Source organism: Novosphingobium capsulatum NBRC 12533 (assembly GCF_001598375.1).
Taxonomy (GTDB): Bacteria; Pseudomonadota; Alphaproteobacteria; order Sphingomonadales; family Sphingomonadaceae; genus Novosphingobium; species Novosphingobium capsulatum.
Genome location: NZ_BCYV01000006.1, coordinates 280909 through 338579 on the forward strand (window position 1 = coordinate 280909; position 57671 = coordinate 338579).

The 57671-nt window shown below is 66.1% G+C and carries 43 protein-coding genes and 1 riboswitch (2 of these 44 only partly in view); of the genes, 25 read left to right on the plus strand and 18 right to left on the minus strand.

Going from position 1 to position 57671, the window contains the following annotated elements:
- From SCA01S_RS04995 to SCA01S_RS05030, 8 genes are all read right to left on the minus strand, one after another.
- Positions 1-927, minus strand: the 5' portion of a protein-coding gene (locus SCA01S_RS04995; RefSeq protein ID WP_084390779.1) for an alpha/beta hydrolase. 27 nt of this gene lie to the left of the window's left edge; the window shows 927 of its 954 coding nt (coding positions 1-927); its start codon is at positions 925-927; its stop codon lies off the left edge, out of view.
- A 132-nt stretch (positions 928-1059) separates the two neighbouring features.
- Complete coding sequence (gene groL / locus SCA01S_RS05000; protein ID WP_054131757.1) at positions 1060-2703, minus strand: chaperonin GroEL; 1644 nt, start codon at positions 2701-2703, stop codon at positions 1060-1062.
- A gap of 50 nt (positions 2704-2753) precedes the next feature.
- A complete protein-coding gene (gene groES, locus SCA01S_RS05005) occupies positions 2754-3041 on the minus strand; it encodes a co-chaperone GroES (RefSeq protein ID WP_022676485.1) in 288 nt (95 codons plus the stop codon).
- A gap of 220 nt (positions 3042-3261) precedes the next feature.
- A complete protein-coding gene (locus SCA01S_RS05010; protein WP_062783721.1) occupies positions 3262-4662 on the minus strand; it encodes an MATE family efflux transporter in 1401 nt (466 codons plus the stop codon).
- A 43-nt stretch (positions 4663-4705) separates the two neighbouring features.
- Entirely contained in the window at positions 4706-6004 is a 1299-nt protein-coding gene (locus SCA01S_RS05015; protein ID WP_062783498.1) for a chloride channel protein, read from the minus strand.
- 253 nt (positions 6005-6257) lie between these two features.
- Positions 6258-6632, minus strand: coding sequence for a 50S ribosomal protein L7/L12 (gene rplL, locus SCA01S_RS05020; protein WP_022676488.1), 375 nt, complete (start codon positions 6630-6632; stop codon positions 6258-6260).
- A 78-nt stretch (positions 6633-6710) separates the two neighbouring features.
- Positions 6711-7226, minus strand: coding sequence for a 50S ribosomal protein L10 (rplJ, locus tag SCA01S_RS05025; protein ID WP_022676489.1), 516 nt, complete (start codon positions 7224-7226; stop codon positions 6711-6713).
- A 317-nt stretch (positions 7227-7543) separates the two neighbouring features.
- A complete protein-coding gene (locus SCA01S_RS05030) occupies positions 7544-8767 on the minus strand; it encodes a GGDEF domain-containing protein (protein ID WP_062783501.1) in 1224 nt (407 codons plus the stop codon).
- Positions 8768-9278: 511 nt separating this feature from the next.
- On the opposite strand from SCA01S_RS05030, the gene rpoB reads away from it, so the two are divergent.
- A complete protein-coding gene (gene rpoB, locus SCA01S_RS05035; protein ID WP_062783503.1) occupies positions 9279-13442 on the plus strand; it encodes a DNA-directed RNA polymerase subunit beta in 4164 nt (1387 codons plus the stop codon).
- Positions 13443-13529: 87 nt separating this feature from the next.
- Positions 13530-17810, plus strand: coding sequence for a DNA-directed RNA polymerase subunit beta' (gene rpoC / locus SCA01S_RS05040; RefSeq protein ID WP_062783506.1), 4281 nt, complete (start codon positions 13530-13532; stop codon positions 17808-17810).
- 353 nt (positions 17811-18163) lie between these two features.
- On the opposite strand, the gene SCA01S_RS05045 is transcribed toward rpoC, so the two are convergent.
- Positions 18164-18610 (minus strand): hypothetical protein, encoded by a 447-nt coding sequence (locus SCA01S_RS05045; RefSeq protein WP_022676493.1) that lies wholly within the window; start codon positions 18608-18610, stop codon positions 18164-18166.
- A 146-nt stretch (positions 18611-18756) separates the two neighbouring features.
- Positions 18757-20424, minus strand: coding sequence for an NAD+ synthase (locus SCA01S_RS05050; protein ID WP_022676494.1), 1668 nt, complete (start codon positions 20422-20424; stop codon positions 18757-18759).
- 170 nt (positions 20425-20594) lie between these two features.
- Between SCA01S_RS05050 and SCA01S_RS05055 the strand changes: the two genes are divergently transcribed.
- Positions 20595-21530, plus strand: a complete 936-nt coding sequence (locus SCA01S_RS05055; RefSeq protein ID WP_022676495.1) for a ribose-phosphate pyrophosphokinase — start codon at positions 20595-20597, stop codon at positions 21528-21530.
- A 24-nt stretch (positions 21531-21554) separates the two neighbouring features.
- Here SCA01S_RS05055 and SCA01S_RS05060 read toward each other — a convergent pair whose 3' ends face one another.
- Complete coding sequence (locus tag SCA01S_RS05060) at positions 21555-22499, minus strand: helix-turn-helix domain-containing protein (RefSeq protein WP_062783508.1); 945 nt, start codon at positions 22497-22499, stop codon at positions 21555-21557.
- A 151-nt stretch (positions 22500-22650) separates the two neighbouring features.
- Between SCA01S_RS05060 and SCA01S_RS05065 the strand changes: the two genes are divergently transcribed.
- The 3 genes from SCA01S_RS05065 (at position 22651) to SCA01S_RS05075 (ending at position 25600) form a co-directional block, all read left to right on the plus strand.
- Positions 22651-23442 carry an inositol monophosphatase family protein gene (locus SCA01S_RS05065; RefSeq protein WP_054131763.1) on the plus strand — a complete coding sequence of 264 codons (792 nt, stop codon included), beginning with the start codon at positions 22651-22653 and terminating at the stop codon, positions 23440-23442.
- Positions 23443-23468: 26 nt separating this feature from the next.
- The gene (locus tag SCA01S_RS05070) at positions 23469-24239 is read left to right on the plus strand and encodes an SDR family NAD(P)-dependent oxidoreductase (protein WP_022676498.1); all 771 of its coding nucleotides are present in this window, start codon (positions 23469-23471) and stop codon (positions 24237-24239) included.
- A 77-nt stretch (positions 24240-24316) separates the two neighbouring features.
- On the plus strand, positions 24317-25600 hold the full coding sequence (locus SCA01S_RS05075) for a Xaa-Pro dipeptidase (RefSeq protein WP_062783511.1): 1284 nt from the start codon (positions 24317-24319) through the stop codon (positions 25598-25600).
- Positions 25601-25738: 138 nt separating this feature from the next.
- On the opposite strand, the gene bfr is transcribed toward SCA01S_RS05075, so the two are convergent.
- Together bfr and SCA01S_RS05085 are read right to left on the minus strand one after the other, a co-directional pair.
- Entirely contained in the window at positions 25739-26218 is a 480-nt protein-coding gene (gene bfr / locus SCA01S_RS05080) for a bacterioferritin (protein ID WP_022676500.1), read from the minus strand.
- Between the two features lie 97 nt (positions 26219-26315).
- Positions 26316-26495 carry a (2Fe-2S)-binding protein gene (locus SCA01S_RS05085; protein ID WP_022676501.1) on the minus strand — a complete coding sequence of 60 codons (180 nt, stop codon included), beginning with the start codon at positions 26493-26495 and terminating at the stop codon, positions 26316-26318.
- Between the two features lie 144 nt (positions 26496-26639).
- Positions 26640-26751, plus strand: a riboswitch (SAM-I-IV-variant riboswitch).
- A 72-nt stretch (positions 26752-26823) separates the two neighbouring features.
- Between SCA01S_RS05085 and SCA01S_RS05090 the strand changes: the two genes are divergently transcribed.
- From SCA01S_RS05090 to SCA01S_RS05155, 14 genes are all read left to right on the plus strand, one after another.
- The gene (locus tag SCA01S_RS05090; RefSeq protein WP_062783514.1) at positions 26824-27720 is read left to right on the plus strand and encodes a homoserine O-succinyltransferase; all 897 of its coding nucleotides are present in this window, start codon (positions 26824-26826) and stop codon (positions 27718-27720) included.
- A 261-nt stretch (positions 27721-27981) separates the two neighbouring features.
- Positions 27982-28185 carry a 50S ribosomal protein L35 gene (gene rpmI / locus SCA01S_RS05095; RefSeq protein WP_022676503.1) on the plus strand — a complete coding sequence of 68 codons (204 nt, stop codon included), beginning with the start codon at positions 27982-27984 and terminating at the stop codon, positions 28183-28185.
- A gap of 12 nt (positions 28186-28197) precedes the next feature.
- Positions 28198-28560 (plus strand): 50S ribosomal protein L20, encoded by a 363-nt coding sequence (rplT, locus tag SCA01S_RS05100; protein ID WP_022676504.1) that lies wholly within the window; start codon positions 28198-28200, stop codon positions 28558-28560.
- A gap of 234 nt (positions 28561-28794) precedes the next feature.
- The gene (gene pheS / locus SCA01S_RS05105) at positions 28795-29895 is read left to right on the plus strand and encodes a phenylalanine--tRNA ligase subunit alpha (RefSeq protein ID WP_054131769.1); all 1101 of its coding nucleotides are present in this window, start codon (positions 28795-28797) and stop codon (positions 29893-29895) included.
- A complete protein-coding gene (pheT, locus tag SCA01S_RS05110; RefSeq protein WP_062783516.1) occupies positions 29892-32282 on the plus strand; it encodes a phenylalanine--tRNA ligase subunit beta in 2391 nt (796 codons plus the stop codon). Before pheS ends, pheT begins: the two co-directional genes overlap by 4 nt.
- Before the next feature lie 150 nt (positions 32283-32432).
- The gene (locus tag SCA01S_RS05115; protein ID WP_062783519.1) at positions 32433-33320 is read left to right on the plus strand and encodes an aldose 1-epimerase family protein; all 888 of its coding nucleotides are present in this window, start codon (positions 32433-32435) and stop codon (positions 33318-33320) included.
- Positions 33321-33332: 12 nt separating this feature from the next.
- Complete coding sequence (locus SCA01S_RS05120) at positions 33333-34856, plus strand: peptide chain release factor 3 (RefSeq protein ID WP_022676507.1); 1524 nt, start codon at positions 33333-33335, stop codon at positions 34854-34856.
- A gap of 148 nt (positions 34857-35004) precedes the next feature.
- Positions 35005-35874 carry an alpha/beta fold hydrolase gene (locus SCA01S_RS05125; RefSeq protein WP_022676508.1) on the plus strand — a complete coding sequence of 290 codons (870 nt, stop codon included), beginning with the start codon at positions 35005-35007 and terminating at the stop codon, positions 35872-35874.
- A gap of 17 nt (positions 35875-35891) precedes the next feature.
- Positions 35892-36620 carry an endonuclease/exonuclease/phosphatase family protein gene (locus SCA01S_RS05130; RefSeq protein WP_062783522.1) on the plus strand — a complete coding sequence of 243 codons (729 nt, stop codon included), beginning with the start codon at positions 35892-35894 and terminating at the stop codon, positions 36618-36620.
- Positions 36621-36795: 175 nt separating this feature from the next.
- Positions 36796-37134 carry a P-II family nitrogen regulator gene (locus tag SCA01S_RS05135; RefSeq protein WP_022674711.1) on the plus strand — a complete coding sequence of 113 codons (339 nt, stop codon included), beginning with the start codon at positions 36796-36798 and terminating at the stop codon, positions 37132-37134.
- Positions 37135-37157: 23 nt separating this feature from the next.
- Positions 37158-38570 (plus strand): ammonium transporter, encoded by a 1413-nt coding sequence (locus tag SCA01S_RS05140; RefSeq protein ID WP_107716457.1) that lies wholly within the window; start codon positions 37158-37160, stop codon positions 38568-38570.
- A gap of 225 nt (positions 38571-38795) precedes the next feature.
- Complete coding sequence (locus tag SCA01S_RS05145) at positions 38796-41048, plus strand: putative bifunctional diguanylate cyclase/phosphodiesterase (RefSeq protein WP_245652445.1); 2253 nt, start codon at positions 38796-38798, stop codon at positions 41046-41048.
- 41 nt (positions 41049-41089) lie between these two features.
- On the plus strand, positions 41090-42247 hold the full coding sequence (gene hisC, locus SCA01S_RS05150) for a histidinol-phosphate transaminase (protein ID WP_062783525.1): 1158 nt from the start codon (positions 41090-41092) through the stop codon (positions 42245-42247).
- Positions 42244-43185, plus strand: a complete 942-nt coding sequence (locus tag SCA01S_RS05155) for a prephenate/arogenate dehydrogenase family protein (protein ID WP_062783528.1) — start codon at positions 42244-42246, stop codon at positions 43183-43185. Before hisC ends, SCA01S_RS05155 begins: the two co-directional genes overlap by 4 nt.
- Positions 43186-43197: 12 nt before the next feature.
- Here the strand turns inward: SCA01S_RS05155 and SCA01S_RS22080 are convergent, their stop codons facing one another.
- On the minus strand, positions 43198-43374 hold the full coding sequence (locus SCA01S_RS22080; RefSeq protein ID WP_156306541.1) for a hypothetical protein: 177 nt from the start codon (positions 43372-43374) through the stop codon (positions 43198-43200).
- Positions 43375-43535: 161 nt separating this feature from the next.
- Positions 43536-46673, minus strand: a complete 3138-nt coding sequence (locus SCA01S_RS05160) for an autotransporter domain-containing protein (RefSeq protein ID WP_062783530.1) — start codon at positions 46671-46673, stop codon at positions 43536-43538.
- A 252-nt stretch (positions 46674-46925) separates the two neighbouring features.
- Here SCA01S_RS05160 and SCA01S_RS05165 point away from each other — a divergent pair, with 252 nt between their 5' ends.
- Positions 46926-47726, plus strand: coding sequence for an RNA polymerase sigma factor (locus SCA01S_RS05165; RefSeq protein WP_245652446.1), 801 nt, complete (start codon positions 46926-46928; stop codon positions 47724-47726).
- Complete coding sequence (locus SCA01S_RS05170; RefSeq protein ID WP_062783532.1) at positions 47723-48658, plus strand: hypothetical protein; 936 nt, start codon at positions 47723-47725, stop codon at positions 48656-48658. Before SCA01S_RS05165 ends, SCA01S_RS05170 begins: the two co-directional genes overlap by 4 nt.
- 23 nt (positions 48659-48681) lie before the next feature.
- Here the strand turns inward: SCA01S_RS05170 and SCA01S_RS05175 are convergent, their stop codons facing one another.
- On the minus strand, positions 48682-49434 hold the full coding sequence (locus SCA01S_RS05175) for an AcvB/VirJ family lysyl-phosphatidylglycerol hydrolase (protein ID WP_245652447.1): 753 nt from the start codon (positions 49432-49434) through the stop codon (positions 48682-48684).
- Between the two features lie 66 nt (positions 49435-49500).
- Between SCA01S_RS05175 and SCA01S_RS05180 the strand changes: the two genes are divergently transcribed.
- Positions 49501-50187 (plus strand): response regulator transcription factor, encoded by a 687-nt coding sequence (locus SCA01S_RS05180; protein ID WP_022676774.1) that lies wholly within the window; start codon positions 49501-49503, stop codon positions 50185-50187.
- Between the two features lie 49 nt (positions 50188-50236).
- On the plus strand, positions 50237-51601 hold the full coding sequence (locus tag SCA01S_RS05185; protein ID WP_231627663.1) for a HAMP domain-containing sensor histidine kinase: 1365 nt from the start codon (positions 50237-50239) through the stop codon (positions 51599-51601).
- 108 nt (positions 51602-51709) lie between these two features.
- On the opposite strand, the gene SCA01S_RS05190 is transcribed toward SCA01S_RS05185, so the two are convergent.
- Positions 51710-55105, minus strand: coding sequence for a trifunctional glycoside hydrolase family 18/polysaccharide deacetylase/glycosyltransferase family 2 protein (locus tag SCA01S_RS05190; RefSeq protein ID WP_062783534.1), 3396 nt, complete (start codon positions 55103-55105; stop codon positions 51710-51712).
- Between the two features lie 423 nt (positions 55106-55528).
- On the opposite strand from SCA01S_RS05190, the gene SCA01S_RS05195 reads away from it, so the two are divergent.
- Positions 55529-56377: a DODA-type extradiol aromatic ring-opening family dioxygenase gene (locus SCA01S_RS05195; RefSeq protein WP_062783536.1), complete on the plus strand. Its 849-nt coding sequence runs from the start codon at positions 55529-55531 to the stop codon at positions 56375-56377.
- A gap of 57 nt (positions 56378-56434) precedes the next feature.
- Here the strand turns inward: SCA01S_RS05195 and SCA01S_RS05200 are convergent, their stop codons facing one another.
- Positions 56435-57671: the 3' portion of a TonB-dependent receptor gene (locus SCA01S_RS05200; RefSeq protein WP_062783730.1), read on the minus strand. 827 nt of this gene lie beyond the right edge of the window; the window shows 1237 of its 2064 coding nt (coding positions 828-2064); its start codon lies beyond the right edge, outside the window — the gene reads right to left on this strand; its stop codon occupies positions 56435-56437.

Below are 57671 nucleotides of genomic sequence, written 5' to 3' on the forward strand. Positions count from 1 at the left end.
TGAAGCGCAAACCGTGGTGATGAACGCGGTTACCGCTGCAAGCGGCCGTGCCTCGCGCGCGAAGGGGCGGGCAAAGGCCATGATCATCCGCTCGTGATCGATCCCGTCGAGCACCTGCGCCTGCGTCGGCTGGCCGGCTGCGGTCATTGCGGCGGCCAGGGCCAGGCTGTTGCGCGGGCGCACGCGGGTGTCCTGCGCGCCGTGCAGCAGCAGCAGCGGCGGCGCGCCGGTGCGGGCATGGGTGATCGGCTGAGTCTGCGCCAGATCGGCGCAGTGGCCGAACGTGGCGATCGAGGCGGGATCGTCCAGCGGCAGGAAATCCGCCGGGGTGGAAAGGCCGATCACCCCCGCCAGGGCATCGGCATCAAGCCCTTCGTCGGCCATCCAGCGCTTGTCCAGCGCCAGGGCCAGCGCGTTGTAGGCGCCCGCCGAATGGCCCATCAGCACGACGCGGGCCGGATCGCCGCCCAGCGCGCCGATGTGATCAGCCACCCAGCGCAGCGCGCGGGCACCATCGGCCAACATGATCGGCCAGCGGCCCTGTGGCAGCAGGCGATACCCCGCCAGCACGACCAGGCAGCTTTCGGGCGCCATTGCGCCGATCAGGCTGCGCGCCATGAAGCGATAGTCTTGCGGCCGGCCGCTGTCCCAGGCGCCGCCGTGGATGAAGACCACCACGGGCAGCCGGGCATCGGACGCGGTGCCGGGCGGGGCATAGACTTCCAGGCGCTGCTGCGGATCGGGGCCAAAGCGGGCCTGCGCCTGGCAGGCGATGCCACTGCGGCCGCCGCGCAGCGCCAGGTCTGCGGAGTCGAGCAGGGCCACCGGGTTGCGGGCCAGGGCGCGGCGATAAAGGGCGTGGCCGACCAGGCCAATCGTTGCCCAGCCCAGCAAGCCTGAGCCAACGAACCATCGAGAGAATTTCATCGTTTGTGCAAACTCCCCCACGCCGATGGCGGTTCCCGTCCGATGGCACTGCCCGGGCGGGCCCACAACAGGAAAAGGGCCGCCCGGTTTCCCAAGCGGCCCTTCCCATTTTTCCAAGCGGTTGGCGTGGACTTAGAAGTCCATGCCGCCCATGCCGCCCATGCCGCCGGGCATGCCGGCCGGGGCGGGCTTGTCGTCCGGCTTTTCGCTGATCGCCGCTTCGGTGGTGATCAGCAGACCGGCGACCGAAGCCGCGTCCTGCAGCGCCGTGCGCACGACCTTGGTCGGGTCGATCACGCCAGCAGCCTTGAGGTTTTCATAGACGTCGGTCGCGGCGTTGAAGCCAATGCCTTCGTCAGCCTGGTCGAGCAGCTTGCCCGCCACGACGGCGCCATCGCTGCCGGCGTTTTCAGCGATCTGCTTGACCGGGGCGGTGATCGCCTTGCGGACGATGTCGATGCCGCGGGTCTGGTCTTCGTTGGCACCGGTGAGGCCTTCGAGAGCGCGCGTGGCATAGAGCAGAGCCGTGCCACCGCCGGTCACGATGCCTTCTTCCACCGCAGCGCGGGTGGCGTGGAGGGCGTCGTCAACGCGGTCCTTGCGTTCCTTGACTTCAACTTCGGTGGCACCGCCAACCTTGATCACGGCAACGCCGCCAGCCAGCTTGGCCAGGCGTTCCTGCAGCTTTTCGCGGTCATAGTCCGAAGTGGTGACTTCGATCTGCGCGCGGATCTGCTCGACACGGCCCTTGATGTCTTCGGCCGCACCGGCGCCGTCGACGATCGTGGTGTTGTCCTTGTCGATCGTGACCTTCTTGGCCTGGCCCAGCATGCCCAGCGTCACGGTTTCGAGCTTGATGCCCAGGTCTTCCGAGATCATTTCGCCAGCGGTCAGCGTGGCGATGTCGCCCAGCATGGCCTTGCGACGGTCACCGAAGCCCGGCGCCTTGACGGCGGCGATCTTGAGGCCACCGCGCAGCTTGTTGACCACCAGGGTGGCCAGCGCTTCGCCTTCGATGTCTTCGGCGATGATCAGCAGCGGACGGCCCGACTGCACCACGGCTTCCAGGATCGGCAGCAGCGACTGCAGCGACGAGAGCTTCTTCTCGTGGATCAGGATGTAGGGGTTTTCGAGTTCCACCACCATCTTTTCGGGATTGGTGATGAAGTAGGGCGAGAGGTAGCCGCGGTCGAACTGCATGCCTTCGACGACATCGAGTTCGAATTCGAGGCCCTTGGCCTCTTCCACGGTGATCACGCCTTCCTTGCCGACCTTTTCCATGGCTTCGGCGATCTTTTCGCCGACTTCCACGTCACCGTTGGCCGAGATGATGCCGACCTGGGCGATTTCCGACGAACCGGCAACCGGGGTCGAACGCGACTTGAGGTTTTCGACAACCTTGGTCACGGCGATATCGATGCCGCGCTTGAGGTCCATCGGGTTGATGCCGGCGGCAACCGACTTCATGCCTTCGCGCACGATGGCCTGGGCCAGCACGGTGGCGGTGGTGGTGCCGTCACCGGCCTTGTCGTTGGCCTTCGATGCCACTTCGCGCAGCATCTGGGCGCCCATGTTCTCGAACTTGTCCTTGAGTTCGATTTCCTTGGCGACCGAGACACCGTCCTTGGTGATGCGCGGCGCACCGAAGCTCTTGTCGATCACGACGTTGCGGCCCTTGGGGCCGAGCGTAACCTTCACGGCATCGGCGAGAATGTCGACGCCCTTGAGAATGCGTTCGCGCGCGTCGCGCGAAAAGCGTACGTCCTTGGCAGCCATTGCTCAGTTCCTTTGAATACGGGAAATGGAAATTCGGAAAAATCGGGTGATCAGCCGATCACGCCCAGGATGTCCGATTCCTTCATGATCAGCAGGTCTTCGCCCGACACCTTCACTTCGGTGCCCGACCACTTGCCGAACAGCACGCGATCGCCGACCTTGACGTCGAGCGGGGTGATCGTGCCGTTTTCGGCGCGCGAACCGGTGCCAACGGCAACGATTTCGCCTTCAGCGGGCTTTTCCTTGGCGCTGTCGGGGATGATGATCCCGCCGGCGGTCTTTTCCTCGGCTTCGACGCGGCGCACCAGCACGCGGTCGTGCAGCGGACGGAAAGTCATGGGTTGCTCCCTCTTCCAATCAGAATTGGCTTACGAAATCTGCGCTGGCACTCTCACCTCGAGAGTGCCAGCGGGGCGCATATGGGTGGCGCCGCCCGCCAGCGTCAAGGGGGCAGCTACAGATTCTTTGTTTCGTTTTGGCGTGTCGTGCGTTGCTATGCGCCAGAATCACCATGGGGCGAATGCGGCAAGCAAACCGGCGCCTGCCCGTGCCGGCTGATCAAGGCAGCAAGCCCAGCCGATCGCGGCGATGCCAGCGCCAGATCAGCAGCGCCGCCACGCAGACCAGCCCGGCCATCAGGCCCAGCCACACGCCCATCCCACCCAGCGGAGTATAAAGCCCAAGGCCGATGGCCGTGAGCAGGCCCGGCACCCAATAGCCGAACATGGCAATTGTCATCGGCACGCGGGTATCCTGCAGGCCGCGCAGCACCGCGCCGCAGGTGGCCTGCGCGCCATCGAACAGCTGGAACGCAGCGGCCACGATCAGGAATTGCAGGGCATAGCCCACCAGCGCGGCATTGGCCGGATCGCCCACGTCGATGTACAGACCCAGGATCAGCCGGGGAATCGCAAGCATCACGGCGGCCATCGTGCCCATGAAGCCCACGCTCATCGCCAGGGCGGTCCATCCGGCACGGGCAATCCCGGCATGGTCGCGCGCGCCATAGGCCAGCCCGACGCGAATCGTGGCGGCCTGGCCCAGGCCGAACGGCACCTGAAACGTCATGCCCGCCAACTGCATCGCCACGGTATGGGCCGCCAGCTGCACTTCGCCGATGCGCCCGATCAACAGGGCCGCGCCGTTGAACAACCCGGCTTCGGCCACGATCGTGGCGCAGATCGGCAGGCCGATCTTCCACACATCGGCAAAGCGGCGCCATTCCGCGCGCCACCAGCGGCCGAGCAGGTGATAGCGGTGCAGCCGCCGGTCAAACCGCAGCACCAGGCCATAGGCCGCCAGCATCGCGCTGCTGGTGACGACGCTCGACCAGGCCGAGCCCATCAGGCCCAGCGCCGGCATGCCGGCATGGCCATAGACGAAGATCCAGTTGCCGGTGGCATTGACGACCACGGCCAGCGCGGTGATTGCCGTGCCAATGCCGGGGCGGCCCAGCGTGGAAACGACCGTGCGCAGCAGTGAGGAAAGCACCGCCGGCACGCAGGCCAGCGACAGCACGGCCAGGAACGGCACGGCGAGCACGACCACCGCCTCGCTCTGCCCGGTGGCGCGCAGCAGCGGCCCACCCAACTGGCACAGCGCCATGGCCACCACGGCCGCCAGCACGCCCACCCACGCACCCATGCGCACGGTTCGGCGCACCTCGCGCACGGCATGGCGGCGGCGGCCCAGCTCCGCCGCGATGAGTGGAGACGTCGCGCCGACCAGGCCGGTCAGGCTCCAGATCAGCAGGCCAAAGATCGATACCGCCAGCGATGACGCGGCCAGCGCCTCGGCCCCCAGCCGCGCCACGAACAGCACGTCGACGGCGAACACGGCCATCTGCAACAGGTTTGCCCCGACCAGCGGCGCAGCCAGGCGCAGCATCTCGCGCCATTCAGACGTGGCGTGCGGCCCGGCCAGATCGGGTGAAGTGGGCAGGGTAGTGGCGACGGTCATGCCACCGCCCATAGGGATTGGGCGGCGCCGGGGAAAGGAAAACTCAGTGCGCCTTTCCGGGTGCGCGGAAAGGATGGCTCAGCGCGTGATAGAGCTTTTCCGGGCAGATCTGCGCGCTCACCTGGTCGGCCACCAGCGCGGCGGCGAACAGCGGTAGGATCATCGCGCGGTCGGCGGTCATTTCCATGACGATGATCACGGCGGTCAGCGGCGCGCGCGTCACCCCGGCGAAATAGGCGATCATGCCCAGCATCGCCACGGCGCCCGAATAGTCTGGCGGAAACAGCGTGCTGACCAGCTGGCCCAGCCCGGCGCCAACCGACAGCGATGGGGCAAAGATGCCGCCGGGCGCGCCGCTCAAGGCCGTGGCCAGCGAGGTGACGAACTTGGCCGGCCCGAACCACAGCGAGGTTTCCGCGCCCGACAGCAGCCCGCGCGTCGTGCCATAGCCGGTGCCCCAGGCCAGGCCACCGGGGCCAAGGCCTTGGGTGGCAACGCCAACCACCGCGACGATCAGGCCCAGCCCGGCGGCCAACGCTACCGGCCGTGCGCGCAGGGCACCGATCCAGCCATGGTCGATCGTGCCAAAACCGCTCAGCACGCGGGCAAAGACGCCACCGGCAAGGCCGCCAGCCACTCCGCAGCCGAGCGCGGCGACCATCGCCGGCACGATCGGCACGTGCTGGCTCATCGCCCCGAAATAGATGTAATCGCCAGACAATCCCAGGCTGACCAGGCCTGCCGTCATCACCGCCAGCATGACCAGCAGCGCCAGGCGCTGTTCGAAGGCAGAGGCCAATTCCTCGATGGCGAAGGCCACCCCGGCCAGCGGGGTGTTGAACGCAGCGGCAACGCCCGCCGCGCCACCAGCGATGATCACGCCCGCGCCCACCGGCACGCGCAGGGCCTTGTGCACCGCCACCATGATCGCCGCGCTCAACTGCACGGTCGGCCCTTCGCGTCCCACCGATGCCCCGCCCAGCAGCATGGCCAGCGTTCCGGCCACCTTGGCGAGCGCGGTGCGCATCGACAGCAGCGGCGCCATCACGGGATGATCGGGTGCTTCGGCTGCGGCCATGACCTGGGGGATGCCCGATCCGCGCGCGGCCGGCCAACGCGTGCGCGTGGCCCAGGTGACGACCACGAAAATCGCCGGGGTCAGCACGATCGGCACGAGCGGATGGGCCGTGACGATCCGGGTGAACAGTCCCTGCACCGCCTCGCCGGCGCGGGCAAACAGGATCGCCGCAATCCCCAGGGCCAGCGCGCCGCCCAGGGCGGCGATGCGCGGTTGCAGGTTTCTGGCGGCGGCCAGCGGCTTGCGGAATTGGCGGGTGGGCATGCGGCAGGGCCTAGCGCGCCCGAACCTGAATTGCGCCTGAAAAGGTTGCGGTTCGGAAAAAAGCCCCTCCGTCAGGCCCTCTGGGCCTGCCACCTCCCCACGATATGGGGAGGATCTGAAGATCCTCCCTGCCAAAGGCGGGGAGGGGAACCGCCGCGAAGCGGTGGTGGAGGGGCATGACCGGCAACGGAAAAAGGGCGGACCCTTGCAGGCCCGCCCTTTCTCCATTTCGTCGGGAAGAACCCGAAGAAGATTACTTGATTTCGACGGTGCCGCCGGCTTCTTCGATCTTCTTCTTGATGTCTTCGGCTTCAGCCTTCGACACGCCTTCCTTGACAGCCTTCGGCGCGCCTTCGACCAGGGCCTTGGCTTCGGTCAGGCCGAGCGAGGTGATCGCGCGGACTTCCTTGATGACCTGGATCTTCTTGCCGCCGTCGCCGGTCAGGATGACGTCGAATTCGGTCTTTTCTTCAGCAGCCGGAGCAGCTTCACCGGCGGGGGCAGCAGCCACGGCCACGGCAGCAGCGGCGCTCACGCCCCATGCTTCTTCAAGAGCCTTGGCGAGGTCAGCAGCTTCGAGAACGGTGAGCTGCGACAGTTCTTCAACGAGCTTGGCGATATCGGCCATGATGTTTCACTCCGTTAATATGTGGCGCCCGGCGTCCGCGGCATGCGGTGCGCACGGGCAAAAGTCGTTTGAACCGGCTCAGGCCGCATCCTTCTCGGCATAGGCGTTGAAGACGCGAGCCAGCTTCGCCGCCGGAGCGGTGGTGAGCTGGGCGATCTTCGTGGCCGGAGCCTGGATGAGACCGATAAGCTTGGCACGCAGTTCATCGAGCGAGGGCATCGTGGCCAGGGCCTTGACACCATCGGGGCTGAGAACCTGCGAACCCATCCCGCCACCGACGATTTCGATCTTGTCAGTGGTCTTGGCGAACTCGACGATCACCTTGGCGGCGGCGACGGGATCAGCCGAGGCAGCGATGGCGGTCGGCCCGGTGAAAAATTCACCAATGCCTTCGTAATCGGTGCCCTGGATGGCAAGCTTGGCAAGACGGTTCTTCGCAACCTTGTAGGTCGCACCGGCCTCACGAATCTTCGTGCGCAGGGCAGTGGACTGGGCCACCGTCATGCCGAGGTTGCGAGTGACGATAACCGCCCCCGAACCGCTCACGAGTTCGTTGAGGAAAGCGACCGATTCGGCTTTTTGCGAACGATCCATGCCTTACTCCTTCACAATGGCTGCCTGGGGCAAAGCCCCCTGCAGCCGGCTACGTTTGTCCCGGGCCGCAAGCGACCTGGGGCGAGTCCGTTCGACAAGGGAAGGAGGTTGCGCGCCGGCCATGGCCAGTGCGGTGGGCGCCACGATCCGAAAACGGAGCGTGCGGCCGTGAAATCTCTTTTCCCCGCCTAGGTCGGAAATTAAGCCTGGGCAAACCCCGGCGCCGACGGTCTCGGACGGATGAGCGGGGGACCAGGTCCGCCACTCGGGTGCGGCCCATAGCAGACGCGGCCGCGCAGTCAAGCAGGAGTGTCGCGTCAGGCGTGCAGCGTGGCGCTGCTGCCATGGCGCGGCAGGTGCAAGGCGGGCTGGCCAGCCAGGGCGGGTTTGACCACGCAGCAGTTCCGTCCCGCGCTCTTGGCCTGGTACAGCGCCTGGTCGGCGCGGCGCAGCGCGGCATCGAGCATGACTTCGCCCGGCGACATGGCCGAGATGCCAAAACTGGCCGTGACGGCAAAATCGCGGCCGAGCAGGCGCTGCACGCGCTGGGCAAAATCGCGGCGCACCGTTTCGGCCAGGTCTGCCGCCGTGCCAACCGCACCGGTGCCAGCCAAGCCCCCCGCCAAGGCCAGCGCGCCCTGCGGCAGATAGACCACGAATTCCTCGCCGCCAAAGCGCGCGGCAAAGGCGCGTGCGGGCAGATGCGCATCGATCGCGTTGGCCAGGAGAGCGATCACTTCATCGCCGCGATGATGGCCGAACTGGTCGTTCACGGCCTTGAAGTGATCGATGTCGCAGGCGATCACGGCGGCATGGCTCTTTTCATGCGCGCTGCGCCCGGCCAGCGCCTCGTCAAACCCGCGGCGGTTGAGCAGGCCGGTGAGGGGATCGCAGATCGCCCAGTCGCGATAGCGCATCAGCACGCCGATCATCACCGAGGCGAGCGCCGCCATGGCAAAGGCCACGCCGATCAGCGATCCGGTGATCTGATAGACAAAGGCGTAAGGGCTGGTGGCAAACTCGCCAAGGCCGCCACTCGCCAGCCAGCGAATGGCAGCGGCGCGCAGGCCGGCATCGGCCACCACCGCCCAGCTGACCACGATCAGCGCGCGATCCCCGCTGCGCCGCGTGCGCCCGCGCGCCGCCAGCAGCGGCACTGCCATGAGCAGCGCGCAGCCCGCGTCCGATGCGGCCAGGTGCAGGCGCAAGCTGTCGCTCATCACGCCCCAGGCGCTTGCCATTACCGACAGGGCCGCGATGCCCAGGCGGAGCGAGACATGGCTGCGGCGCAGGCCGAAGTGTTCGCCCATCGCCTGGCCGAAACAGAGAAACGCTGCTGCAAACAATCCCGAGGCCAGCACGGCCCGGCCGCCTTCGGGCATCAGGAAGGTGAGCGCCGGCATGGCAAAGCCGGCAGCGCTGGCGAGGAATCCGCCCGCCCACCAGCCCGCGCTGGAGACTCGCCAGCGCCCTGCCAGGACGGCGGCAATGCCGAAGGCAACCTGCATGACCGGCAAGATAAAGGCGAATCGATCGTCCATGAAACTCGCGGCTAGGGCAATAGGCACGAGGCAACAGCGCGCAAACCAGCGCGATGTGCGTCCTGCGGTGCGCCATGCCTATGCGGTCACGGTAAACAGAACGCAAACTTTTGCTCCATCCTGGTAGTGGTTTGTGCGGAGAAACAGGCGCATTTTAGAATTAATTACAATTCCCCGCGCCGTGCCGTTGGACGCTGCCGGCCGGGAGGGGCATCGCGTCGCCGCATCGGGCTGCTCTTGCCCGGCCGGCCTTTGACTTTGCAGGGCGGTGCTCCTATATGGCGATCCAACACCTGCTGTTTCGAGCAAGGCTTTCCCATGCGCGGGGGAAGGCTCAAGGAAGGAAGCAGCGGGCATCGGTACAACGCGAAGGCTGCGGGCCACGGGCATCCGGGAAGGGTGTGCGGTGCACCGTGGCCTTGTTTGCGTTTGTGCCGTGCCACCCGCCGCGCATGGCAGATTTCCGCCGGTTTTGGCCGGCTCGTGACAAGCAAAGAGGCATTCACCTCCTATGGCAACCAAGGCTCCAGTCCGCGCCGGTCTGAAGAAGCGCATCCGCAAGATCTTCGGTGACATTCACGAAGTCGTGCAGATGCCGAACCTGATCGAGGTTCAGCGCGAATCGTACGAGCAGTTCCTCCGCTCCGATCCGTCGACCGGCTATGTCTCGGGCCTGGAAAAGACCCTGCGCTCGGTGTTCCCGATCCAGGACTTTGCCGGCACCGCCTCGCTCGATATCAAGGAGCGTGACGGCTATGTGCTCGAAGCGCCCAAGTACGACGTGAACGAATGCCGCCAGCGCGGCATCACTTACGCCGCGCCGATGAAGGTCACGCTCAAGCTCGCCACGTTTGAAGTGGACGCCGAGACCGAGACCAAGAGCCTCATCGATATCAAGGAGCAGGACGTCTACATGGGCGATATCCCGCTCATGACCGACAACGGCACCTTCATCATCAACGGCACCGAGCGCGTGATCGTGTCGCAGATGCACCGTTCGCCGGGCGTGCTGTTCGACCATGACCGTGGCAAGACGCACTCTTCGGGCAAGTACCTGTTTGCCGCGCGCGTCATTCCCTATCGTGGCTCGTGGCTCGATTTCGAATTCGACGCCAAGGACATCGTCAACGTGCGTATCGACCGCAAGCGCAAGTTGCCGGTCACCGCGCTGCTCTATGCCCTGGGTCTCAATGGCGAGCAGATCCTCGACCACTTCTACAACAAGGTTACCTGGGTGCGTGCCGAGGGCGGCTGGAAGGTGCCCTTCGTGCTTGACCAGTGGCGTGGTGCCAAGCCGACGTTCGACATCGTCGATGCCGCTTCGGGCGAAGTGGTGTTTGCCGCTGGCCAGAAGATCAGCCCGCGCGCTGCCAACAAGGCGGCCAAGGACGGCCTGCAGTCGCTGCTGATCCCGACCGAGGAAATCTTTGGCCGCTATGCCGCCAAGGACCTGATCGACGAATCGACCGGCCGCATCTGGATCGAAGCGGGCGATGAAGTCGGCCCCGAAAACCTCGACGTGCTCGACCGCGCCGGGGTGGACCAGCTCGACCTGCTCGACATCGACCACGTCAGCACCGGCCCGTGGATCCGCAACACGATGAAGGCCGACAAGGCCGAAGACCGCGACCACGCGCTGGCCGATATCTATCGCGTCATGCGTCCTGGCGAACCGCCGACGCGCGAAACCGCCGAAGCGCTGTTCGACGGCCTGTTCTTCGACGCTGACCGTTACGACCTTTCGGCCGTGGGCCGCGTCAAGCTCAACATGCGCCTGGGCCTGGATTGCCCGGACACCATCACCACCCTGCGCACCGACGATATCCTCGCCGTGGTCAAGGAACTGGTGAACCTCAAGGACGGCAAGGGCGAAGTCGACGACATCGACAACCTTGGCAACCGTCGCGTGCGTTCGGTGGGCGAGCTGCTGGAAAACCAGTACCGCGTCGGCCTGCTGCGCATGGAGCGTGCGGTCAAGGAACGCATGAGCTCGGTCGACGTGTCGACCGTGATGCCCAACGACCTGATCAACGCCAAGCCGGCGGTGGCCGCGGTGCGTGAATTCTTCGGCTCCTCGCAGCTGTCGCAGTTCATGGACCAGACCAATCCGCTGTCGGAAGTGACGCACAAGCGTCGCGTTTCGGCCCTCGGGCCGGGCGGCTTGACGCGTGAGCGTGCCGGCTTCGAAGTGCGCGACGTCCACCCCACGCACTATGGTCGTATCTGCCCGATTGAAACGCCCGAAGGGCCCAACATCGGTCTGATCAACTCGCTCTCGACCTTCGCCCGCGTCAACAAGTACGGCTTCATTGAAACGCCGTACCGCAAGGTGATCGACGGCAAGGTCTCGTCCGAAGTGGTCTATCTCTCGGCCATGGAAGAGCAGAAGCACACGGTGGCGCAGGCTTCGGCCGAAACCACGGCCGATGGCTCGTTCGTGGAAGAACTGGTCTCGGCCCGCCAGAACGGCGAATTCGTCATGGCGCCGCGCGAAACCGTGACGCTGATGGACGTCAGCCCCAAGCAGCTCGTCTCGGTGGCCGCCTCGCTCATTCCGTTCCTGGAAAACGACGACGCCAACCGCGCGCTGATGGGCTCGAACATGCAGCGCCAGGCGGTGCCGCTGGTCAAGGCTGATGCGCCGTTCGTGGGCACCGGCATGGAAGGCACCGTGGCGCGCGATTCGGGCGCCGCGATCGCCGCGCTGCGCGGCGGCATCGTCGACCAGGTGGACGCGACTCGTATCGTGATCCGCGTGACCGGCGACGTCGAACCGGGCAAGTCGGGCGTGGACATCTACACCCTGCAGAAGTTCGAACGCTCCAACCAGTCCACCTGCATCAACCAGCGCCCGCTGGTGAGCGTGGGCGATATCGTCGAAAAGGGCGATATCCTGGCTGACGGTCCCTCGACCGAGTTCGGCGAGCTGGCGCTGGGCCGTAACGTGCTCGTCGCGTTCATGCCCTGGAACGGCTACAACTACGAAGACTCGATCCTGATCAGCGAGCGCATCGTCAAGGAAGACGTCTTCACCTCGATCCACATCGAGGAATTCGAAGTCATGGCCCGCGACACCAAGCTCGGGCCCGAAGACATCACCCGCGACATCCCCAACGTGGGCGAGGAAGCGCTGCGCAACCTCGACGAAGCGGGCATCGTCTATGTGGGCGCCGAAGTGCACCCCGGTGACATCCTCGTCGGCAAGATCACGCCCAAGGGCGAATCCCCGATGACGCCGGAAGAAAAGCTGCTGCGCGCGATCTTCGGTGAAAAGGCGTCTGACGTGCGCGATACCTCGCTGCGCCTGCCGCCGGGCGTTTCGGGCACGATCGTGGACGTGCGCACGTTCAACCGCCACGGCATCGAGATCGACGACCGTACCCGCGCCATCCAGAACGAGGAAATCGAACGCCTCGCCAAGGACCGCGAAGACGAACGCGCCATTCTCAACCGTGCCACCTTCAACCGCCTGAAGGACATGCTGCTGGGCCAGGTGGCCACGGCCGCGCCCAAGGGCATCAAGAAGGGTGTCGACATCGACGAGCAGCTGCTGGCCGATGTGGAACGTCACGAATGGTGGAAGTTCGCCGTGGCCGACGATGCGCGCCAGCAGCAGCTGGAAGCGACCAAGGGCCAGTACGACACGGCGATCAAGGCGATCCAGGAGAAGTTCGAGGACCGCAAGGAAAAGCTGGAGCGCGGTGACGAACTGGCGCCGGGCGTGCTCAAGATGGTCAAGGTCTTCGTCGCGGTGAAGCGCAAGCTGCAGCCGGGCGACAAGATGGCCGGCCGTCACGGCAACAAGGGCATCATCAGCCGCATCCTGCCGCAGGAAGACATGCCCTTCCTGGAAGACGGCACCCCGGTCGATTTCGTGCTCAACCCGCTGGGCGTGCCCTCGCGCATGAACGTCGGGCAGATCTTCGAAACCCACCTGGGCTGGGCCGCACGCGGCCTGGGCCACAAGATCGGGGCGGCGCTCGACGCCTGGCGCGAAGCCAATCCCGATCCGCAGGCGGGCGAGCCGCCCGAAGCGGTGCGCGAACTGCTGGTCGATATCTATGGCGACAACTACGCCGAAGAGATCAAGGCCCGCAGCGATGCCGAAATCGTCGAGCTGGCCCAGAACGTGCGCCAGGGCGTGCCGATGGGTTCGCCGGTGTTCGACGGCGCGGTGGAAGCCGATGTGACCGCCATGCTGCGCAAGGCCGGGCTCGATGAATCGGGCCAGGTCACGCTGTTCGACGGCCGCACCGGCGAGGCGTTCGACCGCAAGGTCACCGTTGGCTGCAAGTACGTGCTCAAGCTGCACCACCTGGTGGACGACAAGATCCACGCCCGTTCGATCGGCCCCTACAGCCTCGTCACCCAGCAGCCGCTGGGCGGTAAGGCCCAGTTCGGTGGTCAGCGCTTCGGGGAAATGGAGGTCTGGGCGCTCCAGGCCTATGGCGCGGCCTACACGCTGCAGGAAATGCTCACGGTCAAGTCCGACGACGTTGTCGGCCGTACCAAGGTCTATGAAGCGATCGTCAAGGGTGACGACACCTTCGAGGCCGGCATTCCCGAAAGCTTCAACGTGCTGGTCAAGGAAATGCGCAGCCTGGGTCTCAACGTCGAACTCTCGTCGATCGACGAGACCGAAGACGACGATGGCCTGGCCGAGGCAGCCGAATAAGCCGGTCGTGGTGCGGCGGCGGACATGCTCCGCCGCCGCCCTGGCCTGCCGCATGCACAGAGTTTCCCTCCCAGTGAGGATCACGCAATGAACGACCTGACGAAATTCACCAACCAGCTGCCCAAGCCCGAAACCTTCGACCAGATCCAGATCGGTCTGGCGTCGCCCGAGCGCATCCGCAGCTGGTCCTTCGGCGAAATCAAGAAGCCGGAAACCATCAACTACCGCACGTTCAAGCCCGAACGTGACGGCCTGTTCTGCGCCCGCATCTTCGGTCCCGTGAAGGACTACGAGTGCCTGTGCGGCAAGTACAAGCGCATGAAGTACAAGGGCGTCGTCTGCGAAAAGTGCGGCGTCGAAGTGACTGTGACCAAGGTGCGCCGCGAGCGCATGGGCCACATCGAACTGGCCGCGCCGGTTGCGCACATCTGGTTCTTGAAGTCGCTGCCCTCGCGCATCGGCCTGCTGCTCGACATGCAGCTCAAGCAGCTGGAACGCATCCTCTACTTCGAAAGCTATGTGGTTATCGAGCCGGGCATCACCCCGCTTGAACGCTACCAGCTGCTGACCGAAGACGAACTGCTCGACGCGCAGGACGAATATGGCGAAGACGCCTTTTCGGCCGGCATCGGCGCCGAGGCGGTCAAGCACATGCTCATGGACCTCGACATGGTCCAGGAGCGCGAAGACCTGCTCAAGGAGCTGTCCGAGACCAAGTCGGAACTCAAGCCCAAGAAGATCATCAAGCGCCTCAAGGTGGTGGAATCGTTCATCGATTCCGGCAACCGCCCGGAATGGATGATCCTCGACGTGGTGCCGGTCATTCCGCCCGAACTGCGCCCGCTGGTGCCGCTCGACGGCGGCCGCTTCGCCACCTCGGACTTGAACGACCTCTATCGTCGCGTCATCAACCGCAACAACCGCCTGAAGCGTCTGATCGAGCTGCGTGCGCCCGACATCATCGTGCGCAACGAAAAGCGCATGCTGCAGGAAGCGGTCGACGCGCTGTTCGACAACGGCCGCCGTGGCCGCGTGATCACCGGCGCCAACAAGCGTCCGCTCAAGTCGCTGTCCGACATGCTCAAGGGCAAGCAGGGCCGCTTCCGTCAGAACCTGCTCGGCAAGCGCGTCGACTATTCGGGCCGTTCGGTCATCGTGACCGGCCCGGAACTCAAGCTGCACCAGTGCGGCCTGCCCAAGAAGATGGCGCTCGAACTGTTCAAGCCGTTCATCTATGCGCGGCTTGACGCCAAGGGTCTGTCGATGACCCTGAAGCAGGCCAAGAAGTGGGTGGAAAAGGAACGCAAGGAAGTCTGGGACATCCTGGACGAAGTGATCCGCGAACACCCGGTCATGCTCAACCGTGCGCCCACGCTGCACCGTCTGGGCATCCAGGCGTTCGAACCCGTGCTGATCGAAGGCAAGGCGATCCAGCTGCACCCGCTCGTCTGCTCGGCCTTCAACGCCGACTTCGACGGTGACCAGATGGCCGTCCACGTGCCGCTTTCGCTGGAAGCCCAGCTCGAAGCGCGCGTGCTGATGATGTCGACCAACAACATCCTCTCGCCCGCCAACGGCAAGCCGATCATCGTGCCTTCGCAGGACATGGTGCTGGGCCTCTATTACCTGTCGATGGACCGCAAGGGCGAGCCGGGCGAAGGCATGCTGCTGGCCGACATGGCCGAAGTGCACCAGGCGCTGTTTGCCGGCGCGGTCACCATGCACACCAAGATCGTGGCGCGCGTGCCGCAGACCGACGAGAACGGGAAGTCCTATCTCAAGCGGTATGAAACCACGCCCGGTCGCATGCTGATCGGCGAATGCCTGCCCAAGAGCCACACGGTGCCCTTCGAGCTGGTCAACCGCCTGCTGACGAAGAAGGAAATCGCCGACGTCATCGACCAGGTCTATCGCCACACCGGCCAGAAGGAGACTGTCCTTTTCGCCGACGCGATCATGAGCCTGGGCTTCCGCAACGCGTTCAAGGCGGGCATCTCGTTCGGCAAGGACGACATGATCATCCCGGCGACCAAGGACGCTTTCGTGGCCGAGACGAAGGAACTCGTCGCCGACTACGAACAGCAGTACCAGGACGGCCTGATCACCCAGCAGGAAAAGTACAACAAGGTGATCGACGCCTGGAGCCGTTGCGGCGACCAGGTGGCCAACGCCATGATGGACGAGATCCGCGCCACGCCGAGCGACGAGCACGGCCGTGAAAAGCCGATCAACTCGATCTACATGATGAGCCACTCGGGCGCGCGTGGTTCGCCAACCCAGATGAAGCAGCTTGCCGGGATGCGCGGTCTGATGGCCAAGCCTTCGGGCGAGATCATCGAAACGCCGATCATCTCGAACTTCAAGGAAGGCCTGACCGTCCTTGAATACTTCAACTCGACCCACGGCGCTCGTAAGGGCCTGGCCGATACCGCGCTCAAGACGGCGAACTCGGGTTACCTGACCCGCCGTCTGGTCGATGTGTCGCAGGACTGCGTGGTGACGGTGAACGACTGCGGGACCGAGCGGGCGCTGGAAATGCGCGCGATCGTTCAGGGCGGCGCCACCATCGCCTCGCTGGGCGAACGCATCCTCGGCCGTACCCTGGCCGAAGACATGATCGAGGCGAAGACCGGCAACGTGATCTGCGAAAAGGGCACGCTGCTTGACGAAGCCGCGATCGCCCGGATCGAAGCGGCTGGTGTCCAGTCGGCGCGCATCCGCTCGCCGCTGATCTGCGAAGCGCCCCAGGGCGTGTGCGGCACCTGCTATGGCCGTGACCTTGCCCGCGGTACGCCGGTGAACATCGGTGAAGCGGTTGGCGTCATCGCCGCCCAGTCGATCGGTGAGCCCGGCACGCAGCTGACCATGCGTACGTTCCACATCGGTGGCGCCGCGCAGGTCAACGAACAGTCGCACCTCGAATCGATCTGCGACGGTACCGTGCACTATCGCGACATCCCGACGATCACCGACAGCCGCAACCGCCGCCTGTCGCTCGCCCGCAACGGCGAAATCGTGATCATGGACACCGATGGTCGCGAACGCGCCATGCACCGCGTGCCCTATGGTACCCACCTGCTGCACGAAAACGGTGCGAGCGTGGCCCAGGGCCAGCGCCTGGCCGAGTGGGACCCGTTCACCCTGCCGGTGATCACGGAAAAGCCCGGTATCGTGCGCTATCAGGACCTGATCGACGGCCGCACCCTGACGGAACAGGTCGACGAAGCGACGGGTATCGCCCAGCGCGTCGTCACCGAAAACCGGGCCGGGGGCCGCGCCAAGAAGGAAGACCTGCGTCCGCGCCTGACCCTGCTCGACGACGCCTCGGGTGAAACCGCGCGCTACATGATGGCGCCGGGCACCACCCTGTCGGTGGAAGACGGCCAGGAAGTCCAGGCCGGTGACGTGCTGGCCCGCGCCAGCCGCGAAGCCGCCAAGACCCGCGACATCACGGGCGGTCTGCCGCGCGTGGCCGAGCTGTTCGAAGCGCGCAAGCCCAAGGACAACGCGATCATCGCCAAGATCTCGGGCCGCATCGAGTTCATCCGCGACTACAAGGCGAAGCGGAAGATCGCGATCATCCCAGAAGAGGGCGAACCGGTCGAGTACCTGATCCCCAAGTCCAAGGTGATCGACGTCCAGGAAGGCGACTACGTCAAGAAGGGCGACAACCTGATCTCGGGCTCGCCCGATCCGCACGACATTCTCGAGGTTCTCGGTGTTGAGGCCCTGGCGGAATACCTCGTCGCGGAAATCCAGGAAGTCTATCGCTTGCAGGGCGTGAAGATCAACGACAAGCACATCGAGGTGATCGTTCGCCAGATGCTGCAGAAGGTGGAAATCACCGATGGCGGTGACACCACCCTGCTGCCGGGCGAGCAGGTTGACCTTGAGGAAATGAACGAAACCAACGCCAAGATGCCGGGGGGCTCGCGCCTCGCGGAAGGCAAGCCGGTGCTGCTCGGCATCACCAAGGCTTCGCTGCAGACGCGTTCGTTCATCTCTGCCGCGTCGTTCCAGGAAACCACCCGCGTGCTCACGCAGGCGGCGGTCGAAGGAAAGCGCGACAGCCTGATCGGCCTCAAGGAAAACGTCATCGTCGGCCGTCTCATCCCCGCCGGCACCGGCGCGGGCATGAACCGCATGCGCGTGGCGGCCAACAGCCGCGACGCCGCCCTTCGCGCCGCCAACCGTCGCCTTCAGGAAGCCCTGATCGCGCCGCGCACCGCCGCTGAAGAGCATGCCGCCGAACTGGCCCAGGGCCCCGAAGCCGCGATCGGCGACGATCCGCTCGCCTCGGTCGAAGGGGAAACCCACGGCACCGACGCCGATGCGGCCGATTACCTGATCAAGGGCGACGAGGACTGATCCTCGCCGCGCTGCGGTCAACGCAAACAGCACAAACCCCGTCGGGCAACCGGCGGGGTTTTTGTTTGGCCCTGGTGCGTGTGCGGCGAAGCTGATTGGATTTTTTCACACGAAGCCACGAAGGCACGAAGAAAGGAAAGACTGGCGCAGCCAGAACGTCACCCTTCTTCCTTCGTGTCTTCGTGTGAAAAAGATTACGCCGCCACAGTCGATGCCCAAGACAGGGAAAGCTGGCCGCATCGCGTCCCATGTTCACAAAAGAGAAGCCCGTTCCGGGCCGGCTTCCGGCGCTGCCAGGGCAGGAGCGGGGCACCGCAGCGCCGGGGGAGTGCCGGCCCGGAACGGGCACGCGGTTACGCGCTGCGTCCTGACAGCAGCGCGGCCGCGTGTTGGGTGGCGTGGTAGAGCCCGTCCTGCCGGTCGACCCTGACGAACCCGTGCAGCATGCCGGCAAAACCCTCGTTATCGGCCAGCAGGGCATGGCGCACCATGGCCGCCAGAGTTGCCTCGTCGGGCGTCATGGTAAGCTGGCACGGACGGTTGACGAGGAAGCGTTCGGGCCAGGTGCGGATCACCCGGCGCACCAGCGCATGGACCGCGGCGGCGGTCTCGATGCTGCGATAGCGTTGCGCCAGGTCGGGGATAGGGTCGCGCCCCGCGCGCTCGAACATGGCCGACAGGCGCATGGCCATGACCACGTGCAGAGCTGTCAGGGACAGTGCCCGCACATCCTGGGGGCGGGCCAACGCGGCAATCGTGGCCGCGGCCGATGCAGTGGTCGAAGTGGACAAGAGCGGCACTCCTTTTTGAGAACGATTCGCAGCGTACGGCGGTGGCTCCGCGTCGTCAATGCGAATCATTCGCAAAAATGGCACGCTTGAGCGCAACAACAAACGCCGGCCACCCCAGGGGCAGCCGGCGTTTGCAAACATCGCGCGAAAAGATGTCAGGCCGTACGGAAGCCCTGCGTGATCGGATAGCGCCGATCGCGCCCGAAATTGCGCATGCCCAGCTTCACCCCCGGCGGGGCCTGGCGCCGCTTGTACTCGGCCAGGTGCAGCAGCCGCTCGATGCGCTCCACCGTGGCGCGCTCGAACCCTTCGGCGGTGATCTGCGATACGCTCTTTTCGTGCTCGACCAGGCCCAGCAGGATGGCATCGAGCACGTCATAGGGCGGCAGCGAATCCTCGTCCTTCTGGTCGGGGCGCAGTTCTGCGCTGGGTGGCTTGGTGATGATCCGCTCGGGCATCACCGGCCCGTCCGGTCCCATGCCGATGCGCGGGCGGTGTTCGTTGCGCCAGCGCGAGAGGGCAAAGACGGTGGTCTTGTAGGCGTCCTTGAGCGGATTGTAGCCGCCGTTCATGTCACCATAGATGGTGGCATAGCCCACGCTCATCTCGCTCTTGTTGCCGGTGGTGACCAGCATCGGCCCGAACTTGTTGGACAGGGCCATCAGCGTGGTGCCGCGGATGCGCGATTGCAGGTTCTCTTCGGTCAGGTCGGGCTCACGCCCGGCAAACAGGGGGCTGAGCATATCGGTAAAGCCGTCCACCGCCGGCGCGATCGGCACGGTATCGAGCCGCACGCCCAGCATCTGGGCACAGCCTGCGGCATCGTCCAGGCTTGCCTGGCTGGTATAGCGGCTGGGCAGCATCACGCACCACACCCGGTCGGCACCCAATGCATCGACCGCGATCGCGGCGCAGAGCGCCGAATCGATCCCGCCGGAAAGCCCGAGCAGCACGCCGGGAAAGCGGTTCTTGTTCACATAGTCGCGCAGCGCCATGACCATGGCGCAATAGATGTCTTCGGGATGCTCGGTCGGCTCGGCCACCTCGGCTGCCTGGCAGCGCCAGCGGTGGCCGTTGCCGAACGGCACCTTGTTCCACACCGTTTCGACCACGGCCTCTTCCCATTCGGGAAGCTGCGCCCACAGCGCGCCTTCCGGGCCGACGACGAAGCTGGCGCCATCGAATACCACCTCGTCCTGCCCGCCGACGCGGTTGACATAGGCGAGCGGAATGCCGGTATCGATCGCGCGGCGCTTCGCCACGCCATCGATGCGCAGCACGTCCTTGTCGATCTCGTAAGGGCTGCCGTTGACGCAGAGGAAGATTTCCGCGCCCAGCTGCGCCAGGTGGCGGCACACGTCGGGATGCCAGATATCCTCGCAGATCGGCAGGCCCAGAACGGCGCCGCGAAACGGCACCGGTTCGGGCAGCGGGCCGGGCAGGAACAGGCGCTTTTCGTCGAACGTGCCATAGTTGGGCAGCTCGTACTTGAAGCGCGTGGCCACGATCTTGCCGCCATCGAGCAGCGCCACGCCGTTGTGCAGCGCGCCGTCGCGCACGAACACCGATCCCACCAGCATCGCCGGGCCGCCATCGGCGGTGGCGCGCGCCAGCTGTTCCAGTTCCACCGCCGCGCGTTCGATCAGCGCGGGTTTCAGGATCAGGTCTTCGGGCGGATAGCCGATCAGCTGCATTTCCGGAAAGACGATCAGGTCGCTGCGCGGGGCCTTTGCCCGCACCTCCAGCATCGCGGCGGCGTTGGCGGCAAGGTCGCCAACCCTTTGGTTGAGTTGTGCAAGCGTGATGATCAGTGTGTCGGCCATGGCCAGACCCTAGGCGGCATCAGCCATGGCGGGCAAGGGGGCTGTACCGTGGTGGGGCGCAAAACGGCCTGTTTGCGGCCCGTTCGGGACGCTGGGGCGTTGCAAAACTGTCATCTTGGGCTAAGGGCGGCGCGAGGATCAGGATCACCAAAGGACTCGAGGGAAACGCCATGAAGATCATGTCCGGCAACGGCAACCTGCCGCTGGCCCGCGCCATTGCGGCCTATCTGGAACTGCCGCTGACCGACGCCTCGGTGCGCCGCTTTGCCGATGAGGAAGTCTTCGTGGAAATCCACGAGAACGTGCGCGGCGAAGATGTCTTCCTGGTGCAGTCCACCAGCTATCCCGCCAACGACAACCTGCTCGAGCTGCTGATCTGCATCGATGCGCTGCGCCGCGCCTCGGCCAAGCGGATCACCGCCGTGGTGCCATACTTCGGTTATGCCCGCCAGGACCGCAAGCCGGGGCCGCGCACGCCGATCTCGGCCAAGCTGGTGGCCAACCTGATTACCACGGCCGGGGCCGATCGCGTCCTCGCGGTCGATCTCCATGCCGGGCAGATCCAGGGCTTCTTCGATATCCCGACGGACAACCTGTTTGCCGCGCCGGTCATGGCCGCCGATATCCAGACCCGCTATGGCGGGCAGGAACTGATGGTCGTTTCGCCCGACGTGGGCGGCGTGGTGCGCGCCCGCGCCCTTGCCAAGCGGCTCGACAACGCGCCGCTGGCCATCGTCGACAAGCGCCGCGATCGCCCCGGCCAGTCCGAAGTGATGAACATCATCGGCGACGTGAAGGGCCGCATGTGCATCCTGATCGACGATATCATCGATTCGGGCGGCACGCTGTGCAACGCCGCGCAGGCGCTGATGGATGCCGGCGCCGCCGGTGTTGCCGCCTACATCACCCACGGCGTGCTGTCGGGCGCGGCTGTGGCCCGCGTGGGCAATTCGGCGCTCAAGGAACTGGTGATCACCGACACCATCCTGCCGACCGAAGCGACCAAGGACTGCGACAGCATCCGCATCCTGACCATCGCCCCGCTGATCGGCGAGGCGATCCGCCGCATTGCCGACGAAAGCTCGGTCTCCAGCCTGTTCGACTGATCGCGCGCGCTCCGGCCCTGGGTATTACTGCCAGGGCCGGATGCCGCCCGGTGCGATCCGCTCGGTCATTTCCAGGCGGCGCGCCTGGCGGGTTTCCAGCGACAGTGTCATCAGCGGCTGCGCCAGATCGACGAACTGGCGCGGCGACATGCCGAACATCGCGGTAAATTCGCGGATCAGGTGGCTCTGGTCGTAATAGCGCAGCGCCAGGGTTTCCCCTTCCGCATCGTCGGCCACGCCGCGCAGGTGGCTCGCCATGTCGAGCGCGCGGGCGCGGCGCAGCACCTGCTTGGGCGTCATGCCGAAATCGCGCCGCACGATCCGCTCCAGCCGGCGCTGCTCGATCCCGCATTGCTGGGCAAATTCGCCCACGCCGATGGCGGGGTTGGCCAGCGCCGCCGCCTCGAACCGGGCGGAAACCGCATCGGGTTCTGCCGTGCCGCGCCAGGCGATCACCGCGCGCAGGGCTTCTTCCATCGCCTGGCACCAGTCTTCGGGCGTTGCGGCCGGATCGAACATCTCCAGCCAGTGATCGGGGTTCAGGCCCAACTGGTCGATCGTGGCAAAGCGGTCGGTCAGTTCGGCCTCGGGCAGGCGGGCCAGAACGTGGGCCGCGCCCGGACGCAACACGGCGCCCACGCTGGTAAAGCTGCCGGTCACGCCCACGGCCATGCGCTTGGTATTGGGGCCAAAGACCAGCGCCGCCCGGCCCAGCGCGCGCAAGCCATCGCGCGTCTGCGCTGTCCATTCCCCGCGCAGTTGCACGCGGATGCAGGCGGTATCGGCCAGTAGCCCGCATTGCAGGGCATGGCCCGCCGGGGCATCGACCACGGTGACATAGAAACGGCCGATCCACGGCGCCAGGTCGGGCGCTGGCGCGCGGTTGTAAGACAGTGGCTGCCCCTGGCGGGTGAATCCCGCGGCCGGCGCAATCGCCCGGTCCACAGCCGGCCTGATCTGGCGACTCATGCTTGCTTTGCCCCCTGAATGCCCTGCTTGCGCTCTTATCCGCCTTCCGCAAACCTCAAATGTTGCATCCTGCCCCTGTACTGCCGCCGTGCCGCACCGGGCCGGAGCAACGTTCTTGACCGCTTCGGCCCGATCGGCAAAGCACTGGGCCATGAAGCTCGATGACGACATTGCCCTGGCCCACCGCCTGGCCGACGCTGCCGGCGCCGCGATCCGGCCCTATTTTCGCAGCGTGACCGCCGAACGCAAGGGGGATGCCACGCCGGTGACCCTGGCAGACCGCGCGGCAGAAGAGGCCATGCGTACCATTCTGGCCGCTGAGCGCCCCGATGACACCGTCATCGGCGAGGAATTCGGCACGCGCGAGGGCACTTCGGGCCGCAGCTGGGTGCTCGATCCGATCGATGGCACGGCCGGATTCCTCGCCGGGCGCGCGCTGTTCGGCACGCTGATCGCGCTCTTGGTCGATGGCTTTCCGGTGATGGGCGTGATCGACCAGCCGATTGCCAACGAACGCTGGCTGGGCGCCTCGGGCCGCGAAACCACGCTCAACGGCCAGCCGGTCAAGACCCGCCCCTGCCGCGAACTGGCCGAGGCGACGATCGCCACCACCGGGCCGCACTATTTCAGCCAGCATGAAGGCGACCACTTCATGGCGCTGGCCGGCCAGACCGACTACCGCCGCATGGTGATGGGTGGCGATTGCTACAACTATGCCATGCTCGCCACTGGCCAACTCGACATCGTGTGCGAGGCGGGCCTCAAGCTGCACGACTGGGCCGCGCTGGTGCCGGTGGTTGAAGGGGCGGGCGGCACGATGTCCGATTGGAATGGCGATCCGCTGCACATCGGCTCGGAAGGCCACGTCCTTGCCTTGGGCGATCCGGCGCGCTTGGACGACGTGATCGAAGCGCTGGCCGCAGGGCACAGCCACCGGCACTGAACGGCTTCGGCCGCGTTGTGCCTGGCATGACGACCGCTGCATCCACCATCGTGATCACGGGCGCGGGCGCCGGTATCGGCCGGGGCACCGCCTTGCACTTTGCCGCGCTCGGCTGGCGCGTGGTCGCGCTTGATCGCGATGCCAAGGCGCTCAAGGAACTGGGGGCCATGCTGCCGCGCGGGCAGGGCTTGACGATCGCTTGCGACGTGGGCCGGGAAAAGCCCGTGGCCCGCGCCTTTGCCCGCATTGCCGCCTGGGCAGGCGATGGTATCGATTGCCTGGTCAACAACGCCGGCATCGCCGATCCCTATTGCGGCCCGCTGGAAGACCTGGCCCTGGCTGACTGGCAGCGCTGGATCGATGCTTCGCTCACCGCCGCGTTCCTATGCAGCCGTGCCGCCCTGCCCTTGCTGCAACGGCGCAGTGGCGCCAGCGTGGTCAACATCGCGTCAACGCGGGCCTTGCAGTCCGAACCCGATACATATGCCTATGCTGCGGCCAAGGGCGGCCTCTGCGCGCTCACCCATGCCATGGCGGTGGGGCTGGGGCCGCAGGTGCGGGTCAACGCCGTGCTGCCCGGCTGGATCGAGACCGGACCGTGGCAGCGTGCCGACCGCGCTCGCGCGGCGGACCATCGCCCCATCGATGAAGCGCAGCATCCCGCCGGGCGCGTGGGCACGGTGCACGATATCGCCACCACCATTGCCTGGCTCGCCAGCCCGGATGCCGGCTTCGTCACCGGGCAGCAGATCATGGTGGACGGCGGCATGACCCGCAAGATGATCTACGCCGAATGATGGCAGCAGATTAGACACTTGTTCAATATCGTTGCTCATGCAACCTTGCCGACCATCCCCCAACAAGAGGATGGTGCATGAAAACGATAAAGAGCGTGGCGCTGGGAGCGGCCGCGCTGGTGGCGCTGGCAACCGGCAGCGCGCAGGCCAAGACCGTGGTAGTGCGCGCCGCGCACATGATCGACGTGCTGGCCGGCAAGCGGGTCGATGGCGCGCAAGTGGTGATCACCGATGGCCGCATCACGGCCGTTGGCAAGAGTGGCGATGCCGTGCCCGCCGGGGCCGAAGTGGTCGATCTGGGACAGCGCACCCTGCTGCCCGGCCTCATCGACATGCACGTGCACCTGACCGGCGATCCCACGCTCAGCGGCTATCGCGGGCTGGAGTTTACCGACAATCTGTCCACCGTGATCGGCGTCGCCAATGCCCGCAAGACGGTGGAAGCCGGCTTTACCACGGTGCGCAACGTCGGCTCGGCCAACTATGACGACGTCGCGCTCAAGCAGGGGATCGAATTGGGCTATGTGCCCGGGCCGCGAATCGTGCCGGCGACCTATGCCCTGGGTGCCACCGGCGGCCATTGCGATTCTACCGAATTTCCGCCCTCGATCACTGTGCCTTCGCCGCAGATCGCCAACACGCCCGAAGAGTTCCGCGCGCTGGTGCGCAAGGTGCGCAAGTATGGCGCGGAAGTGATCAAGATCTGCGCCACCGGCGGCGTCTTTTCCAAGACCGATTCGGTCGGCGCCCAGCAGATGAGCTTTGACGAATTGAAGGCCGTGGCCGACGAGGCCCACATGCTCGGCATGCGCGTGGCGGCCCATGCCCATGGCACCGCCGGCATCAACGATGCGCTGCGCGCCGGGATCGACACGATCGAGCACGCCAGCCTGGCCGACGAGGAAAGCTTCAAGCTGGCCAAGGCCAAGGGCGCCTGGCTCGACATGGATATCTACAACGACGACTATATCCTGGCCGAAGGCGAGAAGAACGGCGTCTTCCCGGAAAGCCTGGCCAAGGAAAAGATGATCGGCCGCAAGCAGCGCGAAACCTTCCGCGCCGCCCATGCTGCCGGGGTCAAGCTGCTGTTCGGCACCGACGGCGGCGTCTATCCCAACGGCTACAATGCCCGCCAGTTCGCCAAGATGGTGGAATGGGGCATGACCCCGATCGAGGCGATCCAGGCCGCCACCAAGAGCGCCGCCGAAGCGCTCGATCGCACGGCTGACGTGGGCGCCATTGCCACGGGCCGTTATGGCGATCTCATCGCCGTCGACGGCGATCCGCTGGCTGACGTGCGCACGCTGGAACACGTCGCTTTCGTGATGAAGGGTGGCGAGGTGGTGAAGGCCGCGCAGTAAGCAACATGCCCTCCCCTAACCCCTCCCGCGTGCGGGAGGGGGACTTACAGTGGAGCGGGAGGGGGCATCCTTTGTACTCCCCTCCCGCTTGCGGGAGGGGCCGGGGGAGGCCATGTTCCCCAACCAAGCCCCGAAAACTTAATCCTCCGCCGCCTGGCTGTTCAACTGGATATAGTTGTGGATGCCCATCTGCTTGATCAGGTCGAGCTGGGTTTCCAGGGTATCGATGTGCTCTTCCTCGCTTTCGAGGATTTTTTGCAGCAGATCGCGGCTGACATAGTCGCGCACCGTCTCGCAATGGGCGATGCCGTCTTTCAGCAGCGGCACGGCCTCGTATTCCAGGGCTAGGTCGGCCTTGAGCACTTCCTCAACCGATTCGCCCACTTTGAGGCGGCCGAGCGCCTGGAAATTGGGCAGTCCATCCAGGAACAGGATGCGATCGGCCAGGAGATCGGCGTGCTTCATCTCGTCGATCGATTCGTGCCGTTCGAAATCAGCGAGCTTCTTCACGCCCCAGTGCGAGAGCAGGCGATAGTGCAGCCAGTACTGGTTGATCGCGGTCAGTTCGTTGAACAGGGCCTTGTTCAGAAACTCGATGACCTTGGCATCGCCCTTCATGGCCGAACCTTCCTATGCCGTTGAACTGGAAGGCAGGGTAAGCGAGCGAGGGAGCCGGGGCAATGCGCAGATGATCCGCGCGCCATGGTGCCAGCGTTCAGGCCATGGCGCAGGCGCGTTCGTCGGCCACCACGTCGTCGGCATCGTCCAGGCATTGCCGGCACTGTGCCTGGCAGCCCAGCGTTCCATAGAGCGCTTCGGCATCGCCGCGGGCGTGGCAACGGGCGGCCTGGCGCAGATCTTTCTCGCGGATGGCATTGCAGATGCAGATGTACATGGCGCTGAGTGCTTTCGCTCATGAGAACGATTCGCAAGGTAATGCGATTCATTCTCATGAGCAAGGGGTAAAGCGATCCTTGCCGCCGGTTCCGTAGCGTTCCGGGCACGCCTTGCAATGCGCATGGGCGCCCGCTACATGGGCGGCCAGCATCGAGAGTTGGGGGCGACGCCCCAACGCCAACCTGCCGGTTTCCGGGCAAGGTGGCGCTCCCTGACGGGAGGATGTGGCCGATCCGGCAACCAAGCGGAGCAAGCCCCAGGCGTCTTTCCCTCCTCTCGCGCTGTACAGGATTTGGCTGTGCAGGATTTGAAGGAAAGCTACGCCCGTGCCGATCAGGATCGCCGATAACCTCCCCGCCCGCCGCACGCTGGAAGCCGAAGGCGTGATCGTGATGGGCGAAACCGAGGCCGCGCGGCAGGATATCCGCCCCTTGCGCATCGCCCTGCTTAACTTGATGCCCGACAAGATCACCACCGAAACCCAGGTGGCGCGCCTGCTTGGCGCCACGCCGCTGCAGATCGAGCTGAAGCTGGTGCGCCTGTCGGGCCATGTCAGCAAGACCACCTCGGCCGGGCACCTTGCCGAGTTCTATTCGCCGTTTTCCGCCGTGCGCGAAGAGCGCTTCGATGGCCTGATCGTTACCGGCGCGCCAGTCGAAACGATGGACTATGGCGAGGTGACCTATTGGGACGAGTTGCGCCAGATCTTTGACTGGAGCCAGACCCACTGCCACCGCCTGCTGACGATCTGCTGGGGTGCGATGGCGGCGCTGGCGCATTTCCACGGCGTGCCCAAGCATGCCCTGGGCGCCAAGGCGCATGGCGTGTTCGATCACGTCAACCGCGCCCCGGCCAGCCCCTGGCTGCGCGGCATGTCTGATGTGGTGCCCGTGCCGGTTTCGCGCTGGAGCGAGATTCGCGCCGCAGATCTGCCCGCCGGCCTTGCCGTGCTGCTCGACAGTGAAGAGGTGGGGCCGTGCCTGGTCGATGATCCGGCGCACCGCGCCATCCACATGTTCAACCATCTGGAATACGATACGCTCACGCTCGATACCGAATATCGCCGCGATGGCGAACGGATCGTGCCGCGTCACTATTACCCGCACAACGATCCGGCCCAGCTGCCGCGCAACACCTGGCGCACCTATGGCCACCAATTGTTCGGCAACTGGATCAACGAGGTCTATCAGACCACGCCGTTCAATCTGGACGATATCGGCTGACCTGTTGCCCCTCCGTCAGGCCTGCGGCCTGCCACCTCCCCGCCAAGCGGGGAGGACCTCCTCGATCCTCCCCACGCTGTGGGGAGGGGGACCGCCCGCGCAGCGGGTGGTGGAGGGGCCCTGTTCCCCAGGCCCGAATCAAGTTGCCAAACCGGCCCACCCTCGTTAAGGGCCGCCCCTTCAATCCACGCGGATCTGCGTTCCTGCCTGGCCACATAGGGCTGCCACGGCAGGTACACCGCGTCGAACAAGGAGACGAAAATGCCCAAGCTCAAGACCAAGAGCGGTGTGAAGAAGCGCTTCAAGCTTACCGCTACGGGCAAGGTGAAGCACGGCGTGGCCGGCAAGCGCCACCGCCTGATCAGCCACAACGCCAAGTACATCCGCCAGAACCGCGGCACCGACGTGATCTCCGACGCTGACGCGAAGGTGATCAAGAAGTGGGCGCCCTACGGGCTGAACTGAGGAGGCTGATCCATGTCCCGTATCAAGCGCGGCACCACCACGCGTGCCAAGCATAAGCGTATTCTCGACCAGGCCAAGGGTTACCGCGGCCGTCGCAAGAACACGATCCGCGTTGCCCGCCAAGCCGTTGAAAAGGCTGGCCAGTACGCGTACCGCGACCGCAAGGTCAAGAAGCGCACGTTCCGTGCCCTGTGGATCCAGCGCATCAACGCGGCCGTCCGCGCTGAAGGCCTGACCTATTCGCAGTTCATCCACGGCACCAAGCTTGCCGGCATCGAACTCGATCGCAAGGCCATGGCGGATCTCGCCATGAACGAAGGCGGCGTGTTCGCGGCCGTGATCGCCCAGGCCAAGGCTGCCCTTCCGGCCGCCTGATCGCCACAGCGATACAGCTTTTAAAGGCGCTCGTTCCGAAAGGAGCGGGCGCCTTTTGCTTTGGGGGTTTCCGCGAACATGCCCTCCCCCCGCCCCCCTCCCGCAGGCGGGAGGGGGAGAGCAACCAGGCTCCCCTCCCGCTTGCGGGAGGGGTTGGGGGAGGGCATGTTGCCACTCCCCAACACACGCAACCCATCTTCCCTTCTGCCCCGCAAAGCGCTAGCGGCAGGCGCGATGGAACAGCTAGACCAACAGCAGGCCGAAACGCTCGGCGCCATTGCCGATGCCACCACGCTCGATGCGCTGGAGGCGATCCGCGTGTCCGCGCTCGGCAAGCAGGGCTGGGTTTCCGCCCTGCTCAAGACCATGGGCCAGTTGAGCCCGGAAGAGCGCCAGGCCAAGGGCCCGCAGATTCACGGCGCGCGCGAGGCGGTGACCACTGCGCTTGCTGCCCGCAAGGCTGCGCTGGAAAGCGCCGCGCTCGATGCGCGCCTGGCGGCCGAGGCGGTGGACCTGTCGCTGCCCGCGCCGGAAAGCCCGCGCGGCAGCGTCCACCCGGTCAGCCAGGTGATGGACGAACTGGCCGAAATCTTTGCCGACATGGGCTTTGCCGTGGCCAGCGGCCCGGAAATCGAAGACGATTGGCACAACTTCACCGCGCTCAACATGCCCGAAACGCATCCGGCGCGCGCGATGCACGACACGTTCTATTTCCCGGACAAGGACGGGGAAGGGCGCGACATGCTGCTGCGCACGCACACCTCTCCGGTGCAGATCCGTGCCATGCTGAAAGACGGTGCGCCGTTGCGTATCATCGCGCCAGGCCGCGTCTATCGCTCTGACAGCGACGCCACACACACCCCGATGTTCCACCAGATCGAAGGTCTGGTGATCGACAAGGGCATTCACCTCGGTCACCTCAAGTGGACGCTGGAAACCTTCCTCAAGGCCTTCTTCGAGCGCGACGACATCGTCCTGCGCCTGCGCCCCAGCTATTTCCCGTTCACCGAACCCTCGGTGGAAGTGGACGTGGGCTATACCCTGGTGGGCGGCAAGCGCGTGGTCGGCGGCAGCGGCGATGCGCCGGGCGGCGGCTGGATGGAAGTCTTGGGCTCGGGCATGGTCAACCGCAAGGTCATCGAATTTGGCGGGCTCGATCCCGATGAATGGCAGGGCTTTGCCTTTGGCACCGGCGTCGATCGCCTGGCCATGCTCAAGTACGGCCTGGATGACCTGCGCGCCTTCTTCGATGGCGATGCCCGCTGGCTTGGCCACTATGGATTCGGGGCGCTCGACGTGCCCACCCTTTCGGGCGGCGTGGGAGTGAAGCCGTGAAGTTTTCCCTGTCATGGCTCAAGGCGCTGCTCGACACGCAAGCGAGCGCCACCGAGATTGCCGAAAAGCTCACCAGCCTGGGCCTGGAAATCGAAAGCGTGACCGACGCGTCGGCCGCGCTCAAGCAGTTCCGCGTCGCCCGCGTGCTGACGGCGGAAAAGCATCCACAGGCTGACAAGCTCCAGGTGCTCAGCGTCGATCTGGGTGATGGCTCGCCGCTCCAGGTGGTCTGCGGCGCGCCCAATGCGCGCGCGGGGCTCGTCGGCGTGCTCGGCCTGCCCGGTGCGGTCGTTCCGGCCAATGGCATGGAACTGCGCAAGAGCGCGATTCGCGGTGTCGAATCCAACGGTATGATGTGTTCCACCCGCGAACTGGGCCTGGGCGAGGAACACGACGGCATCATCGAACTGCCCGAAGACACCGCGCTGGGGCAGTCGTTTGCCGACTATATCGGGTCTGACCCGGTGTTCGACGTGGCGATCACGCCCAACCGCCCCGATTGCATGGGCGTCTATGGCATTGCCCGCGATCTGGCGGCGGCCGGCATCGGCACGCTCCGCGCCATCGACGTGGCCCCGGTGACCGGCACTGGCCCGTGCCCGGTCGACATCCGCATCGAGGATGCGGCCGGCTGCCCGGCATTCTATGGCCGCGTGATCAGGGGCGTGACCAACGGCGCCTCGCCGCAGTGGCTGCAGGACCGGCTCAAGGCTGCCGGCCAGCGCCCGATCTCGGCACTGGTGGACATCACCAACTACGTCATGCTCGGCTATGGCCGCCCGGCCCATGCCTATGACCTGGCCAAGCTGACCGGCGCCGTCACCGCTCGGCTGGCGCGCGAAGGCGAAACCGTCGTCGCGCTCAACGGCAAGGAATACACGCTCCAGCCGTTCATGACCGTGATTGCCGACGATGCCGGCGTGCACGATATCGGCGGCATCATGGGTGGTGAGCATTCCGGCTGTTCGGATACGACCACCGACGTGCTGCTGGAAGTTGCCTATTTCGACCCGGCGCATATCGCCCGCACCGGGCAGGCGCTGGCGCTGGCCAGCGATGCCCGCGGCCGGTTCGAACGCGGCGTCGATCCCGCGTTCCTCGATACCGGCATGGACCTTCTGACCGCGCTGATCCTCGAGATCTGCGGCGGCCAGGCCAGTGAAGTGGTGCGCGTGGGCGTGGCCCCGGTGGCGCAGCGCAGCCTGGCCTATGATCCGGCGCTGGCTGGCCAGTTGGGCGGCGTTGCCGTGGCCCAGGGCGAACAGAAGCGCATCCTGGCCGCGCTAGGCTTTGGCGTGGACGCGGATTGGACCGTCACCGTGCCGACCTGGCGCCCTGACATCGCCGGCGCGCCCGATCTGGTGGAGGAAGTGATCCGCGTGCATGGCCTCGACGCCGTGCCGTCCACCCCGCTGCCGCGCACCGATGGCGTGGCACGGCCCACTGCTACCCCGGTGCAGATGCTTGAACGCCGCCTGCGCCGCGCCGCGGCCGCGCGTGGGCTGCATGAGGCGGTGACCTGGTCGTTCCTGCCCCCGGCCCAGGCCGAACACTTTGCCGATGGGCAATTCGTGTGGACGCTGGCCAATCCGATCTCGGAAGACTTGAAGGCGATGCGCCCCTCGCTGCTGCCCGGCTTGCTGGCGGCGGCACGGCGCAATTGCGATCGCGGCGCGTCCAGCGTGCGCTTGTTCGAAATCGGCCGCCGCTATCTGCGCGCCGACGATGGCAGCAGCGATGAACGCCTCAGCCTGGCCGTGGTCCTGGCGGGCGAGCGCACCGCGCGTGGCTGGGCCAGCGGCAAGGCGCAGCCTTTCGACGCGTTCGATGCCAAGGCCGAAGCCATGGCCCTGCTGGCCCAGGCCGGCGCCCCGGTGGAAAACCTGCAGGTGATGGGCGAGGCGGGCAGCCAGTTCCATCCCGGCCAGTCGGCCACGCTGCGCCTTGGCCCCAAGCAGGTTCTGGCGCGCTTTGGCATGATCCACCCCGCCACGGCCAAGGCCTTTGGCCTGGATGTGCCGGTCGCGGTGGTCGAGCTGTTCCTCGATCGCGTGCCGGCCAAGAAGGCTGCGCCGGGCTTTGCCCGTCCGCATTTTGCCCCGCCTGCGCTCCAGGCCGTGACGCGCGACTTTGCGTTCCTGGTCGATGCCAAGGTGCCGGCGGGCGACGTGCTGCGTGCGGTCAAGGGTGCTGACAAGGCCAGCATTGTCGCTGCCCGCGTGTTCGACGATTTCCGCGGCCAGGGCGTTCCCGAAGGCCAGCGCAGCCTGGCCATCGAGGTGACGTTGCAGCCAGGCGACAAGAGCTTCGACGAAGCCGCCCTCAAGGCGATTTCCGACAAGATCGTCGCCGCTGCGGCCAAGCAGGGCGGCGTTCTGCGCGGCTAGGGTAGCCTTGGGGCTTCGACAGGCTCAGCCCGAACGGGATTTCAGGTTTTGCCTGTTTCCGTTCGCCCTGAGCTTGTCGAAGGACACTCGCGCAACGCCTGATCATACCGCACTTGCGAAGAGCGCGCGCTCTGGCCATACCCTGTGGCCATGACCCAGCCTGCTCTTGTCACGATCGCGTCCGAGACGCTGACCGCCGCGATCAATCCGCTGGGGGCAGAGCTGTGGTCGATCACCGATCGCGCCGGGCAGCAGTGGATGACCGATGCCGATCCGGCGTTCTGGACCGGCCATGCCCCGGTGCTGTTCCCGATCGTTGGGTCGCTGGCCGGCGATACGCTGCATCACGATGGCAAGGCCTATACGCTGCCGCGCCATGGCTTTGCCCGCCGGTCTGATTTTGCGCTCGTCGCCCATGATGGCGCCACGGCACATTTCCGTCTGCGCGATTCGGCCGAGACGCGCGCGGTCTATCCCTTTGCCTTCGTGCTCGACATGGCCTTTGCCGTGGAAGGGGCGACCCTGGCGGTGACCGCGACCGTCAGCAATCCGGGTAATGAAACGCTGCCGTTCAGTTTTGGCTATCACCCAGCCTTTGCCTGGCCTTTGCCGGGCAGCACCGACAAGCATGCCCACCGCCTGGTCTTCACCAAGGACGAGCCCGAGCCGATCGCGCGGGTCAACAAGCAGACCGGGCTGGTGCTCGAACGCCGTTATGCCACCCCGGTGCGCGGCCGCATGCTGCCGCTGCGTGAGCAACTGTTCACCAACGACGCGGTGATCTGGACCGACCTCGCCAGCCGCGCGCTGACCTATGGCGTGGAAGGCGGCCCGGCACTCGACGTGGCGTTCCCCGACATGGCGATGCTGGGCCTGTGGCAGGTGCCCGGCGCGCACTATATCTGCATCGAGCCCTGGGCCGGCCACGCCGATCCCGAAGGCTTTACCGGCGATATCACGCAAAAGCCGGGCATCGTCCTGCTTGCCCCGGGCGAGAGCCGCAGCTTCCGCATGGACGTGACCGTCAGGGGCGGCTAAGCGGCGCGGACTATGTCCAATCGCCGCACCTTTGCCATCATTTCCCACCCCGACGCGGGCAAGACCACGCTGACGGAAAAGCTGCTGCTGCAAGGCGGCGCCATCCACCTGGCTGGCGAAGTGAAGGCGCGCGGCCAGGCGCGGCGTGCCCGGTCTGACTGGATGAAGATCGAGCAGCAGCGCGGCATTTCGGTGACCTCTTCGGTGATGACGTTCCAGAAGGACGGCACCGTCTTCAACCTGCTCGATACCCCGGGCCACGAAGACTTTTCCGAAGACACCTATCGCACGCTCACCGCGGTCGATTCGGCGATCATGGTGATCGACGCGGCCAAGGGGATCGAGCCGCAGACGCGCAAGCTTTTCGAAGTGTGCCGCATGCGTTCGGTGCCGATCATCACGTTCGTCAACAAGGTGGACCGCGAAGGCCGCCCGGTGTTCGAAACGCTCGACGAGGTGGCCGATGCCCTGGCGCTCGACGTTGCGCCGATGAGCTGGCCGGTGGGCATGGGCGGCATCTTTGAAGGCGTCTATGACTTTGCCAGCGAAACCATTGCCCGCCCCGAAGGTGACAGCCGCGAGTTCCTGGGCAAGCGCGATCCGGCCGCCGGCGCCATTCCCGATGAATTTGCCGAAGAGATCGAGCTTGGCCGTGAAGGCTATCCGCAGTTCGACCTGGCCGCCTATCGCCATGGCGACCTGACGCCGGTCTATTTCGGATCGGCGCTCAAGAACTTTGGCGTGGCCGAACTGATCGCGGCGATCGACCGCTTTGCTCCGCCGCCGCGCCCGCAGGCCAGCGACCAGGGCACGATCGACCCGACGCGCGAGGACGTGACCGGCTTCATCTTCAAGGTGCAGGCCAACATGGACCCGCAGCACCGTGACCGTATCGCGTTCATGCGCATGGTATCGGGCACGTTCAAGCGCGGCATGAAGCTGACGCCTTCGGGGCTGGGCAAGCCGATCGCGGTGCATTCGCCGATCCTGTTCTTTGCCCAGGACCGCGAGATTGCCGACAGCGCCGAAGCGGGCGATATCATCGGCATTCCCAACCACGGCACGCTGCGCGTGGGCGATACGCTGTCGGAAAAGAACGACGTGCGCTTTACCGGGCTGCCCAACTTCGCGCCCGAAATCCTGCGCCGCGTGGTGCTGAAAGACCCGACCAAGACCAAGCAATTGCGCAAGGCGCTCGACGATCTTTCCGAAGAGGGCGTGATCCAGGTGTTCTACCCGGAAATCGGCTCACAGTGGATCGTGGGCGTGGTCGGGCAGCTGCAGCTCGACGTGCTGATCAGCCGACTGGAAGCGGAATACAAGGTGGAGGCCGTGCTCGAACCCTCGCCGTTCGATACCGCGCGCTGGCTCAAGGGCACGCCCGAGGCCTTGCGGGCCTTTGCCGATTTCAACCTGTCGAACCTGGCCAAGGACCGCGATGGCGATCCCGTCTTCATGGCGCGCTCGGCCTGGGACGTGAGCTATCAGCAGGAACGCAACCCCGACCTGGCGTTCAGCGCAACCAAGGAACGTTAAGACCCTGTTTGTGATCGGGTAACGCGGATTTGGCGGCATCATCCCTCGGGTGCCGTCCGCGCAAATGCCCTTGGGGTATTTCCCCCAAGTCGGTGACAGCATGGTTCCCGCTCTTGCCAGCGCAGTGCAGCATGGGCAGGGTGGGGCCATGAATCTGCTCGGTCCCACTTCGAACACCTTCATCTCGCAACGCCTGCGCCTCCACTATGTGGATTGGGGCAACGCCGAGAAACCACCGCTGCTGCTGATCCATGGCGGGCGCGACCATTGTCGCAGCTGGGACTGGACGGCCGAGGCGCTGTGCGAGGATTGGCATGTCATCGCGCTCGATCATCGCGGCCATGGCGACAGCGAATGGGCCTCTGACGGCAACTATCGCGTGATGGACATGGTCTATGACGTGGCGCAGCTGATCCACCAGCTGGGCCTGGCGCCGGTGACTATCGTGGCCCATTCGATGGGCGCGGCCGTGGCGCTGCGCTATGCCGGACTGTTTCCCGAAGACGTGGCCAAGCTGGTGGCGATCGAGGGCATTTTCCCCACCCCCGACTGGGAAGCGCGCATGCGCGCCGTGCCTTTTGCCCGCCGCATCCGCGATTATATCGCCGAAAAGCGCAAGGCCGCCGGGCGCCTGCCGCGCCGCTATCCCACGATCGAGGCGGCGATCGCCCGCATGAAGGCGCAGAACCCCTATATCAACGACGCCCAGGCCCGCCACCTGACGATCCACGGCATCAACCGCAACGAAGACGGCACGTTTACCTGGAAGTTCGATCCCTACGTGCACATCGAACACCCCTACGACATTTCCCAGAACCGCAAGCACGAGCTGTGGGAGGCGATCACCAGCCCCACCCTGCTGCTCAACGGCGCGGATTCCTGGGCCGGCAATCCGATTCGTGACGGGCGGATCGAGCACTTCCGCTCGGCCGAGGTGGTCGAATTCGAGAACGCCGGGCACTGGTTGCACCACGATCAGTTCGATCGCTTCGTCGCCACCCTGCGCGATTTCCTCTGATCGCGCGGGTGCCGGCCATGCAGGCGGCCGATTCGCTGGTCTTTGCCAGCTACAATATCCACAAGGGCGTGGGCGCGGACCGGCGCTGCGATCCCGAGCGTATCCTGATGGTGCTGCACGAGGTGGGCGCCGACGTGATCGCGCTGCAGGAAGCGGACAATCGCTTTGGCACGCGCGAGGCGGTGATCCCGCCCACACTGCTCGCCCATGGCAGCCCGTGGCGCGCGGTGGCGCCGGGTGTGATTGATCGCGCGCGCCGGGCGGGCAGCCTGGGCTGGCACGGCAATGTCATCCTGGTGCGGCGTGACCTGGTGGTGACCGGGTGCCATGCCGTGCCCCTGCCCACGCTGGAGCCGCGCGGGGCGGTGGCGGTGGATCTCGAATGGGCCGGGCAGGGCGTGCGCGTAATCGGCATGCATCTCGACCTGTCGGGCCTGCGCCGCCGCCAGCAGGTGCGCGTGGCCTGCGCGGCGGCCGGGCGCGGCCCCCGCGTGCTGATGGGCGATTTCAACGAATGGGCGCCGCGCGGCGGCGCGCTCCAGGCCTTTCCCGGCGATCTTTCAGTTCTCGCGCCCGGCCGCAGCTTTCCCGCGCGGCGCCCGCTGGGCCAGCTCGACCGTATCGTCGCCAGCCACGACTGGGTGGTCGACGGCGTCGGCGTGCACCATAGCCCCCTGGCGCAGCAGGCGTCGGATCACCTGCCGGTGTGGGCACGGCTGCGGCTGAGTGGGAAAGCTCCTGCCTAAAATTTAGGCAGATTCTGTGCGCTGCACAAGAATCGAGCGGCGGCGAAACGCTCGACAATGGATATGGTTTCCGTGAATCGCTGATTTCGTAAGAAAACGGATTTGGCACGCCCCTTGCTTTAGCAATTCATGCCGGTTCCGCACCGGCTGGTTGAGGCCGTGAAAGGGGGCATGAATGAAATTCATCATCGCCATCATCAAGCCGTTCAAGCTCGACGAAGTGCGTGAAGCGCTGTCGGGTCTGGGCGTTGCTGGGATGACGGTGTCGGAAGTGAAGGGTTTTGGCCGACAGAAGGGCCAGACCGAGATCTACCGCGGCGCCGAATACTCCACGAACATGCTGCCCAAGGTGAAGCTCGAAATCGCTGCCAGCGACGACCTCGCGGCGCAGATTGTCGAGACCATCCAGCAAACCGCCAGCACCGAGGCGATCGGCGACGGCAAGATCTTCGTGCTCGATCTCGCTTCGGCGGTGCGCATTCGCACCGGCGAAAGCGGCGATATGGCGCTGTGACTTCCGAACAGAGGGGAAACCATATGATCCGCAAGATGATCAGTGGCATGACGGCAGCCGGGCTCAGCCTCGGCATGGCCTCTGCCGCCTTTGCGCAAACCGGGCCGATCAAGGCCCCCACGGCCGACCAGATGGCCACCATGGTCAACAAGGGTGACGTCGCCTGGATGCTGGTCTCGGCCGCTCTGGTGCTGATGATGAGCATCCCCGCCCTGGCGCTGTTCTACGGCGGCCTGGTGCGCACCAAGAACATGCTCTCGGTGCTGATGCAGGTGCTGATGATCGTGTCGGTCGCGGCGCTGTGCTGGGTCTGCTGGGGCTATTCGATGGCCTTCACCGGCGGCTCGCCCTATGTCGGCGGCTTCTCCAAGATGTTCCTGGCGGGGGTTTCCACCTCGACTTATGCAGCGACGTTCTCCAACAACGTCTACCTGCCCGAATATGTCTATGTCATCTTCCAGATGACCTTCGCCTGCATCACGCCGGCGCTGATCGTGGGCGCCTTTGCCGAGCGCGTGAAGTTCACGCCGCTGATGATCTTCACCGTGCTGTGGCTCACCCTGGTCTATTTCCCGATGGCCCACATGGTGTGGTACTTCGCCGGTCCTGACTTCCTGTCGTCCAATACCTCCGACGCCGGCCTGATCTATGGCTGGGGCGGCCTGGACTTTGCCGGCGGCACCGTGGTGCACATCAACGCTGGTATCGCGGGCCTCGTCGGCTGCCTCGTGATCGGCAAGCGCCTGGGCTTTGGCAAGGAAGCCACCCCGCCGCACTCGCTGACCATGACCATGATCGGCGCCTCGCTGCTGTGGGTGGGCTGGTTCGGCTTCAACGCCGGTTCGGGCCTGGAATCGAACGCGGCCACCGCGCTCGCCTTCATCAATACCTTCGTCGCCACTGCCGCCGCCGCCGTCTCCTGGTCGGTTGTCGAACAGATCAAGCATGGCAAGCCCTCGATGCTGGGCGCAGCCTCGGGTGCCGTCGCTGGCCTCGTCGCGATCACCCCGGCGGCCGGCTATGCCGCGCCGATGGGCGCCATCGTCCTCGGCCTCGTCGTCTCGCCGATCTGCTTCTTCTTCGTCACCACCGTCAAGAACGCCCTCAAGTATGACGACACGCTCGACGTGTTCGGCGTGCACTGTGTCGGCGGGATCGTCGGCGCCATCGGCACCGCCATCGTGGCCGACCCTTCGCTGGGTGGCCAGGGCTGGATCGACTACACCGTGTTCCCCGCCAAGGCCGGCACCTATGACATGGTTGCCCAGATCATCACCCAGGTGAAGGCCGTGTGCGTCACCCTGGTACTCTCGGGCGGTGTCTCGGCGGTCCTGTTCATCGCTCTCGACAAGACGATCGGCCTGCGTCCGACCGAAGAAGCCGAGCGCGAAGGCCTCGACATCTCCGAACACGGCGAACGCGCCTACAATATGTAAGTTTTCACCAGCTTGGCGGGGTGGGGGGCCTGATCCTCTCCCTCTCTCCCCCTCCTCCGCCAAACCATGTTCCTCCTGCGAACGACCTGGGCCGGAAGCGCACGCGCTTCCGGCCTTCTTTTTTGTTCGCTCGGCAGCCCCCGGGCGGCTTTGCAAAGTTAACGATCAGGCAATCGTCCCATCGTAGAACACCTGAGCGAAAGCGTCCCTTGGGCGGAGATTCTGATGGTGATCCGGCGCATGGCCTGGGGCAGGCCAGGCAACAGTGGCAATGAACGGTCCGATGGTGTTGCGGGCGCGCCTGCCGCTGCGCCCACGGCCAGGGATGCCGCCAAGGCCACTGGCCTCGCGCCCGATCATGCCACCGCGCTGTGCCGCGCCTATGAAGCGCTTGGGCTGGGGGCGTTCTGGTCGAGCGATGCTGATGGCCGGCTGACCTACCTATCCCCTGCCGCGCGCGCGCTGCTTGCGGGCGAAGGCGACCCGCTGGGCCGCACCCTGCTCGATCTGTTCCACCACGATGAAACCCAGGGCGACAATGGCAGCGAGCGCTCGCTGCGCTTCGTGCTGGCGCGGCGCACCCGCTTTGAACGGCTGACCGTGCGCACCGGGCCGGCCAGCCAGCCGCGCTGGTGGTCGTTGTCGGGCGAAGCCGTGCACCATCGCGGCCAGTTTGCCGGCTTCCACGGCCATTGCGCCGATATCAGCGACCAGCGCCGCCATGCCGAGGAAAGCTCGCACATGGCGCTGCACGATCCGCTGACCGGCCTCGCCAATCGCCGTCACATGAACCAGACGCTGGCGCGCAAGCTTGCCGCGCTGGCCTCCACCCGGCGCGGTTGCGCCACGATGCTGATCGATCTCGATCGCTTCAAGCAGGTCAACGACACGCTGGGCCACGCTGCCGGTGATGCCCTGCTCAAGCAGGTGGCCGATCGCCTGGTACGCCTGGTGGGCGATGCCAGCCGCGTGTGCCGGCTGGGCGGCGATGAATTCCAGATCATCCTGCCCGAGGTGGAGGATCGCGGACACCTGGGCGAACTGGCCGAAGCCCTGATCGAGGATATTTCCCAGCCCTATCTGATCGATGGCAGCCGCTGCCTGATCGGCGCGTCGATCGGCGTGGCGATTGCCCCGTTCGATGGCGCGGCGGCCGACGACCTAGTGCGCAGCGCCGATCTTGCGCTCTATGCCGCCAAGGGCAGCGGGCGCGGGCGCTTCCGCTTCTTTTCCAGCGACCTGCTCAAGGCAGCAGAAGATCGCAAGGCCTTGGAGGAGGACCTGCACGATGCCCTGGCGCAGGGCCAGTTTGCCCTGCACTACCAACCCATCGTCAAGGCGCAGAGCAACCAGGTGATCGGGGTGGAGGCGCTGCTGCGCTGGAACCATCCCGAACATGGCCAGGTATCGCCGGCGCGGTTCATCCCCATTGCCGAGGAATCCAATCTCATCCGCACGATCGGCGAATGGGTGTTGCGCAAGGCCTGCGCCGATGCAGCTGGCTGGGAAGTCCCACTGCGCGTGGCGGTCAATGTCTCGCCCGTGCAGTTTGCCGACGAGGCATTTCCTGCGCTGGTCACCTCGGCCCTTGCGCAATCCGGGCTCGATCCCGCGCGGCTGGAACTGGAAATCACCGAAGGCGTGTTTCTGGAAGAAGGCGGCCAGACCGATGCGCGGTTCAACGCGCTCAAGGGCCTGGGCGTGCGCCTGGCGCTCGATGATTTCGGTACCGGCTATTCCAGTCTCGGCTATCTCAAAAGCGCGCCGTTCGACAAGATCAAGATCGACCAGTCGTTCGTGCGCGGCGCGACCCAGCCGGGCAACCGCAACCGTGCGATCATCACCGCCATCGTCGCGCTGGCCCAGGCGCTGGATATGGAAACCACGGCCGAGGGCGTGGAAAGCTTTGACCAGTTCGACCTGATGAAAGCGCTGTGCGTCAGCCATGTCCAGGGCTTCATCTATAGCCAGCCGCTCGACAACGACACGTTCGTCGCCGGCCTTTCCGGTGGCGATTGGACCATCGAGCCATCCGGCCCGGCGCGCCAGCGGCATCAGCGGCAGGCGATGTTCCGCCGCGTGGGCGTGGTGCACGAGGATCACTATTACCCCGTGGTGCTGCGCAACCTCTCGAAATCGGGCGCGCTGATCGAGGGGCTGCTCGAAGTGCCGCTCGACACGCCCTTCGTGCTCGACCTGGGCGATGGGCAGCTGGTGGTGTCGCGCGTGCGGCGCAGCCAGGGCCATCAGCAGGGGCTTGAGTTCGAACAGGAACTGGTCAGCGATGGCAATGGCGGCCTGTGCACGCGCTATCGCGTCTCGCCCTATCAGCTTTCCGCTGCCGGGCTGACCCTGGGCGCCGGCCCCAACGGGCCGTTGCAGATCAACCGTGGCCCCAATGCCAAGGTGACGATGCCCGCCTTTGCCATGGCGACCGACTGGAACGGCGCCGGGCTCGCTTGGACGGATGCTGCGTAACGCTTGAATTGCGCGGTTCATGGCGTAAAGCCCATGCCATCATGACCGACCAGACCACGCCCGCATCCGCCCAGACCGCCAGCCTCGACCGTTCGCGGCCGCAGCCCAAGGACTGGATCAAGGCGATCCATGCCTATGTGCCGGGCAAATCGGCCGGGCTGGATGGGCAGCCGTTGATCAAGCTGTCGGCCAACGAAAACCCGCTGGGCACCAGCGCGGCGGCCATGGCGGCGCGTGCGCAGGTGGCCAATGCCGCGCTCTATCCCGATCCTGACAGCAAGGATCTGCGCGGCGCGCTGGCCGCGCTGCACGGGCTCGATCCCGCGCGCATCGTGATGGGCACGGGCTCGGATGAACTGCTGCATATCGCGGCCCAGGCCTATGCCGGGGTGGGCGATGAAGTGCTGTTCGTGCGCTATGGCTTTTCGGTCTATCCGATCGCGGCACGGCGTTGTGGCGCAACGCCCGTGGAAGCGCCCGACACCGATTTCGGCACCGATGTCGATGCGCTGCTCGCGGCGGTGACCGAGCGGACCCGTGTGGTGTTCCTGGCCAATCCCAACAATCCCACCGGCAGCTATATCGGCCGTGCCGAACTGGCGCGGCTGCATGCCGGCCTGCGCCCCGATGTCTTGCTGGTGGTGGACCAGGCCTATGCCGAATATGTCGCGGCAGACGATGACGATGGTGCGCTCGATCTGGCGCGTACGGCCGCCAACGTGCTGGTCACGCGCACGTTCTCCAAGATCTATGGCCTGGCCGGAGAGCGGATCGGCTGGGCCACCGGGCCGGTTGACGTGATCGACATGCTCAACCGCATTCGCGGGCCGTTCAACGTCTCGCTCACCGGGCAGGCGATGGGGCTGGCGGCGGTGCACGATCAGGCGTTCGTCAAGGCATCGGCCGCGCACAACCGGGCCGAGCGCGCGCGGTTCGTCGCCGCGTTGGAGGCGCTGGGCAACCACGGGCTGCGCGCGCTGCCGAGCCAGGCCAACTTCGTGCTGATCGAGTTTACCGGCGCGCTCACGGCAGAGGCGGCGTATCTGGGCCTGATGGATGCTGGGTATATCACCCGCTGGCTGCCCGGGCAGGGGCTGCCGCAGTGCCTGCGCATCACCATCGGCACGCCCGCGCAGATGGATGCCATCGCCGGCGCGCTGCGCACCATGGCAGACGCTGCGCCAGGCACGGCCCGGTGAGCGCTGCACCCTTCACGCGCATTGCGGTCATCGGTCTGGGCCTGCTGGGCGGATCGGTGGCGCTGGCGGCGCACGCGCACATGGCCGGGGTGATCGTTACCGGCTATGACGCCGATGCGGCGGTGCGGGCGCGCGCGGCGCAGATCGGCCTGGCCGACACCATCGCCGCCACGCCGGCGCAGGCGGTGGCCGATGTAGACCTCGTGGTCTTCTGCGTGCCGGTGGGTGCCATGGCCGCTGCTGCTGCCGCCGTGGCGCCGTATCTGCCCGCCGGCTGCGTGGTCAGCGATGTGGGGTCGAGCAAGGCCAGCGTGCTCAAGGCCCTGGGCGATGCGCTGCCCCATGCCACGATCGTGCCCGCCCACCCCGTTGCCGGCACCGAGCAGAGCGGGCCCGACGCCGGCTTTGCCACGCTGTTCGCTGGGCGCTGGTGCATCCTCACCCCGCCCGATGGCGCCGATGCCACGGCCGTGGCGCGCGTCGCCGCGTTCTGGGAAGGCCTGGGCGCGCGCGTCGAAATGATGGACGCGGCCCACCACGATCTGGTGCTGGCGGTGACCAGCCACCTGCCCCACCTCATCGCCTACACGATCGTGGGCACCGCGTCTGACCTGGAAGAGGTGACGCAGAGCGAGGTGATCAAGTATTCGGCCGGCGGCTTTCGCGATTTCACCCGCATCGCCGCCTCTGACCCGACGATGTGGCGCGACGTGTTCCTGCACAACCGCGATGCCGTGCTGACCATGCTGCAGGTCTTTACCGAAGACCTGACCGAGCTGCAGAAGGCAATCCGCAAAGGCGATGGCGCCGCGCTGTTCGACCATTTCACCCGCACCCGGGCGATCCGCCGCTCGATCATCGCGATGGGCCAGGACGATGCCCGCCCCGATTTCGGCCGCGATCACGGCGCCGTGGCGACACCTTCAACGCCAGACTGAGCCAGCGCGCCATCAGGCGTCGTTGGCGACGCCGGTGCGCTCTTCCTGGTGCAGCACGCGGGCGTGCCACAGGTTGCGGCCCACGAAGATCACCAGAATGATGGCCGCGATGATGATCGCAACGGTCAGGCCGGCGCGGCCAAAGCGGCGTGCGCGCTGCTCGGGCGGCAGGTTGCGGGGATCTTCCATGATGTTTCCTTTTGCGGGCAGGTGACCCCTGGCCAACGCGCTGCGGCGCGCGCGCGATGGCGGGGCCAACCTGTGCAAACAAGAAAGGGGCGGCAACCGCGTGGTTGCCGCCCCCGTTCCATGGATGTGGCTCCATGGATGTGGCGCCCAAGGCGCCGCGATCAGAGCGCGATGCTGAGCGAAGCGCGCACGTTGGCGGCGATGCCGCCGTTCTGCGGCTTTTCCGCGCCGGCCGAAATCTTCCAGGTATAGTCGAGACCGCCCTGGAGAATGCCGATCGAGCCGATCCAGGCCGACTGCACGTTTTCCGGGGTGAGCGTGAACTGCTGGCCCGAACCGAAGATCGCGGTGGTGGCGCCCAGGTCGCCCGACAGGTGGCTGCGGCGGCCCACGTCGGCTTCCACGGTGAACGGGCGGCCTTCGTAGCTGCTCGGGCCGCTGCTCCACGCAAAGCCCAGCGTGGTGGTGGCGTTGACGGCCGTGCTGCTGCGGTCACGCACCAGCAGGATCATCGCGTCGGTGCCAGTTTCCTGGTAGCCGTTTTCCTTGAGGCGGAAGTATTCGATGTTCGCCTTGGGCTTGATCTTGAACGTGTCGCTCAGATCGATGTCATAGCTGAACCCGCCCGTGGCCGACAGCGAGTGGCCCTTCCAGCCGCCGTGCGCCGCATAGGTGATCGTCGCAGAGTCGACCGCGCCGGTGAAGGTGCGGTCAAGCTTGAACGACGAGCGGCCGTAGCCAACGCGGGCAAAGGTGTAGAGCTTGCCGAACGCCTTGCGCCAGAACGCGTTGATTTCGATGTTGTTCACGCCCAGCGACTGCTGGTTGTGGTTGTTCACCGTGCCGCTGGTCCAGTCGAAGTAGGCACCGATGTTGCCCAGCGCGGTGGCGCGTTCGAGCCCGAAGGACACGCCGCCGCCGCTCAGGCTGTAGCCGACCGAATCATCGTCGTGCTTGCTGGCGCGGAAATAGAGCGGTTCGAGCCACATGCCGGTGTTGCTGATCGTGAACAGCGACGAATCGTCGGCCACGTGCAGCGCCGCCTGGCGCGAGCCACGCGTGACGAAATCGAACGCCCCGCCGGCATAATCGGGCAGCAGCTGGTTGAACTGGCTCTGCAGCGTCGGCGTATCGGTGACCTGGAGCAGGCTGGACTGCAGGTTGGTGTAGTTGGCCGCATTGCCGATGATCGCGTCATAGGCGGCTGCCTGGGGCGTGGTCAGGCCAAGCTGCGCGGCGGTCTTGCGCGACAGCGACAGGACGAGGTCGTTGCCGTTCTGCGAGATCGAACCGGTATAGAGCACGGGCAGCGACAGCGAGCTGGTGGTGACATTGCTGCCGCCGGTCAGCGTGCCGGCCGAGACGATGGTCTGCGGCGTGGTCGCGCTCAGGAACGAGGACACCGAGACGTTGATCTTGGCACCCGAGGCGAAGGTTGCGGTGTTGGCCACCAGCTTGGAAGCCGTGCCGGTGGAGTCCACATAGACGCCGAGCGCGCCGCCCGAACCGACCGTCAGGTTGTTGATCGTGGTGGTGCCGACGGCGTTGGCGCCGAACGAGCCGCCATTGACCGTCACGTTGAGCTGCGAACCACCGGTGATGGTGCCGGCCCAGATCGCCGAACCGCCGATGGTCAGCGTGCCGACCTGGTCGTTGAGCGCCATCTGCCCGGTGAAGCGCGCATTGGCGCTCATCGTCATCGAGGCGGTGCCAGAGGTGCCGAAATCGATGTTGCCGATCCACTTGGAATCGTCGGCCATGATCACGGTGTTATTGCCGGTGCCGAGATAGGCGTTGCCGGTTACCTTGCCGGATTCGATGTCCACCGTATCGTTGCCGCTGCCGGTGTAGATGTCACCGGTGATCGCGGTGTAGACCGGCGCGGTCGCCACGTTGTAGCCCGACGCGGCCTTGTCCGATGCCTGGCTGGTGACGCCGGTGGCATTGAGGTACTGCTTGATCGTCACGCCGCTGGTGTTGGCCGAGAGATCGATCGCCGCGGTCTTGCCGGTCGATGCACCGCTGATGGTGATGAAGCCGGTGTTGTTGACGGTGTTGAGCGTGCCCGACAGATCGCGGATGCCATAGAGATTGCCCGAGGCAACCCCGCTCGCCGTCGCCTTGATCGTGCCTTCGTTGTAGAGCGACGTGGCCGTAACACCCTGGTTGAGCAGGATCGCGGTGGCATCACCGTTGACCGTGGTGGCCGTGACGGTGCCGTGCACGCCGATGCCGTTGGGCAGGCTGACGGTGCCGCCTTGGCCGCCAACGACGACGCCATAGGCGTTGAGGCCGCTGTAATAGGCGGTGGCGCTGACGCTGCCGTCAACCGCAACCGAATAGGTGCCCGAAGTCGCCACGACCGAGCCGATCGTGGTGTTGCCGGCGCCACCGATCAGCAGCGCGGGGCTGGTGCCGTAGGACTGGATCGAACCGGTGGTTTCGGTGACGTTGTTGGTGCTCGACGCCACAGTGACGATCACGCCGCCGGTGACGTTGCCCGAAACCTGCACGGCGGCCTTGCCGCTGCTCAGCGCGGTGGGCGACAGCGTCTGCGTGGTGCCATCGTCGGCGGTGTAGCTGACCGCCTGGGTCATTGCGCCGTCGATCTTGAACGCGCCGTTGATGTCGCCGTTGACGACAACCGCCTGTGCGCCGGTGCCGATCACCGCCACGGTGCCGCCGATGGCGAGGTTGCCGGTGACATTGCCGGTGCTCACGCCAACCGAGTTGTCACCCTTGACCGAGATCGTGCCGGTGTTGGTGATCGAACCGGTGAGCGGTGAACTGACGACGATGCCGCCCGAATTGTTGCCTTCCACGCCGATCGTGCCGGTGTTCGAGATCGTCGCCGTGGTGGCGTTGCCCGACAGGATGTGGATGCCATAGCGGTTGGTCAGCTGCGAGACCGAGCCATTGACGACCGAGCTGTTGCCCAGGACCGGCGGCGTATAGTCTTCGCTGACGGTGATCGTGCCATCGTTGGTGATCGTGGTGGTCACCCCGGCGTTGGCGACGATGCCGGCGCTGTTGCTGACCCCGGCGACGGTCAGCGAGCCACCGGAATTGACATTGACCGTGTTCGACGAATCGATCGTGATCGGAACGCCGCTGGGCAGCTTGATCGCGCCGCTGCCGTTGACGGTGATATTGCCGGCCGACGAGGTGTTGAGGGCAGTCAGCGTGCTGGTGCCCACCGTGGTATCGGCAAGCGCCGGGGTGGCAACGGCCACCAGGGCGGCCGGAATCGCCATGGTGGCGACGGTCGAAAGAAAACGAATCTTGGGGAGGCGCTGCATGGGCTCTCGTCTCGTTGGGCAAAAGGGCCAGCAGGGGCGGGCCGGTGGCAACATGGCGGGCTTCATATCCGGGGCAGGCCGGCTTTACCAGTGCCTGAAATGCGCCGTAACCACTATCCGTCGCAAGCGAAGATGAAGAAATGTTCAGACAATTTCCGTGACTGTAAATTTGCCGTTCAGACAAAACCCGCCAGCAGGGCTGTGGGACAAGGGAATGGACGGAGCAACCATCGTGCGCGACGGGTGGACCGCATGACCTTTTGCGGTGACTTGCAGGGCGAGCCCCTTTCCCCGGTCGAAGATCCTGGCGGTCTTCATCCGGCTGGATCAGTCATCGATCATCGACATGGCACTGCCGGGGCGCTTTCGCCCCGAGCGCTGCCTGTTGCCGAGCCGGAGCCGCCCCGCGATGGGCGGGGCCTGGCCCTGCGCGACGACGTGGCGCTGATGCGACGCGTGGGCGAGGGTTGCCAGGCATCCTTTGCCGTGTTGGTCGAACGCCATGCCGCCGCGCTCTATCGCGTGGCCGCCCGCATGCTGGGCGATGGCCACGATGCCGAGGACGTGGTGCAGGACTGCTTTGCCCGCATGTGGCAGAACGCGCCGCGCTGGCAGCCGACCGGCGCTGGCCTGGTCGGATGGCTGCATCGCGTGGCGATGAACCTGTGTTTCGATCGCAAGCGGCGCTTTCGCGTGGTGGTGACCGACGAGGTGCCCGATTGCGCCGACCAGGCGCCGCTGGCCGATCGCCTGATCGAACAGCGCCAGGCCTGTGCCCAGGTGGCGGCGGCGCTTGCCGATCTGCCTGAACGCTATCGGGCTGCCTTGGTCTTGTGCTATTACGAGAACTTCTCCAATGCACTTGCGGCACAGGTGCTTGATCTTAATATCAAGGCGATGGAGTCGCTGTTGTTCAGGGCGAGGCGGCAGATGCGTGAACTGCTTGAAGCGCGTGACATTACCTGCCGCGATGTGGCCTTTGCCGGCGCGGCCGACTTTGCCAATTCACCGGCCGCTCACGCTTTTGCTACGGGCGCAGGCCCCCGCGCGTGACCGACCAGCAGCCTCGCATCGCCGATCCGGGCCGGGATCAGGCGGCAGGCTTGTCAGCGGCCCCCTTGCGCCATGCCGATGCGTCGCCTGCCGACGCGGCGCTCGACCAAATTCTTGGCCTGCATGAAGCGCCGGCGCTGCCCCCTGGGCTGACCGCGCGCATCCTGCGCGACGTGCCCTTGCGCCCGCAACTGGCGATGCCGGGGTATGACAGCGCAGCCAGCGTGGCGATTGCCCCCATGCGCGCCGGCGCGCAGGTGGTTCCGCTGCGCGTGGTTGGCGGCACCGACCAGGGCGGAAAGCGCCCGATCGCAGCGCGTCTCACGGCCTGGCGCGGCGCGCTGTTGATGCTGGGCGGCACCGGCATCGGTGCCGTAGCAGCGAGCGTTGCCGCGATGGCGATCTTCGGCTCTCCGTTTCAGAATCAGGCCTCAGACCAGGCCGCCGTTGCCGGCCAGGCGGCGGGTGCGCCCGCCCTGGTGGCAGCGGCATCGTCGGCGCCAGCGACCGCGGCAGGATCTGCCAGCCCCGCGTCAGCCGGATCGGCGAACAAGGCCAGCGCCACGGCAGTGCCGGGGCAGGGCCAGGCCGATGCGCTGGCCGCGGCCACGCCGCCGGTGATCATCGTGCCGCCGGCCGCCGGCGCTCCAGGCCACGATACCAGCGATCCCGATCCGGTGCTGCCGCCGGCCGCAACCACCGATCGCGAGCGGCTGGCTGCGCAATCGCCCGATCCCGGCCCAGACCAACCCGGCCAGGTCGGGCCGACGCTGGGTGCCACCCGCGGCGCGATGGGGCCGTTCATGCAGCAGGGCTATGGCTATAGCGGCGCCATTGGCGGCGCGCCGTCAACGATGGGCCCGGGCAGCGCGATGCCCGGCACGATGCAGCCCATGCCAGGCCATCTTCCGGTCGGTCCGTCCCTGCCCTGATCTCATTGAGGGCCTGATCTGATTTAGTGCATCGGCCCGGGTGGAAACAGCGCGGCATTGGCGGCGATACTGGCGATATCGACCTTGTACGCCGGGCCGCGCGGGCGCAGCGCATCGAGCTCGACATGGCTGGCCCCGGCAAGCTGGCCGGCCGCGCACAGGCCCTGGTCCTGGCTGCTTTTGGCAATGCAGGTCACCGGCAACCCGTTGAGCAGGCGCACGGTGCGGTACGGGTCGCTGTCAGGCGCGCCGGGGTGGATCAGGCCGCCCGGATTGGCCTGGAAATAGACCGCCGTTCCTGGCTGCACCAGCACGACCGAGGCAATGCGGCTGCGCAGATCGGCCGGCACGGCGCCCAGCCCGGTATCGAGAATGCCCGCGCCAAACGCCGCGCCGATCAGCGCGACCTTGGCGGCATGGCTGCGGGCCAGCGCGGCGCGAATGGTATCGGCCACCAGCGCATCGACAAAGGCGCGATCGCGCGTCAGGCGGAACAGCGCCGGCGAATCCACTGCCATCACCGCCAGGCCCTGGCGGCGCAGCGCCGCCACGGTGCGGCAGCCGGGGCCAAGCCGCAGGCCCATGTCGCCAGAAAAGTAGATCGCCACCAGATCCTGGCGTGGCTGGCCAAGCGCGGGGCGGTAGTGCATGGCCTGGCGATCGAAATAGCCGGCGAAATACCCGGTCGCGGCCATGGTCGCGCCTCCCAGCAAGGGCAGGGCGGCGGCAAGGGCAAACAGCTTGCGACCGGGAAAGCCAATAGCCATGATGGTCATGGCATGGTCCCCACGCCCTGTCCGGGCAGTGGGGGCAAGATTAACTCGTTGTCATGGAAGTGGCTTGTGGCCGGACGCATCCTCCTGGTTGAAGACGATCCCCAGATCGGGGACTATATCGCGCGCGGTTTTGCCGAAGAAGGCTATACCGTGGACCGCGCCGAAAACGGCCGGGACGGGCTGTTCCTGGCCACCGACAGCCAGTTCGACGTGGTCGTGCTCGATCGCATGCTGCCGGGCATGGATGGCCTTGCCGTGCTCAAGGCCCTGCGCGCGGCCGAGGTGGAGACGCCGGTGATCGTGCTGTCGGCGCTGGGCAGCACCGATGATCGCGTGGCCGGCCTGACCGCCGGGGCAGACGATTACCTGGGCAAGCCGTTCTCCTTTGCCGAATTGCTGGCGCGGGTCCAGGCGCTGACCCGGCGTGGCACTGGCCGGCAAAAGGCGCAGGACACCGTGCTGCGCTGCGCCGATCTGGAACTCGACCGGCTCACCCGCCAGGTAAAGCGCGGCACGCGCAAGATCACGCTGCAACCGCGCGAGTTCCGCCTGCTCGAATACATGCTGCTGCACCAGGGCGAGGTGGTCACCCGCACCATGCTGCTGGAAGCGGTGTGGGATTATCATTTCGATCCCGGCACCAACGTGATCGACGTGCACATCAGCCGCCTGCGCCGCAAGATCGACGATGGCGAGGAACAGGCGCTGTTCCACACCGTGCGCGGCGCGGGCTATCGCATGGCGGCCGACTGATCGTGGCCGGGCCGATGATGCCCAGATCGAACATAGGCGGGCTGTGACGATGTTCGGCCGGGCCATGCACCAGCGGCGCCTGTCGCCCACCATGCTGCGGCTGGTGGCGGCGGTCTTCGTGTTGCAGCTGCTGTCGAGCGCGGCGGCGATCTTCTTCCTGCGCACCCAGATGCTCGACGTGGTGCGTGCCGATCGCGAAGACCAGGTGATCGATGTGCGCGACGATCTGCTCGCCGCTTTCTACAGTGGCGGCCGGGAATCGCTGGATGATTTCATCCGCGATCAGCGCGGCAGCGTGGCCGATCCCGGTGTTTTCGTGGCGCTGGCCGGCGGCAGCGCGCCGGCGTTGACCAGCAATATCGATTTCGTCCCGGCTATTGCGCCGGGCCCGCGCCCGCAATCGGTGCTGGTGCGGCGCGGCGATAGCGCCACGGATCAGGAAGCTCTGGTTCTGGCCACGACCCTGCCCGATGGGGCCAAGCTGACCGTGGGATTGATGGGCGCCAGTGAGCGGCGCTTCAACCTGGCCTTTGCCGCCGCGATCGGGCTGACCATTGCCGTGGCCGTGGCGCTGGCGCTGTTGAGCGCGGTGGTGCTGGGCGTGGCGATCAGCAGCCGCACGCATGAAATCGCCCAGGCAGCCGAGGAACTGGCCGCCGGCAATTTCGGCATGCGCCTGGCCGAGGGACAAAGCGGCGATGGCTTTGACCACCTGCGCTTGCAGATGAACCAGATGGCCGAACGGATCGCCAGCCTGGTGGCGGAACTCGGCGCGGTGTCGGGCGCGCTGGCGCACGATCTGCGCTCTCCCGTCACGCGGCTTTCGGCCGCGATCGACACGGCGCTGGCCCGCGTTGACGAACCCGGCGCGATCGAGGCGTTGCAGGCCGCGCGCGCCGATGCCGACGGGCTGCGCGCCATGCTGGAAACCGCGCTGGAAATCAGCCGTCTGGAAGGCGGCACGGCGCAGGATCGGCGCGTCTCGCTCGATCTGGCGGCGGTGGTGGCCGACATGGCCGAGCTTTACGAGCCGCTGGCCGAGCAATCGGGCGTGACCATGACGCTGGACCTGGCGCCGGCCTGGATCATGGCCGACCGCGAGCTGATTTCGCGCGCCCTGGCCAATGCGATCGACAATGCCCTGAAATATGGTGGCACGGCCATCACCCTGCGCACCTGCGTGGCAGAGGGGGAGGCCGTGCTGGAAGTGGCCGACAATGGGCCGGGCATTGCCCCGGAGGATCGCCCCCGCGTGATCGAGCGGTTCGTGCGGCTCGACAATGCCCGCACTCTGCCCGGCGGCGGCCTGGGCCTTTCGATGGTCAATGCCGTGGCGCGGCTGCATCGCGGGCGGCTGGAACTGGGCGAGGCAGCCGGCGGGGGCCTGTCGCTGACGCTGCATCTGCCGCGATAAAGCCGCGCGCCAGCAGCGAGCCAAGCGGGGCAGTTGGCCCTGCCCGCAGCCGTCCCGCCCTTCCATTCGTCGCGCCGCGACGGGAAGGGCGGGAGGCCGGTTGCCGGGTCAGGAGGTCTTCTTGCCTTCCGGCGCGCTTACCCGGCCGGTACGCTCCAGCTTGCCCCAGCCGATGCCCAGGCCCGCCAGGGCGGCGCTGACCGCGCGGATCACCACGCCGTACATCAGCTGGCGATAGACGAAGCGCTGGCTGAGCAGCAGGAACGGCGGCAGGCGCTTTTCCCGCACGTCGAGCCGGAACGCCACCAGGCCGCAGGCGAGGTCGATCATGGTGAAGCCCAGCCAATAGGCGCCCATGCGGAGCACGTCGGTCTGCGTCTGGGCCCAGCCGTGCTGGATCACCCGCACGATCGTGCCGACGATCGAGATGCCGAGCGCCAGGTCGATCAGCGGAGAGGCGATGGCAAAGGCGATCTGGAACAGCCAGGCCTGCGGAATCCCCACGAAGGCCAGGCCCGAGGGGCGCTGCTGCGCCACCACGGCGCGATGCTTCCACAGGCATTGCAGCGTGCCGAACGCCCAGCGGAAGCGCTGCTTGCCCAAGGCGCGCAGGGTTTCGGGCGCTTCGGTCCAGGCAACGGCGTCTTCGTCATAGGCCACCTTCCAGCCGTGGCGCTGGATGGCGATGGTCAGATCCTGGTCTTCAGCCAGGGTATCTTCGGGATAGCCGCCGACATCGTTGAGCGCTTCGCGGCGCCAGGCGCCGACAGCACCGGGCACGACCATGATCGCGTCGAACCGGGTCAGCGCGCGGCGTTCGATGTTCTGCGCGGTGACATATTCCACCGCCTGCCAGCGGGTGACGAGGTTCACCCGGTTGCCGACCTTGGCATTGCCCGCCACCGCGCCGATTTCCGGCTTTTCGAACCAGCGCACCAGCTTGCCGATGGTGGCAGGTTCGAACTGGGTATCGGCATCGAGCGCGACGATGATTTCGCCATCGGCGGCGGCGAGCGCGCGGTTGAGCGCGCTGGCCTTGCCGCCATTGACCAGCGTCATCAGCCGCACGCGCGGATCGTCGCCGAATGCCTTGGCCACGATCGCGCTGGTCGCGTCCTTGGATCCGTCATCGGCCACGATCACGTTGATCGCGGGATAAGTGCTTGCCAGGATGCGGTGTACCGAAGCCTCGATCACCCGCTCTTCGTTATAGGCCGGGATGATCACGGTCACGCGCGGCTGATAGGGCGTGGGATCTTCCCCGCCGTCCTTGGTGCGATTGAGCCAGGGCAGGTCCAGCTTGCGCTGCGGGAACAGCGCCAGGCCGGTCAGCCCGACAGCGCGCAGCGTGCCCAGCGCAATGGCAAAGAAGAACGTCCAGTTGAGCGTGGCAAGCGCCGCAGCCAGCACGGCAAAGATGCCGATGTCGAGCCGCACGGCCATGAGATCCCAGCCCTTGACCGCCGGCATCACGTCATCACGCTTGAGCCCGGCCAGCGTGGACACCGGCACGAAGCGATAGCCCTGCGCCTGCAACTGCTGGATGATCCGCGGCAGGGCCGCCACGGTCTGCGAACGATCGCCACCGCCATCGTGCAGCAGGATCACGTTGGCAGAGCGATCGGCATTGCCCGCGTTGACCGCATCGACCGTCAGCTTCACCACCTCGTCGGCCGGGCGGCGCATCCAGTCGCCCGGATCGGCGTGCAGGCCGACAATGGTATAGCCCTGGTTTTGCGCGACCAGCGCGGGATCGAGTTCGTCGGCCGTGGTCGGTTCGGCGTCCCCGAAGTAGGGGGCGCGGAACAGGCGGGTGGAGCGGCCGGTATAGGCCTCGATCAGGCGCTGCGTGGCATTGAGTTCCAGCTTGATCCCGGTCGGCGTGCTGTTGGCCATGTTGGGATGGGTATAGCTGTGGTTGCCGATCTCATCGCCATCGGCCACCATGCGTTGCAGCAGGCCGCGATTGGCCACGCCGTTTTCGCCGATGACGAAGAACGTGCCGGGCACGTGATACTTTTCCAGGATCGCCAGGATCTGCGGCGTCCAGGTCGGATCGGGGCCATCGTCGAACGTCAGCGATACCAGCTTGGGCCGGTCGCCGGTGCGGCGCACGACATAGGGCGTGGGCAGCGAATCATAGCGTTCGCCCGTCACCAGGCCGAGGCGGTGATCGGTGGCGAGGGTGCGCGTGCCGGGCGTGGGCGTGGCATCGATGCGCAGGATTTCGCCGTTGCCTTCCACGTCGACGTTGCTGCTTTGCGTGATGCGCGAAAGATCGGGCAGCGTCTTGCTGCCACTGCGCCAGGTCTTGAGCACGTCCCAGAAGCCGGGATCTTCCGAACCCAGCCGCCACAACGCCACCGAGCCGAGGCCCAACTGGCGCAGCATCAGCATCTGGTTCCAGCTGGTGGCGGCATCGAGCATCCACACATCGTGGCGCAACGCCGGCGTGCCATCCTGGGTATCGGCATCGTCGGTATAGGCAAAGCCGACGTTGCCGCTGGCCTTGTCCCACGCCGGCATGGTGCCGCTGTCGTGCGCGGCCAGCCAGGCTTCTTCGATGGTCAGCGCATCGGCATGGCCTTCGTGCCAGTCATAGCCATAGCTGCCCAGTGCGACGACGACCTTGCCCGGCGCGGTGCCCTTGATCATGTCGGCCACTTGGCCCAGGAACCAGCCGTTCGAGGCGATCGGCCCAGGCTGGCCGCCCTGCCAGTGCTCGTCATAGGCCATCAGCACGATCTTGTCGGCGACATCGGCAAAGGCGCGCGGGTGCCAGTTCTCGTCATCCACCGGCATGGTGATCGCCACCACGCGGTGCTTGGGGGCGAGGCGGGCGTGCAGGTCGGCGGTGAACTTGTGCAGCCCGGCCAGCGCGGTCTGCGGCAGGTTTTCGAAGTCGATCATCACGCCCGCATCGCCCGACTTGTCGAGCGCGGCATCGATCGCGGTGGCCAGGGCCAGGCGGCGCGCCGGGTTGGCCAGCACGGCGGCGGTGCCAGCGCCATCCCAGCCGGTGTTCTCGCGCACGTTCTGCAAGACCGGCACCACCAGCGGGCGGTGCAGCGACCCGGTAATGATCCGGCGCATCGGCGCATCGTCGGTCACCGTCAGGTTGCCGGCGTGATCGATCGACATCAGCGTGGGCGCAACCCAATCGAGCTGGCCGACGTGGTGTTGCAGCGCGCCAGCGCTTTCATCGCTGTCTGCCTGGTAGAACCCGATGGTGATCGGCGCGGTCTGCTGGCGCGCGGGCACCACGGTCGCGGGCCGGCCCAGCAGCGCGGCCAGGCGGTGGGACAGGCGGCTGACCTGGCCCTTGAGCCGCAGCGGCGCCATGTGTTCCTGGGCAAAGTTCAGCGGTTCGCGCGGCGTAACCGTGGCCACGGTGGTGGCAAAGACCACGCACATGCCAACCAGAATGGCTAATACGGCAAAGGCCAGGCGGCGGGTCCAGCGACGGCGCTGGCCGGTGGGATCGAAGAAGATGGGGCGTGACACGGCCTGGGATGTTCCGAAACGAGAGGTTTTCCGACGTACTGGATGGTATGCCGCGGAAAGGGCAAGGGCCCTGTGCGCATCGACGGCTACCGGAAAACCGGGGATCGGGAAAGCGGGGTCTGCGCCATGCGGCAGGGTGACGGCGAGCAGCCCAAGCGGAACCGGAACAGGGGACCGTCACGTCGCGGGTCCAAGCTGCTCACCGTCGAAAAGCGGTCTAGCCCGTGTGCCCTGCCGGGGGCGTGATCAAAACATTACGGTTTGGCCATGGTGCCACCCTTTGCTGCGGTTTTGCGCCCTGCATCCGGCCATCTGCCGCAAGGGAGCGGCGCGTTCAACTTGGGCCAACAAGATGCGCAGGGTTTTGGCCGCTGTCATTGGCCACAACAATCCATAGATAGGACGGGAAAGGATGGATTTCGCATGCAGCAACAGCCGGTGTTCTTTCTCTCGCACGGCGGCGGCCCCTGGCCCTGGCTCGATGGCCCGTTCCGCGAAGGCTTTGCCTGGCTGGAAGCCTCGCTCAAGGCTTTGCCCGCGCAATTGCCTGCCCGTCCGCGCGCGGTGCTGGTGGTTTCAGGCCATTGGGAAGAGCCGCAGTTCACCGTGTCGACCGCCGCGCAGCCGGGCATGGTCTATGACTATTACGGCTTTCCCGAACACACCTATCACATCCGCTATCCCGCGCCCGGTGCGCCCGATCTGGCGCGGCGCGTGGTGGAACTGGGCAAGGCAGCCGGCATCGCGATGGGCACCGATCCGACGCGCGGTTTCGACCACGGCACGTTCTCGATGCTGCAGCCGATCTGGCCCGAGGCGGATATTCCCGTGCTCAGCCTGTCGCTGCGCGCCGACTATGATGTCGCGGCGCACCTGGCGCTGGGCCGCGCCCTGGCGCCCTTGCGCGACGAAGGCGTGCTGATCATCGGGTCGGGGTTCAGCTATCACAACCTGCGCCAGTTCAACGCCGCGGCGGCGGCGCCATCGGCAGCCTTCGATGCCTGGCTGCGCCATGCCCTGATCGATCTGGCGCCGGCCGAACGCGCGGCGGCGCTGCTGGAATGGGAAAAGGCGCCGGCCGCGCGCATCTGCCATCCGCAGGCCGATCACCTCATCCCGCTGATGGTTGCGGTGGGTGCGGCCGGAAATGATCCGGGCATCTGCGTCTATTCGGAAAACGACCTGCGCGGCGCGATTACCGCGTCCAGCTATCGCTTTGGCAGCGATGCCACGCCCAGCGGTTTCGATCGCATCGGCGGCAGTGGCCGCTGAAGCCGGGATGAAGGATGGCGTGCGGTTCCTGTCATGGGGAACCGCACGCCATGGCCATCAGAACGTGGCGGCCTTGATCACGAAGCGGACCGAGCGGCCCGGCATGACCACCAGATCCTTGTTGAGCGCGGTGGCCAGGCGCTGGGTATCGTCGGTCAGGTTCTGGCCCACGATCGCCAGCTCGATGCCGGGGTGGCTCTTGAACGGGCGCCACGCGACATTCATGTTGAGGTTGTTGTAGCCAGCGGTGGGCGTGTCGAAATCGCCCGCCTTGTCCTGCCGGCCATAGTGGCTGAACATGATCCCGGCATCGAGCGTCTTGCCCGCCCAGGCAAAGCCGCCGCCGATGCGGTAGGGCGGGATGCGCGGCACGTTGGAGCCGTTGTCGAGCGTTGCGCGGGTGTAATCGCCCAGCACCTTGGCGGTGAACGTGCCTTCGTCGGTCTTGACCAGCTCCTGGCTCATTTCCGCTTCAAGCCCGCGGAACTTCGCGCCCTGCTGGCGATAGAACAGCTCGCGCAGTTCGCCGTCGGGGCTGGCGGTGCACACGCCATCATCATCGCAGGTGCGGCCGGTCAGCTCGCCATAGATATAGTTCTTGTACCACGTGTAATAGACCGAACCGGTGAAGGCAAAGCCGCCCTGGCGCACGCGCAGGCTGCCTTCGAGCGAATTGGCGCGCTCGATCTTGAGGTTGGGATCGCCGGTCTCAAAGGTCTGCGGGCCATCGTGGGCGCCGCGTGCGAACAGTTCGGTCAGCGCCGGCGCGCGCCCGGTGCTGGAGAAGTTGAGGCCGAACTTGACTGCCTTGATCGGCGTATAGAGCACGCCGATCGCGCCGCTCACCGGCGTGTACTTGCGCACGGTGAAGGCATCATCGGCCGGGGTGCCGGTGATGCGCACGTGTTCCACGCGGCCGCTGGCTTCCACGTGGAGCGGATCGGCGAGCTGGATTTCGGTGAACAGGTAGCCGGCGATGTTCTGGCTGGTGGCCGGGTTCAGGTAGCTGCTGTCTTCGCCCACGGCCGAGAAATCGCGGTGCTGGTATTCCACGCCCAGCGCCGTGTTGCGCACCGGGCCCATGGCATTGAGCAGCAGTTCGCCGCGGCCGTTCCATTCCTTGTTCTTGAAGGTGGTGTTGATCGAGCCATCCGGGTTCTTTTCCGAATGCTGGTAATCGCCATAGCTGCCATCGAGCGTAAACGTCTTGAGCAGGCCCGAATCCAGCGCAAAGCTGTTGCGCGTCATCACCTTGGTCTGGCGCATGTCGATATAGGTGGTGTCGCTGGGAATG

Excerpts from the sequence above, each read along its gene's own strand:
- groL (WP_054131757.1), bottom strand. The coding sequence starts at position 2,703 with ATGGCTGCCAAGGACGTACGCTTTTCGCGCGACGCGCGCGAACGCATT.
- groES (WP_022676485.1), bottom strand. The coding sequence starts at position 3,041 with ATGACTTTCCGTCCGCTGCACGACCGCGTGCTGGTGCGCCGCGTCGAA.
- SCA01S_RS05010 (WP_062783721.1), bottom strand. The coding sequence starts at position 4,662 with ATGACCGTCGCCACTACCCTGCCCACTTCACCCGATCTGGCCGGGCCG.
- SCA01S_RS05015 (WP_062783498.1), bottom strand. The coding sequence starts at position 6,004 with ATGCCCACCCGCCAATTCCGCAAGCCGCTGGCCGCCGCCAGAAACCTG.
- rplL (WP_022676488.1), bottom strand. The coding sequence starts at position 6,632 with ATGGCCGATATCGCCAAGCTCGTTGAAGAACTGTCGCAGCTCACCGTT.
- rplJ (WP_022676489.1), bottom strand. The coding sequence starts at position 7,226 with ATGGATCGTTCGCAAAAAGCCGAATCGGTCGCTTTCCTCAACGAACTC.
- SCA01S_RS05030 (WP_062783501.1), bottom strand. The coding sequence starts at position 8,767 with ATGGACGATCGATTCGCCTTTATCTTGCCGGTCATGCAGGTTGCCTTC.
- rpoB (WP_062783503.1), top strand. The coding sequence starts at position 9,279 with ATGGCAACCAAGGCTCCAGTCCGCGCCGGTCTGAAGAAGCGCATCCGC.
- rpoC (WP_062783506.1), top strand. The coding sequence starts at position 13,530 with ATGAACGACCTGACGAAATTCACCAACCAGCTGCCCAAGCCCGAAACC.
- SCA01S_RS05050 (WP_022676494.1), bottom strand. The coding sequence starts at position 20,424 with ATGGCCGACACACTGATCATCACGCTTGCACAACTCAACCAAAGGGTT.
- SCA01S_RS05055 (WP_022676495.1), top strand. The coding sequence starts at position 20,595 with ATGAAGATCATGTCCGGCAACGGCAACCTGCCGCTGGCCCGCGCCATT.
- SCA01S_RS05060 (WP_062783508.1), bottom strand. The coding sequence starts at position 22,499 with ATGAGTCGCCAGATCAGGCCGGCTGTGGACCGGGCGATTGCGCCGGCC.
- SCA01S_RS05065 (WP_054131763.1), top strand. The coding sequence starts at position 22,651 with ATGAAGCTCGATGACGACATTGCCCTGGCCCACCGCCTGGCCGACGCT.
- SCA01S_RS05070 (WP_022676498.1), top strand. The coding sequence starts at position 23,469 with ATGACGACCGCTGCATCCACCATCGTGATCACGGGCGCGGGCGCCGGT.
- SCA01S_RS05075 (WP_062783511.1), top strand. The coding sequence starts at position 24,317 with ATGAAAACGATAAAGAGCGTGGCGCTGGGAGCGGCCGCGCTGGTGGCG.
- bfr (WP_022676500.1), bottom strand. The coding sequence starts at position 26,218 with ATGAAGGGCGATGCCAAGGTCATCGAGTTTCTGAACAAGGCCCTGTTC.
- SCA01S_RS05085 (WP_022676501.1), bottom strand. The coding sequence starts at position 26,495 with ATGTACATCTGCATCTGCAATGCCATCCGCGAGAAAGATCTGCGCCAG.
- rpmI (WP_022676503.1), top strand. The coding sequence starts at position 27,982 with ATGCCCAAGCTCAAGACCAAGAGCGGTGTGAAGAAGCGCTTCAAGCTT.
- rplT (WP_022676504.1), top strand. The coding sequence starts at position 28,198 with ATGTCCCGTATCAAGCGCGGCACCACCACGCGTGCCAAGCATAAGCGT.
- pheS (WP_054131769.1), top strand. The coding sequence starts at position 28,795 with ATGGAACAGCTAGACCAACAGCAGGCCGAAACGCTCGGCGCCATTGCC.
- SCA01S_RS05115 (WP_062783519.1), top strand. The coding sequence starts at position 32,433 with ATGACCCAGCCTGCTCTTGTCACGATCGCGTCCGAGACGCTGACCGCC.
- SCA01S_RS05120 (WP_022676507.1), top strand. The coding sequence starts at position 33,333 with ATGTCCAATCGCCGCACCTTTGCCATCATTTCCCACCCCGACGCGGGC.
- SCA01S_RS05125 (WP_022676508.1), top strand. The coding sequence starts at position 35,005 with ATGAATCTGCTCGGTCCCACTTCGAACACCTTCATCTCGCAACGCCTG.
- SCA01S_RS05130 (WP_062783522.1), top strand. The coding sequence starts at position 35,892 with ATGCAGGCGGCCGATTCGCTGGTCTTTGCCAGCTACAATATCCACAAG.
- SCA01S_RS05135 (WP_022674711.1), top strand. The coding sequence starts at position 36,796 with ATGAAATTCATCATCGCCATCATCAAGCCGTTCAAGCTCGACGAAGTG.
- SCA01S_RS05140 (WP_107716457.1), top strand. The coding sequence starts at position 37,158 with ATGATCCGCAAGATGATCAGTGGCATGACGGCAGCCGGGCTCAGCCTC.
- SCA01S_RS05145 (WP_245652445.1), top strand. The coding sequence starts at position 38,796 with ATGGTGATCCGGCGCATGGCCTGGGGCAGGCCAGGCAACAGTGGCAAT.
- hisC (WP_062783525.1), top strand. The coding sequence starts at position 41,090 with ATGACCGACCAGACCACGCCCGCATCCGCCCAGACCGCCAGCCTCGAC.
- SCA01S_RS22080 (WP_156306541.1), bottom strand. The coding sequence starts at position 43,374 with ATGGAAGATCCCCGCAACCTGCCGCCCGAGCAGCGCGCACGCCGCTTT.
- SCA01S_RS05160 (WP_062783530.1), bottom strand. The coding sequence starts at position 46,673 with ATGCAGCGCCTCCCCAAGATTCGTTTTCTTTCGACCGTCGCCACCATG.
- SCA01S_RS05165 (WP_245652446.1), top strand. The coding sequence starts at position 46,926 with ATGACCTTTTGCGGTGACTTGCAGGGCGAGCCCCTTTCCCCGGTCGAA.
- SCA01S_RS05175 (WP_245652447.1), bottom strand. The coding sequence starts at position 49,434 with ATGACCATCATGGCTATTGGCTTTCCCGGTCGCAAGCTGTTTGCCCTT.
- SCA01S_RS05185 (WP_231627663.1), top strand. The coding sequence starts at position 50,237 with ATGTTCGGCCGGGCCATGCACCAGCGGCGCCTGTCGCCCACCATGCTG.
- SCA01S_RS05195 (WP_062783536.1), top strand. The coding sequence starts at position 55,529 with ATGCAGCAACAGCCGGTGTTCTTTCTCTCGCACGGCGGCGGCCCCTGG.